57 protein-coding genes, 2 pseudogenes and 1 riboswitch (1 of these 60 only partly in view) are annotated in these 47,732 nt (G+C 34.3%); of the genes and pseudogenes, 37 read left to right on the top strand and 22 right to left on the bottom strand.

Annotation, left to right across the window (positions count from 1 at the left end; all coding sequences use genetic code 11):
• The 3 genes from mreC to ACYFX0_RS28005 all read left to right on the top strand — a co-directional run.
• Positions 1-235, top strand: the final stretch of a protein-coding gene (mreC, locus tag ACYFX0_RS27995; RefSeq protein WP_187299012.1) for a rod shape-determining protein MreC. 527 nt of this gene lie to the left of the window's left edge; the window shows 235 of its 762 coding nt (coding positions 528-762); its start codon lies off the left edge, out of view; the stop codon is at positions 233-235.
• Positions 236-877: 642 nt separating this feature from the next.
• Complete coding sequence (locus ACYFX0_RS28000; protein ID WP_106082375.1) at positions 878-2,740, top strand: FtsX-like permease family protein; 1,863 nt, start codon at positions 878-880, stop codon at positions 2,738-2,740.
• Positions 2,741-2,987: 247 nt separating this feature from the next.
• Positions 2,988-3,278 (top strand): hypothetical protein, encoded by a 291-nt coding sequence (locus tag ACYFX0_RS28005; protein ID WP_014894874.1) that lies wholly within the window; start codon positions 2,988-2,990, stop codon positions 3,276-3,278.
• A 376-nt stretch (positions 3,279-3,654) separates the two neighbouring features.
• Here the strand turns inward: ACYFX0_RS28005 and ACYFX0_RS28010 are convergent, their stop codons facing one another.
• Positions 3,655-3,834, bottom strand: coding sequence for a cold-inducible protein YdjO-related protein (locus tag ACYFX0_RS28010; protein WP_000289928.1), 180 nt, complete (start codon positions 3,832-3,834; stop codon positions 3,655-3,657).
• 423 nt (positions 3,835-4,257) lie between these two features.
• On the opposite strand from ACYFX0_RS28010, the pseudogene ACYFX0_RS28015 reads away from it, so the two are divergent.
• A pseudogene (locus ACYFX0_RS28015) lies at positions 4,258-4,467 on the top strand (DUF1093 domain-containing protein); the annotation flags it as partial.
• 296 nt (positions 4,468-4,763) lie between these two features.
• Positions 4,764-4,982 carry a hypothetical protein gene (locus ACYFX0_RS28020; RefSeq protein WP_002081958.1) on the top strand — a complete coding sequence of 73 codons (219 nt, stop codon included), beginning with the start codon at positions 4,764-4,766 and terminating at the stop codon, positions 4,980-4,982.
• Between the two features lie 40 nt (positions 4,983-5,022).
• On the opposite strand, the pseudogene ACYFX0_RS28025 reads toward ACYFX0_RS28020, so the two are convergent.
• Positions 5,023-6,018: pseudogene (locus ACYFX0_RS28025) on the bottom strand (Rpn family recombination-promoting nuclease/putative transposase).
• A gap of 230 nt (positions 6,019-6,248) precedes the next feature.
• Between ACYFX0_RS28025 and ACYFX0_RS28030 the strand changes: the two are divergent.
• A complete protein-coding gene (locus ACYFX0_RS28030; protein WP_000830226.1) occupies positions 6,249-6,758 on the top strand; it encodes a DUF2199 domain-containing protein in 510 nt (169 codons plus the stop codon).
• 41 nt (positions 6,759-6,799) lie between these two features.
• Here the strand turns inward: ACYFX0_RS28030 and ACYFX0_RS28035 are convergent, their stop codons facing one another.
• Together ACYFX0_RS28035 and hpt are read right to left on the bottom strand one after the other, a co-directional pair.
• A complete protein-coding gene (locus ACYFX0_RS28035; RefSeq protein WP_000167900.1) occupies positions 6,800-7,702 on the bottom strand; it encodes a diacylglycerol/lipid kinase family protein in 903 nt (300 codons plus the stop codon).
• Positions 7,703-7,785: 83 nt separating this feature from the next.
• Positions 7,786-8,313: a hypoxanthine phosphoribosyltransferase gene (gene hpt, locus ACYFX0_RS28040; RefSeq protein ID WP_106082377.1), complete on the bottom strand. Its 528-nt coding sequence runs from the start codon at positions 8,311-8,313 to the stop codon at positions 7,786-7,788.
• Between the two features lie 161 nt (positions 8,314-8,474).
• On the opposite strand from hpt, the gene ACYFX0_RS28045 reads away from it, so the two are divergent.
• The 6 genes from ACYFX0_RS28045 to ACYFX0_RS28070 all read left to right on the top strand — a co-directional run bounded on the left by ACYFX0_RS28045 (position 8,475) and on the right by ACYFX0_RS28070 (position 13,161).
• Positions 8,475-8,690 carry a hypothetical protein gene (locus ACYFX0_RS28045; protein ID WP_002081963.1) on the top strand — a complete coding sequence of 72 codons (216 nt, stop codon included), beginning with the start codon at positions 8,475-8,477 and terminating at the stop codon, positions 8,688-8,690.
• Between the two features lie 182 nt (positions 8,691-8,872).
• Positions 8,873-9,205: a hypothetical protein gene (locus ACYFX0_RS28050; protein WP_000415613.1), complete on the top strand. Its 333-nt coding sequence runs from the start codon at positions 8,873-8,875 to the stop codon at positions 9,203-9,205.
• Between the two features lie 178 nt (positions 9,206-9,383).
• The gene (locus ACYFX0_RS28055) at positions 9,384-9,875 is read left to right on the top strand and encodes an LPXTG cell wall anchor domain-containing protein (RefSeq protein WP_000746712.1); all 492 of its coding nucleotides are present in this window, start codon (positions 9,384-9,386) and stop codon (positions 9,873-9,875) included.
• An 89-nt stretch (positions 9,876-9,964) separates the two neighbouring features.
• Entirely contained in the window at positions 9,965-10,585 is a 621-nt protein-coding gene (locus ACYFX0_RS28060) for a class D sortase (RefSeq protein ID WP_000771574.1), read from the top strand.
• A gap of 39 nt (positions 10,586-10,624) precedes the next feature.
• Positions 10,625-11,314 carry a response regulator transcription factor gene (locus tag ACYFX0_RS28065; protein ID WP_000041850.1) on the top strand — a complete coding sequence of 230 codons (690 nt, stop codon included), beginning with the start codon at positions 10,625-10,627 and terminating at the stop codon, positions 11,312-11,314.
• Positions 11,311-13,161, top strand: coding sequence for a sensor histidine kinase (locus tag ACYFX0_RS28070; protein ID WP_000715418.1), 1,851 nt, complete (start codon positions 11,311-11,313; stop codon positions 13,159-13,161). Before ACYFX0_RS28065 ends, ACYFX0_RS28070 begins: the two co-directional genes overlap by 4 nt.
• A gap of 208 nt (positions 13,162-13,369) precedes the next feature.
• Here ACYFX0_RS28070 and thiT read toward each other — a convergent pair whose 3' ends face one another.
• Positions 13,370-14,041 carry an energy-coupled thiamine transporter ThiT gene (gene thiT, locus ACYFX0_RS28075; RefSeq protein WP_106082378.1) on the bottom strand — a complete coding sequence of 224 codons (672 nt, stop codon included), beginning with the start codon at positions 14,039-14,041 and terminating at the stop codon, positions 13,370-13,372.
• 85 nt (positions 14,042-14,126) lie between these two features.
• A riboswitch (TPP riboswitch) is annotated at positions 14,127-14,228 on the bottom strand.
• A 201-nt stretch (positions 14,229-14,429) separates the two neighbouring features.
• Here thiT and ACYFX0_RS28080 point away from each other — a divergent pair.
• The 3 genes from ACYFX0_RS28080 to ACYFX0_RS28090 are packed head-to-tail and all read left to right on the top strand — an operon-like array spanning position 14,430 to position 16,826.
• Complete coding sequence (locus tag ACYFX0_RS28080) at positions 14,430-14,657, top strand: FeoA family protein (RefSeq protein ID WP_000060521.1); 228 nt, start codon at positions 14,430-14,432, stop codon at positions 14,655-14,657.
• Complete coding sequence (gene feoB / locus ACYFX0_RS28085; RefSeq protein ID WP_106082379.1) at positions 14,654-16,642, top strand: ferrous iron transport protein B; 1,989 nt, start codon at positions 14,654-14,656, stop codon at positions 16,640-16,642. Before ACYFX0_RS28080 ends, feoB begins: the two co-directional genes overlap by 4 nt.
• Positions 16,643-16,655: 13 nt before the next feature.
• Positions 16,656-16,826, top strand: a complete 171-nt coding sequence (locus ACYFX0_RS28090; protein ID WP_000989591.1) for a FeoB-associated Cys-rich membrane protein — start codon at positions 16,656-16,658, stop codon at positions 16,824-16,826.
• 34 nt (positions 16,827-16,860) lie between these two features.
• Here ACYFX0_RS28090 and ACYFX0_RS28095 read toward each other — a convergent pair whose 3' ends face one another.
• Positions 16,861-17,439, bottom strand: a complete 579-nt coding sequence (locus ACYFX0_RS28095; RefSeq protein WP_000737467.1) for a lipoprotein BA_5634 family protein — start codon at positions 17,437-17,439, stop codon at positions 16,861-16,863.
• A gap of 402 nt (positions 17,440-17,841) precedes the next feature.
• Between ACYFX0_RS28095 and ACYFX0_RS28100 the strand changes: the two genes are divergently transcribed.
• The 5 genes from ACYFX0_RS28100 to ACYFX0_RS28120 all read left to right on the top strand — a co-directional run bounded on the left by ACYFX0_RS28100 (position 17,842) and on the right by ACYFX0_RS28120 (position 20,668).
• The gene (locus ACYFX0_RS28100) at positions 17,842-18,507 is read left to right on the top strand and encodes a PspA/IM30 family protein (protein WP_000110281.1); all 666 of its coding nucleotides are present in this window, start codon (positions 17,842-17,844) and stop codon (positions 18,505-18,507) included.
• Positions 18,508-18,587: 80 nt separating this feature from the next.
• The gene (locus tag ACYFX0_RS28105) at positions 18,588-18,992 is read left to right on the top strand and encodes a DUF350 domain-containing protein (RefSeq protein ID WP_000220087.1); all 405 of its coding nucleotides are present in this window, start codon (positions 18,588-18,590) and stop codon (positions 18,990-18,992) included.
• Between the two features lie 21 nt (positions 18,993-19,013).
• A complete protein-coding gene (locus tag ACYFX0_RS28110; RefSeq protein ID WP_000051750.1) occupies positions 19,014-19,520 on the top strand; it encodes a DUF4178 domain-containing protein in 507 nt (168 codons plus the stop codon).
• 12 nt (positions 19,521-19,532) lie between these two features.
• Complete coding sequence (locus ACYFX0_RS28115) at positions 19,533-20,351, top strand: DUF4247 domain-containing protein (RefSeq protein WP_000071190.1); 819 nt, start codon at positions 19,533-19,535, stop codon at positions 20,349-20,351.
• Between the two features lie 98 nt (positions 20,352-20,449).
• On the top strand, positions 20,450-20,668 hold the full coding sequence (locus ACYFX0_RS28120; RefSeq protein WP_000214757.1) for a hypothetical protein: 219 nt from the start codon (positions 20,450-20,452) through the stop codon (positions 20,666-20,668).
• Between the two features lie 99 nt (positions 20,669-20,767).
• Here the strand turns inward: ACYFX0_RS28120 and ACYFX0_RS28125 are convergent, their stop codons facing one another.
• Positions 20,768-21,640 carry a YitT family protein gene (locus ACYFX0_RS28125; protein WP_000411240.1) on the bottom strand — a complete coding sequence of 291 codons (873 nt, stop codon included), beginning with the start codon at positions 21,638-21,640 and terminating at the stop codon, positions 20,768-20,770.
• Between the two features lie 241 nt (positions 21,641-21,881).
• Between ACYFX0_RS28125 and ACYFX0_RS28130 the strand changes: the two genes are divergently transcribed.
• Positions 21,882-22,211 (top strand): zinc ribbon domain-containing protein, encoded by a 330-nt coding sequence (locus ACYFX0_RS28130; protein ID WP_016077177.1) that lies wholly within the window; start codon positions 21,882-21,884, stop codon positions 22,209-22,211.
• A gap of 73 nt (positions 22,212-22,284) precedes the next feature.
• Here the strand turns inward: ACYFX0_RS28130 and ACYFX0_RS28135 are convergent, their stop codons facing one another.
• Positions 22,285-23,319 carry a YdcF family protein gene (locus ACYFX0_RS28135; RefSeq protein WP_057187512.1) on the bottom strand — a complete coding sequence of 345 codons (1,035 nt, stop codon included), beginning with the start codon at positions 23,317-23,319 and terminating at the stop codon, positions 22,285-22,287.
• Positions 23,320-23,996: 677 nt separating this feature from the next.
• On the opposite strand from ACYFX0_RS28135, the gene ACYFX0_RS28140 reads away from it, so the two are divergent.
• On the top strand, positions 23,997-24,230 hold the full coding sequence (locus ACYFX0_RS28140; RefSeq protein ID WP_002005871.1) for a spore germination protein: 234 nt from the start codon (positions 23,997-23,999) through the stop codon (positions 24,228-24,230).
• Positions 24,231-24,396: 166 nt separating this feature from the next.
• Here ACYFX0_RS28140 and cydB read toward each other — a convergent pair whose 3' ends face one another.
• Together cydB and cydA are read right to left on the bottom strand one after the other, a co-directional pair.
• Positions 24,397-25,425: a cytochrome d ubiquinol oxidase subunit II gene (gene cydB / locus ACYFX0_RS28145; protein WP_106082380.1), complete on the bottom strand. Its 1,029-nt coding sequence runs from the start codon at positions 25,423-25,425 to the stop codon at positions 24,397-24,399.
• Positions 25,415-26,764 carry a cytochrome ubiquinol oxidase subunit I gene (gene cydA, locus ACYFX0_RS28150; RefSeq protein WP_001286166.1) on the bottom strand — a complete coding sequence of 450 codons (1,350 nt, stop codon included), beginning with the start codon at positions 26,762-26,764 and terminating at the stop codon, positions 25,415-25,417. The genes cydB and cydA overlap by 11 nt, the downstream gene beginning before the upstream one ends.
• Before the next feature lie 224 nt (positions 26,765-26,988).
• Between cydA and ACYFX0_RS28155 the strand changes: the two genes are divergently transcribed.
• On the top strand, positions 26,989-27,552 hold the full coding sequence (locus ACYFX0_RS28155) for a beta-class carbonic anhydrase (RefSeq protein WP_000838173.1): 564 nt from the start codon (positions 26,989-26,991) through the stop codon (positions 27,550-27,552).
• On the opposite strand, the gene yidD is transcribed toward ACYFX0_RS28155, so the two are convergent.
• The gene (gene yidD, locus ACYFX0_RS28160) at positions 27,549-27,785 is read right to left on the bottom strand and encodes a membrane protein insertion efficiency factor YidD (RefSeq protein ID WP_000809334.1); all 237 of its coding nucleotides are present in this window, start codon (positions 27,783-27,785) and stop codon (positions 27,549-27,551) included. The genes ACYFX0_RS28155 and yidD overlap by 4 nt on opposite strands.
• Before the next feature lie 128 nt (positions 27,786-27,913).
• On the opposite strand from yidD, the gene luxS reads away from it, so the two are divergent.
• The 4 genes from luxS (at position 27,914) to ACYFX0_RS28180 (ending at position 30,393) form a co-directional block, all read left to right on the top strand.
• Complete coding sequence (gene luxS, locus ACYFX0_RS28165) at positions 27,914-28,387, top strand: S-ribosylhomocysteine lyase LuxS (RefSeq protein ID WP_001141371.1); 474 nt, start codon at positions 27,914-27,916, stop codon at positions 28,385-28,387.
• Positions 28,388-28,623: 236 nt separating this feature from the next.
• Positions 28,624-29,385, top strand: a complete 762-nt coding sequence (locus ACYFX0_RS28170) for a MerR family transcriptional regulator (RefSeq protein WP_000362242.1) — start codon at positions 28,624-28,626, stop codon at positions 29,383-29,385.
• Positions 29,382-30,077: a DMT family transporter gene (locus ACYFX0_RS28175; RefSeq protein ID WP_000145220.1), complete on the top strand. Its 696-nt coding sequence runs from the start codon at positions 29,382-29,384 to the stop codon at positions 30,075-30,077. The genes ACYFX0_RS28170 and ACYFX0_RS28175 overlap by 4 nt, the downstream gene beginning before the upstream one ends.
• Before the next feature lies 1 nt (position 30,078).
• Positions 30,079-30,393, top strand: coding sequence for a DMT family transporter (locus tag ACYFX0_RS28180; RefSeq protein WP_000312334.1), 315 nt, complete (start codon positions 30,079-30,081; stop codon positions 30,391-30,393).
• Between the two features lie 25 nt (positions 30,394-30,418).
• On the opposite strand, the gene ACYFX0_RS28185 is transcribed toward ACYFX0_RS28180, so the two are convergent.
• The 4 genes from ACYFX0_RS28185 to ytzI form a co-directional block, all read right to left on the bottom strand.
• Positions 30,419-30,649 carry a DUF3953 domain-containing protein gene (locus tag ACYFX0_RS28185; protein ID WP_000957185.1) on the bottom strand — a complete coding sequence of 77 codons (231 nt, stop codon included), beginning with the start codon at positions 30,647-30,649 and terminating at the stop codon, positions 30,419-30,421.
• 342 nt (positions 30,650-30,991) lie between these two features.
• The gene (locus tag ACYFX0_RS28190) at positions 30,992-31,222 is read right to left on the bottom strand and encodes a DUF3953 domain-containing protein (RefSeq protein ID WP_000912056.1); all 231 of its coding nucleotides are present in this window, start codon (positions 31,220-31,222) and stop codon (positions 30,992-30,994) included.
• Positions 31,223-31,236: 14 nt separating this feature from the next.
• The gene (locus tag ACYFX0_RS28195) at positions 31,237-31,467 is read right to left on the bottom strand and encodes a DUF3953 domain-containing protein (RefSeq protein ID WP_000944462.1); all 231 of its coding nucleotides are present in this window, start codon (positions 31,465-31,467) and stop codon (positions 31,237-31,239) included.
• A gap of 1 nt (position 31,468) precedes the next feature.
• Positions 31,469-31,618, bottom strand: a complete 150-nt coding sequence (gene ytzI, locus ACYFX0_RS28200) for a YtzI protein (protein WP_000472793.1) — start codon at positions 31,616-31,618, stop codon at positions 31,469-31,471.
• A gap of 83 nt (positions 31,619-31,701) precedes the next feature.
• Between ytzI and ACYFX0_RS28205 the strand changes: the two genes are divergently transcribed.
• The 3 genes from ACYFX0_RS28205 to ACYFX0_RS28215 all read left to right on the top strand — a co-directional run bounded on the left by ACYFX0_RS28205 (position 31,702) and on the right by ACYFX0_RS28215 (position 33,233).
• Positions 31,702-32,019 (top strand): hypothetical protein, encoded by a 318-nt coding sequence (locus tag ACYFX0_RS28205; RefSeq protein ID WP_000448411.1) that lies wholly within the window; start codon positions 31,702-31,704, stop codon positions 32,017-32,019.
• An 84-nt stretch (positions 32,020-32,103) separates the two neighbouring features.
• A complete protein-coding gene (mutTA, locus tag ACYFX0_RS28210) occupies positions 32,104-32,583 on the top strand; it encodes an antimutator 8-oxo-(dGTP/GTP)ase (protein ID WP_000276385.1) in 480 nt (159 codons plus the stop codon).
• A 113-nt stretch (positions 32,584-32,696) separates the two neighbouring features.
• Positions 32,697-33,233, top strand: coding sequence for a DUF3267 domain-containing protein (locus tag ACYFX0_RS28215; RefSeq protein ID WP_106082381.1), 537 nt, complete (start codon positions 32,697-32,699; stop codon positions 33,231-33,233).
• Positions 33,234-33,318: 85 nt separating this feature from the next.
• Here ACYFX0_RS28215 and ACYFX0_RS28220 read toward each other — a convergent pair whose 3' ends face one another.
• Positions 33,319-33,990, bottom strand: a complete 672-nt coding sequence (locus ACYFX0_RS28220) for an HAD family hydrolase (protein WP_106082382.1) — start codon at positions 33,988-33,990, stop codon at positions 33,319-33,321.
• Between the two features lie 92 nt (positions 33,991-34,082).
• On the opposite strand from ACYFX0_RS28220, the gene ACYFX0_RS28225 reads away from it, so the two are divergent.
• Entirely contained in the window at positions 34,083-35,195 is a 1,113-nt protein-coding gene (locus ACYFX0_RS28225) for a recombinase family protein (protein ID WP_142399155.1), read from the top strand.
• A gap of 227 nt (positions 35,196-35,422) precedes the next feature.
• On the top strand, positions 35,423-35,650 hold the full coding sequence (locus ACYFX0_RS28230) for a hypothetical protein (protein ID WP_000849112.1): 228 nt from the start codon (positions 35,423-35,425) through the stop codon (positions 35,648-35,650).
• 34 nt (positions 35,651-35,684) lie between these two features.
• Here the strand turns inward: ACYFX0_RS28230 and ACYFX0_RS28235 are convergent, their stop codons facing one another.
• From ACYFX0_RS28235 to ACYFX0_RS28245, 3 genes are read right to left on the bottom strand one after another with little or no spacing between them, the layout of a single operon-like run.
• Positions 35,685-36,491, bottom strand: a complete 807-nt coding sequence (locus tag ACYFX0_RS28235; protein ID WP_000368777.1) for an ABC transporter permease — start codon at positions 36,489-36,491, stop codon at positions 35,685-35,687.
• Positions 36,484-37,248, bottom strand: coding sequence for an ABC transporter ATP-binding protein (locus tag ACYFX0_RS28240; RefSeq protein ID WP_000009025.1), 765 nt, complete (start codon positions 37,246-37,248; stop codon positions 36,484-36,486). Before ACYFX0_RS28240 ends, ACYFX0_RS28235 begins: the two co-directional genes overlap by 8 nt.
• Before the next feature lie 11 nt (positions 37,249-37,259).
• Entirely contained in the window at positions 37,260-38,267 is a 1,008-nt protein-coding gene (locus tag ACYFX0_RS28245; protein WP_000733138.1) for an ABC transporter substrate-binding protein, read from the bottom strand.
• A gap of 120 nt (positions 38,268-38,387) precedes the next feature.
• Here ACYFX0_RS28245 and ACYFX0_RS28250 point away from each other — a divergent pair, with 120 nt between their 5' ends.
• From ACYFX0_RS28250 to ACYFX0_RS28260, 3 genes are all read left to right on the top strand, one after another.
• Positions 38,388-38,684 carry a DUF3986 family protein gene (locus tag ACYFX0_RS28250; RefSeq protein ID WP_000455579.1) on the top strand — a complete coding sequence of 99 codons (297 nt, stop codon included), beginning with the start codon at positions 38,388-38,390 and terminating at the stop codon, positions 38,682-38,684.
• Positions 38,685-38,694: 10 nt separating this feature from the next.
• Entirely contained in the window at positions 38,695-38,925 is a 231-nt protein-coding gene (locus ACYFX0_RS28255) for a hypothetical protein (RefSeq protein WP_106082384.1), read from the top strand.
• Between the two features lie 305 nt (positions 38,926-39,230).
• A complete protein-coding gene (locus tag ACYFX0_RS28260; RefSeq protein ID WP_106082385.1) occupies positions 39,231-39,701 on the top strand; it encodes a DUF2196 domain-containing protein in 471 nt (156 codons plus the stop codon).
• A 40-nt stretch (positions 39,702-39,741) separates the two neighbouring features.
• Here ACYFX0_RS28260 and ACYFX0_RS28265 read toward each other — a convergent pair whose 3' ends face one another.
• A complete protein-coding gene (locus ACYFX0_RS28265) occupies positions 39,742-40,995 on the bottom strand; it encodes a glycosyltransferase family 39 protein (protein ID WP_000956215.1) in 1,254 nt (417 codons plus the stop codon).
• Between the two features lie 290 nt (positions 40,996-41,285).
• On the opposite strand from ACYFX0_RS28265, the gene ACYFX0_RS28270 reads away from it, so the two are divergent.
• On the top strand, positions 41,286-43,352 hold the full coding sequence (locus ACYFX0_RS28270; protein ID WP_106082386.1) for an LTA synthase family protein: 2,067 nt from the start codon (positions 41,286-41,288) through the stop codon (positions 43,350-43,352).
• 213 nt (positions 43,353-43,565) lie between these two features.
• On the opposite strand, the gene ACYFX0_RS28275 is transcribed toward ACYFX0_RS28270, so the two are convergent.
• Together ACYFX0_RS28275 and ACYFX0_RS28280 are read right to left on the bottom strand one after the other, a co-directional pair.
• On the bottom strand, positions 43,566-44,375 hold the full coding sequence (locus tag ACYFX0_RS28275; RefSeq protein ID WP_106082387.1) for an alpha/beta fold hydrolase: 810 nt from the start codon (positions 44,373-44,375) through the stop codon (positions 43,566-43,568).
• Positions 44,376-44,390: 15 nt separating this feature from the next.
• The gene (locus ACYFX0_RS28280) at positions 44,391-46,421 is read right to left on the bottom strand and encodes a catalase (protein ID WP_460272029.1); all 2,031 of its coding nucleotides are present in this window, start codon (positions 46,419-46,421) and stop codon (positions 44,391-44,393) included.
• A gap of 116 nt (positions 46,422-46,537) precedes the next feature.
• Between ACYFX0_RS28280 and ACYFX0_RS28285 the strand changes: the two genes are divergently transcribed.
• Positions 46,538-47,694 (top strand): IS3-like element ISBt2 family transposase gene (locus tag ACYFX0_RS28285; RefSeq protein ID WP_097826534.1). Its coding sequence is split into 2 segments (ribosomal slippage): positions 46,538-46,790 and positions 46,790-47,694, totalling 1,158 coding nucleotides; the frame shifts between segments, so codons are not numbered across the junction.
• The last annotated feature ends 38 nt before the right edge of the window (positions 47,695-47,732 follow it).

Raw genomic sequence — 47,732 nt, forward strand, 5'->3', positions numbered from 1 at the left:
TAAGAAAAAACAGGCCCTTCGAATTGATAATATCCCATCAGATAAAGTGAAAGAAATAAAAATAGGTGATAGCATTATTACCTCTGAATTGAGTCAGAAAATACCACCAGGTCTTGAAGTAGCAGAGGTACTAGAACAAGAACAAGATCAATATGGTCTTACTTATACTATTTATGCAAAACCAAAGGCGAATTTATATGATTTAGAATATGTTATTTTAATACAACCTAAATAATAGTTTTATATAGAGTCCATCAGAGGTGGATTAGAAACGAAGAGAATTAATGTAAAGTAAAGAGTGAGAGGGATAAGGAAAGGTAAAACGGTACTAAATTTAATAACATGTGGGTATATCTTTATATCGTTGTTATCTTATCTTTATCTCGGACAATTATAATGAAGAGGTAAACTGATGATAAGTGCAAAGTTATTAAGTATTACAGAGGGGCTTTTTTTGTCCATTTCTAATGTTAATGATTTATATAACTTTTTAAATAGACTAGAAAACCTATAAAATATCCTTCGAATTTATATTTATAAATATATTATTTAAGTGTGAGAATATTGATGTCATCTTCGTGAGAACAAAGTAAAGGTATATGAATCGGATTGTGAAACTAATAATATTAATATAATGATTTTCAGGTAGTATACATTACAAAAATGTAAGGATAATGTAAGAGGAATCAATATTGCTGTTTGTCGGGAAAAGATAAAATGATAGTTAGTGGCTATGAAAATAGCATGATCGTAGCACTAGCCACATGACAGGAGGCAATATGAAAGCTTTAATATTTGAAGAGAACGTTGTACAAAGAGGGGATAGTAAAAAGGTGAATGTAGTATACCACGCTGTAGAGAATCGTGGGTGTAAAGTGTGTTATTAAAACTTTCTATTTCCAGTATGAAAAAAATGATAAAGGATTACATCGTTTTACTAATAGGTCTTGTAATCTCAATTTCTATTTTTTATATGTTTCAAACGCTTGCGTTAAATAAAGAGTTTACAATGAATAACAGTATTATTGGTTCAATTGTATTTGTATTTCAAATAGGCTCTGTTTTGGTAGCGTTTATTACATTCTTTTATATTTTTTATGCAAACTCTTTTCTACTTTCACTCCGGCAGAAAGAGCTTGGTATGTACCTTGTATTAGGGGCGAAAAAGAGTAAAATTAGTCAACTTTTATTTTTTGAGACGTTCATTATGGGAATGATTTCACTAGTGCTAGGTAGTGTATTCGGAGCCATTCTTTCTAATTTCGTTAGCAAATTTCTAACGAAACAATTGGAAATTTCAGCGGAAGGTTATCAAGCATTTTATGGTCCTGCATTCAAAATAACATTTATATTCTTTAGTGTGTTATTTCTACTTACATCCGTTGTGAATGTGATTCGTATAGCACTTAAAACAGAACTAGATTTAATTCGTACAGAGGAGCAAACGGAGCGCATACGAATGAAAGGACCAGCCACAATATTGTTACTTTTATGTAGTTTGCTAGGACTAGGTGTAGGGTATTATTTCATACTCTTCGTAGGAATAAAGGGCGCTGGAGCCATTATGCTTCCACTATTCATGATTACAATCGGGACATATCTTATATTTATTTCGTTCTTACCTATGATTGTTAACAGGTTAAAGAAAACGCGCTATTTAAATGAGAAGAAATTAAATGCATTTACATTTGCACAATTGCAGTTTCGTGTAAGTAGTTTGGCGAAAATATTAGGCACGGTAACGATGCTAATTGGACTGGGTGTGGGGGCAATGGCTGGTGGCATGTCTTTACAGAAAAACGTAATCCTTACAGCAGAAAGAATGTCAGGTTATGATATTACAATTCATGATCCAGAAGCAGAGGATTATAAAGCTATGGAAAAAATGAAAATTGTAGATAAAAAACAATATAAATATAAAGTTAATAATGAGGCTGTTTACTATTTAAAAGAAGAATTATTGGAGAACCCTCCACTGTTGTTTGGAAAGAAAGAGACAACACATATTACTGAACAACTTCCATCTTCGAGCTATAGGATGTTTAAGGGGGAGGAAGTTGATCCATCTATTTCTACGTTACCACTGAATTGGGATAAGAGTATGGATAGTGATTTTAGATCGAATATTTCTGTATATGATCGTAAACCTGTCTATATCGTCGATGAAAAACGTTATGAAGCAATTCAAGGGAATGAGCATACATTTTTTATTGCTAAAGTAGATAATATTTTAAGGTATAAAACAGAGTTAAAAGAGATGGATAATCGTCAAATCGAAAAAATAGCCGCTGCTATTAATAAGCCTAAGGAAGATGTATATTTACCAACAAACTATAGTGATTATGAATCTATGCTTGCCTTTTCAAAAGGAACTTCCTTTATGGGATTCTTTTTAGGCCTTGCTTTTTTAGCTATGATGGCAAGTTGTTTAATGTTTAAGATCCTTTCTGGAGCTACGAAAGATATAGGGCGTTATGAGATGCTTCGGAAAATTGGGGTACGTAAAGAATTACTTATAAAATCTATGTATAAAGAATTAGGCATTGTATTTCTATTTCCAGCTATATTGGGTCTTATACACGTTTTGGTAGGAATGAATGTATTTACATTTGTTAAATTTTTTGTGAATCCATATGTGAATATTGGACTTCCGATTTGTATATTTTTAATTATTTACGTTGTTTACTATATGATCACTATTCAATTATATAAGGGGATTGTCCTCCCAAAGAAAAAATAGAATATAGAATTCAAGGGTCTCAAACTTATTATAGTTTGGGACTTTTGAATATTATTAAGGAGAAATCAAGGAATCCCTCTACTATTTTTAAGGAAATACATCTATACATAGAGATTAGTGTAATTAATTACACTAATTGAATTTTTAAGTGAAATATATCGTATCTGCATCTTATATTTATATAGCTTGTTTAGTCTATAAATACCCCCAAGCTGGTATTTAAAAAAGTATACAGGGAGAAAATGAAATGAGAAAGAAAATTTTACCAATTTGTGCGATGGCACTTTTATCAATAGGATATTCATCGTTAGCTAGCGCATCTACTGGAACAACGTCAAAGGGAGAGGTATCAGCACAAGCATTAGAAAAAAAGGAAGCAGAATTTCATGCTTGGCAAAAAGAGGCGTTAGAGAAGAAGAAAGCAGCAATGCAGGAGCAAAAAAAAATCATTAGAACGAGCAGAAGCCGTGATTCAGGATCAACAAAAAGAAGTATTAGGGAAAAAGAAAGCAACGATTCAATCACAACAAAAGAATGATATAGAGAAAAAAGAAGTAGCGAAACAATGATGATACCAAGTGCATGTTTTGTGGCATTAGGATCTGTATTTGGATTTATTCGTCGTAAGATTAAAGTATAAAATTTGTATTAGCCTATAAAAAATGGATGAATTAAAAGTGAAACTTGTAAATTTTATTGGATTTCCTTTTATATTAATTTGGTTATTGAGCATATAGGTGAACAGTAATCATTTGGATAGGAACTATGGTTGGAATGAGTTTGAGATATTGAAAAAGCTTTGCGAGGATACGCAAAGCTTTTTGTATAGTTTATTTTCTTTCGATTCACATTGCAAATAAGGAGAAAGAGGATCCTCTATGTTTGAGTTTATAAAAGGTGAAGAGGAAAATTTATTATAACTTTTGTAATAAGCGTTCGCTGCTTTCCATATCTCCTTTACATAAAGGACATTGCGGCTCTTCTTCTAACGAAAAGTTTTTACGCATCCACCCACGGCAGTTTTCTTCTTGGCATTCCCATACAGCAATTGCTTCTGGTTCTTCTACAGGTTTATCATTTTTTCTCCAATACATGTGATCGCTCCCTTAAATTGAAAAGTTTTTCGGAAAAAACAAAAAAGGTTGTTAACGATTTTGTTAACAACCTTTTTATATTAGTTCATTATACTTTATTTTTTGAAAAAATGCGAAGTTTAGTAATTGTTAAAGTATAGCAAAATAAGGATTATAAATCACTGTTGAAAGCTTTGATAATAATTCAATTTGACACGGTGTATGCCCCGTCAACCTTCTCGATATTTTTCTAGCTCTTCTTCATGCTATTGTTTTGTTGACTTTGGAATTTCTATATCATCAATTAGGCGTCGCTGCTGTTGTGTCTTCCAGAATATGCTCGTTGTATGGAAGACTTTTTGTTTTGAAAACACTATGAAGTTTAATAAATTTATCCAGCATAAACGGGTAGTAGGGATCCCAGCTCAAAATTTGGTTGGAGCGAAGAAGTTAGGTGGAAATAAAGGTTTTGAATATACAGTTAAAGCTTATGATGAGAAGGGAGAAGAGAAAGAAGTAACAATTGATGGCGTAGATAAATTACAAAAAGGCTCGTACTGGCATGTCATTACAAGAGGGAAGTTTTTACATGATAAAGTAGAAATAGAAGTAGATAAAATTCCTGATGGTGCGAAGGCGAAGTTAGGATTATAAAGATAAAACCGATTCTCAATGTGGGAATCGGTTTTGTTATTTTATGGTAAAATATAGAAAGGGAGTGAGAGATATGCTACTCGTTGTTAGCCTTATATTAATTGGGGTTATGTGCAGTATGAGAATAGTATCCTTACATATGATAGAACGAGAAAAGATAGAAGAGAGAGATGTATATTGTCCAAAACGTAATGCGAAAATTTGAAGAGGAAATTCTGCTCCTTTTTGTTCGAAATGTAATTTAATATTTTAACTATAGGAAATCCGAAATCATTTTGTATGGTTTCGGATTTTTTATGCTGAAAATAGAAGAAATAAAGAGCGGAAAAAAGTTTGAACAAGGGATTGAGTATATGAATATTATTGAAGGATATCCCATTATTATGAAGTATTTCGTAGAGATGGATCGAGAAGTTTTGAGGGTTTTATTACCTGATGAAAGAGGGATTCTTCCTACGAGGCCAGAGTGTGATGAATGTTATAAGACTCAATTGGATGGTATTGAGGAGAGTTGATAAAAAAAGAGCTTGAAACTATTCAAGCTCTTTTTTATGACTATTTATGTCCTAAAATATGCTCAATCTCATGCAAACTTAATTTACTTGCCTTAGCAATCGTTTCAAGTGGTATACCAAGATCATACATATTTTTAATCATTTGAATTTTTCCCTGTTGGACTCCTTCTTTTCGACCTTTTTCAATGCCCTGTTGAATGCCCTGTTGAATGCCTTTTTCAATGCCTTTTTCAATGCCTTTTTCAAGCCCTTTTTTTATCCCTTGTTCCATCCCTCTTTTTATTCCTTCTGTCTCTGCGTGGGCGAATTTTGCTGCTTCATCCATTAAAACTTTCTCCCTTGCGTCATAGGCTTGTCGGAAAGAAGAATCTTGACTCATACGTTCCCATTTATTTATCGCTTTTTGTAAAATAGGGTCTTGGTTCATAGCAATATCCTCCAATAGTTTAGTTAAGTGCTCATCCTCATTTGCTGAAAGCAATAAAAGTCAACGAACAAATGGATCTTTCCACGGATTTACTTTTTCTTCATACCATTGTTCAGTTAACTTTGGAATTTCTATAGTGTGGATTTCTATGTCGTCACTTAGGAGTTTTTTTTGTTGTGTATTCCATAATATGCTCGTTGTATGGAAGGCTGGGTGTTCCGAAAACATTACGAAGTTTAGTAAGTTTATGGTGATGGTTTTGTGAAGTGCACTGTAGGGCATCCCTTTTTGTAGTTGAGATGTGTATAGTCTTCCCCAATAATATAAACTGCGTTTAACCATATCGTGATTATTATTGAGTTGTATTTCTACATTGACTTTTGTTCCTGTGTTTAATGTCGCTGAAATGTCTAAAATAGATAACTTATCCTCTTCATATTCCCTGTGTAAATGTGGATCTTCTAGTTGTAGAGAAGCAATGGGCGACTCTAAAGAATCTTGTAACATAGCGTTTAAAAATGCAATTAGAATATCTTCACTACCATTCGTACCAAACAATTGTTTAAATGCAAAATCAATGCGTAAATTAACTAACTGTTGGTTGAACAAAGTTTGTCCTCTCCCTTATATGAAGGTGCTTCTTTCCTTCATTGTACATAAAAAGAACTAGAGTATGCAAACTAGTCATTCTACTATTTTTTAGTAATATTATTAGAAAATGAAAGGTAAGTATGTTTATGGTATACTCTAGTGAAATTGTAAATAAGGATGCTAATACGAACTGGGAAAATTGGGTGGAGTTTGGTTGTGACTGAAAAAGATAGGAGAAAGAATAATAAATGAAAAGAAGAAGAAAATCTGGAGAAAAAGTACAAATGAGTCATTTTACACTTCCTTTATGCTACGGAAGTGAAGCACCATATTATTATTACGAGGTAGCGCCCCATGAAAGAGAGGGACGCTTCCATTTAACATCAGAACTTTGCGTAATGGACGATGAACATTACTTTATTAGAGGTTGTTTAGAGATTCCTATCATTGATTACCACGAAAATTTCATATGGACTGTGTGGGTATCGCTTAGTAAAGAAAGTTATGATGAAGTATTAGAAAAGTGGGATGAGAGAGGCCGAGAAAATAGTGATCCTTATTTTGGGTGGTTATCTGTAGAAATACCAGTTTATCCAGAAACATTAAATTTAAAAACAAATGTACATATAAGAGAAGTTGGAATGGCACCGTATGTTGAATTAGAGCCAACCGACCATCCTTTAGCGATCGAACAAAGAAATGGAATTACTTTAGACAGAGTTAAAGAAATAGAGGAAATTATTCAACGACATAACTAGATTAGAAGAGAAAAAACGAGTGCTAGCACTCGTTTTTTTCTTTACACAACCGCAGGATTATAAATCATCGTAAAGTGTCCTGGTAATAATTCAATGTGACAAGGTGTATGAAGCGAACTTTCTCCATCTGTATCTACTTCTTTTTCTTCCTCTGTTTCGATATGAATGGATTTCGCTTTTACGTGGAAGATGTCATTTTCATTTGAGTCTTCAAATAATTTCTTTCCGATGTAATCTTTAAATGCTTGAATCCCTGTTGATTTGACTACGAAAATATCAAGTGTTCCGTCATCACATTTTACGTTCGGAATAAAGGATGGAATACCACCAAGATATTCACCATTTCCAACCATGACAAGGACAGCTTCGTCTTCATATACTTGTCCGTCATAAGTAATTTTTACCGGGAATGTTTCAGCATTTTTTACAGTTCGAATTGTACTTAAATAGTAACCGATTTTACCAAGCTTTGCTTTTTCTTCTGCATCGATATTGTTTGATACTTCAGATACGAGACCAATCCCCCAGAAGTTTAAGAAATGTTGTCCATTTGCTTTTGCAACGTCAACTGGTTTTATATGTTCTTTTGTAATAAGTTTTGCCGCTTCTGCAATGTTTTGCGGAACACCAAGTGTGCGAGAGAAGTCATTGCAAGTTCCACCTGGAATAATTGCAAGTGTAGGTCTAGTTTCGAGAGGTGCTAAGCCATTTGTGCATTCAAATACTGTTCCATCACCACCAAAGACGATAATTAAATCTACTTTACTAGCAAACTCTTGGCAATATTTTGTTGCATCACCTTGTTTTTTCGTATGAAGGATATGTAGATCAGGAAAAGCTGCGGCAAGAGGTGGTACGATTTTTGTTAAATTTGTATGTAAGTCACCTTGACCAGCTTTCGGATTTACGATGAGGAGTACTTTTTCAAATTTTGTCTTTGTCATTTTTATTCTCTCCCTTTGTCTTTTACGAATCGTGATAGAAAATAAACTTCCATCAGTAATTGATGGAAGCTTATTTTATTATATTATTCCGTTACAACTGAAGCAATAAATGGTAAGTTACGATATTTTTCCGCACAGTCGATACCGTATCCAACGATGAATTCGTCTGGAATTTGGAAGCCAACATATTCAGCTGTTAAGTCTACTTTACGGCGTTCTGGCTTATCAAGTAATGTACAGAACTTGAGTGCCTTTGGTTTATGCATAAAGAAGTGGTCTTTTAGGAAATGAAGTGTTAAACCAGAATCGATAATATCTTCTACAACAATTACGTTTTTTTCAGTAATGTTTACGTCAATATCTTTTAGTAGTTTCACTTTTCCTGTTGTTTCTGTTTGATTTCCGTAGCTAGATGCAGAAATAAAGTCAATTGTTACATCATTTTTGATGTGACGAATTAAATCAGCAGCAAATACGAATGAACCTTTTAATACTGCGATAACTACGATTTCTTCTCCTTCAAAGTCACGTTCGATTTGAAGTGCTAATTCTTTCACTTTTGCTTGTAATTGTTCTTCAGAAATTAAAGTGTCTTTTATTTCAATATTCATTGTAATCCTCCTACAGTGTAAAACTTGCGAACATTTCGACTGTAAAGGATAGAATAGAAAAAGTCAAAGGAGATAGTAATTTTTTACAAAGATAAAGACAAAATCATCTGATGATATGATATACTAAGTACATTAAGAAAACGCTTCCAAAAAGGGTGAATATGATGAAGAAGAAACAGTACACAAGTGTAACATTTATAAAAGCATTACTTTTAACAATTGTTCTTGGCCTGTTGGCTTACGTAATTGATGTACCTGCGATTCGTATTTCATTAATTGGAATGACTTTAGTGTTAGGAGCAATTTCGCACGGTATGATGTCGCAGCTAAAAGAAGCTGGACTTGATGATATGAGAAATCATATAGATAAAAAGTAAGAAACCTTCATTATATAGAGTGAAGGTTTTTTGTTTCTTACAAAAATGTAAGGTAGTTGTAAGGCAAATCGATAGTTGCATAATAGCATTTTGGATAAACTATGGGTGTAAGGTAAAAGGCAAGCATATTTTAGGTAAATTAAGTTTTAGGCACTCTATATGTGAAAAAGGAGTAGGAGGGCATGGAGAAACGTTGGACGACCTTTTCTTTTTTAGCGACTAGTAATACCGTAATGCTAGATGGAAAAATGGATTTTTTGCACTTGTTTGATCGTGAAGATGATCATTCTTCTTCTAAATTTACAATGAAATGGAATAAATGGAGCGAAAGTTGTAGGTTTGAAGAAGAGGCCCCTAACGAAGAGCAAAAGATTATTTTGACAAACCCTATTAAAGCGTGGGTTGTTCAACGTCGTAAGTGTAACGTCAAAAATCACTTCAAGAAAACTGAGCCGAGACAATTAGTTATCGCTCCGGCCCGTTCTACTTCCAAATCGCGCGAAAGTAACATGTAAATATTGAGACACACACCCGAAAAAAACATCGTATATATTGCGATGTTTTTTTCTTTTTCTACAATGAAATCTTTAAATGAATTATATTTCATCTGCATCTTATATTTATATCTCTTGCTTATTCTAGTAATACATCCGATGCGAGTTGATGTGAATAAAATATAAGGAGAGAATGAAGATGAAAAAGAGACTATTACCAATTTGTGCAATGGCACTTTTAACAGTAGGATATTCTTCAGTAGCGAGTGCTTCAACAGGAACATTGACAAAGGAAGAAGCAGCGCAAATGCAGCAAGATAAAGCTAAAAAAGAAGAAGCAATTAAGGAACAGCAAAAAAGTGAAATAGAGAAAAAGGAAGCGGCACAAGTACAAGAAAAAAATGATATGGCTAAAGAAGAGGAAGCAATAAAAGCTGAGAAAAAAAGTGAAGAAGAGAAAAAGAGAATAGCGCAAGAACAGTTAAAAAACGATATGGCCAAAAAAGAAGCAGCTATAGAAGCTGGGCAAAAGAATGAAGTAGCTAAAAAAGAAGTAGCCAAGCCAGTTGTACAAGGTGAAAAATTGCCAAACACGGCATCAAATAACGTGGTAATGATGGGATTAAGTGCAGCCCTTGTAGCACTAGGTACATTATTTGGTTTGAATCGTCGCAGTAAGTTTAAAGTGTAAATAAAATATTGTCCTATAAAGAATGGGATAATTTCATATATTAAAAATGGTAGGTTACTCCTACCATTTTTGGCATGGAGGGATGAAACATGAAGTTACTCAATTATATCGGTATCATATTGATGGCTATAGGGCTATTCATGGGATCCTATTACGCTGTGGAATGGTATAAAGGAAAGAGCTCTGCCGGGCAATTAACAGCAGAAGAAATAAAGAGCCTTAAAAATATACAAGATACTCAACTTTCTCATGAAACACCTGTAACCACTCAAGTGCCTTCTTCTCAAACAGAACATAAAGAAGGAGAAAAGGTAGCGATGTTAAACATACCGAAAATAAAGAAGAAGTTTTCTATATATTGGGGAGCGGATGATACGACTCTGAAAAAAGGAGTTGGTATGTTTGTTAGTGATTTAACGACAACTCCATCTGGAGGGGGACATACTGTACTGAGTGGACATCGAGATACTGTATTTACAGATTTAGGAGAGTTGAAAGAAAAGGATACCCTTGTTTTAGAGTATGATAATAAAACGTACACATATGAAATTCAAAAGACATGGATTACTCATGCGGATGATCGTACTGTTATTATAAAAAAAGAAGAACCGATATTAACACTGACAACTTGTTATCCATTTGATTATATAGGGGATGCACCAGATAGATATATTATCGAGGCGAAGTTAACTGGCAGTTATTCAAAATGAAATTATAGTTTCTGAAAGCAGGAGGGGGATATATAAGTTATGTCAAAAAACATTTTAATTGTTGAAGATGAAGATATATTACGTGAAATATTAAAAGATTATTTTTTAAGTGAACAATATGTAGTGTTTGAAGCGAGGGACGGGAAAGAGGCTTTAGTTGTATTTGAAGAAGAAGAAGTTGATTTAGTTATTTTAGATATTATGTTGCCAGAACTCGATGGATGGTCTGTTTGCCGAAGAATTAGGAAGACGTCCGAGGTGCCTATTATTATGCTGACGGCGCGCGTAGATGAAGATGATACGTTACTTGGTTTTGAACTTGGGGCAGATGACTATGTGACGAAGCCGTATAGTCCACCCATTCTATTAGCAAGAGCGAAACGATTATTAGAAAGTAGAAAGGCATCGAAGAAACCTTTAGAGAATGAAGATGATACGTTATCGATTCATGGCATCCAAGTTCATTTTCCGTCACGTACTGTTACTGTTGATGAGGCAGATGTTAGTTTAACGCATACGGAGTTTGAAATATTAGTGTATTTCATGAAAAACCAAGGAATTGTACTAACAAGGGAACAATTAATTTCAAGAATTTGGGGATATGAATTTGCTGGTGATGATCGAACGGTTAATAGTCATATTCGTAATTTAAGAAATAAATTAGGAGAGAAGGCAAAGTACATTACAACTGTAGTACGAACAGGTTATAAATTTGAGGGAAATGTATGAAGAAAGGAATTGTACTAAAATTATTTACTCTTACAACAGCATTATGTATGTTGATTTTAGCGACGATATTTATTGGACAAACGATATTTTTTAAACAATATTATGCGAATCGAAAAGTGGAAGATATTAAAGTGAATTTAAATTCCTTTGAGAAGAATTATCTAAACTACACAGGAAATGCAGAAGGAATTCAGAAACTTGAGCAAGACTTTTTTAGGGAAAATAATACGTGGATTACGACACTAGATCAGAATGGGAATTTAAAACATGTGGATGATTTTTATTTTGAGGTAACGATAGATCGTAGGCAACAAAAGAGCTTTGGACAACAACTATTCAAGATACCCTTATACAATCTCGTCAATATAGAGGAGATTGATAATAAATCATTAGAGCAGTTTTTAGGACAAGAGATTTATTTTTCTGGAGTGAGAAAAGAAGATAGTTTTATTCCATTCTCTTTTTCTTTATCTAAGCAGAATTTAAGTGGATCTAATAAACCGTTAGAAAAAGCATTTCAGGAGAAAATAAAATTAGATGAGGAGAAAAAGAGAGCGGCTGGGGAGCAACTTGCTAAGGAAAAGAAACCAGCCGTACAGGAAGAAGCTGCTCAGGAATTAGGCGTTTACATAGGAGGACGTGTTACAAAAGTACAGTTACCAGATGTAAACGGTCCTGTGAATCCAATTTATAAAAATAGCATATTTTTAGATAATATTAAGGGTTTTCAAACCGATTTATTATTAAAAGAAAGCAATAAAATACGATATACAACACAAACAATAGATTATGAAAAGAATGATATAAAATATAAATTATTAATTAAGCCAATAAAAGAAAAAGACGGATCAGTAGCATATATATATGCAATGGCTTCTTTACAGCCTGTAGATGAAGCTGTACAAATGGTGCAAGATTATTACATATACATCATTGCATTTGTAGTCGTTCTTATTTTTTTAGCTTCGTTTTATTATTCAAAGCAAATTGCCAAACCGTTATTAAAAATAAATGATACGACGAAGAAAATAGCGCATTTAGATTTTACAGAAAAAATACCGATTACTTCAAAAGATGAAATTGGTGATTTATCGAAAAATATTAATATACTTTCTAACAAATTAAATTCTCATATCGGACAGCTTGAACAAGATATTGAAAAGGAAAGAAAGTTAGAAAATACACGGAAAGAATTCATTTCTGGTGTTTCGCATGAATTGAAAACACCGCTGAGTATTATGAAAAGTTGTATTTCCATTTTAAAAGACGGGGTAGCTGAGCATAAAAAAGAGTATTATTTTCAGGCGATGGAGAGAGAAGTAGACAAAATGGATACTTTAATTTTGGATATGCTTGAGTTAGCTAAATTTGAATCTGGTACATATAAAATGAAAAAGTCTTCGTTTTATATTGATACAGTAATTGAAGATATATGTGAACATCTATCTGTGGAAATAGAGAAAAAAGAACTTCATGTTCATAAAAATATACGTTCATTTGAAGTGATTGCAAATCAAGGCCGAATTGAACAAGTCATTGTGAACTTCATTACGAATGCAATACGTTATACACCAAATAAAGAGGATATTATTATTTCGACAATAGATGATAAAGATCGTATAAAAGTGTGCATTGAAAATAAAGGTACTCACATTGAAGAAGAACAATTAGATAAAATTTGGGATCGCTTTTATCGCGTGGATGCAGCTCGGCAGCGTTCACAAGGTGGGACGGGACTTGGGCTTGCTATTTCTAAAAATATTTTAGAATTACACGATGCTGAATATGGAGTAAAGAATACAGGAGATGGTGTATTATTTTACTTTTACTTACCGAAAAAAGCGTAGATAATGCATGCTACGCTTTTTTTAATTTATTTTCATACTATCTTTACCTAATCTTTATTTTTAAACGATATAATCTGGTTAGAAAACGAGGTTATGTAAGGAGTCGATGAACCGTGCATAGCAATTGGCTAAGTATAATGGTATTTATTTTCTTTTGTGCATTTATTGTATTTTTAATTGATATTACGATATGAAAAAAGAGCGCTCATTAAGCGCCCTTTTTTTGTGTATTCATTTGATAAGCACTGATGCTTTTGAATAAACGTGGTGAAGTGATAAATAAAAATATAAGTAAAACGGTACATAGAATATAGGAACCAATCATTGTACTACCGTTAAATATTAAAGAATATAGAGCTGCTGATTGTCCTTTTGGTGCATATTGTCCCCAGAAAATGATACCAGCGATAAAGTGACAGAAGTAACGAGCTAGACTACCGATAAAAGTAGCGACGATAATATATCCAATTACTTTCTTCCCTTGGTTTGGTTTTGATGAAGGTTTGTCTTTACGGCTACCTAAGTTTGATTGTTCTTCGTTATTTTCATTGGATGTTAAAAGCGCCTTTTGAATTGGACGATAGAATAAACCAGCAAACCCAATGAATGCGAAAGCAATGAAGTATTCAATTAATACTTGAATTGGTGTTACGATAATGGCATCGCCTACGACAATTTGTAATAATCCCCAAATTAAGCCTCCTAAGAAAGCCATTTTGAAACCCCAGCGATAAGCGATAATAAAAATAGGAATCATTGCAAAAGATATAGAACCGCCTGTAGCTGATATTTTTATTGAAAGTGGTAAAATGTCGATGACCATGGCGAAGGCTGCAAGAATAGCAGATTCAATCATCGCTTGTAAATTGGTGTTACGCATGTTGTCTCCCCCTAAATCCAAGTTGTACAAAAAAGAATAGATATCATAGGAGGATACGAAATACGTAAATGAAAAGAGGTATGTATTTCGGACGTTTGCACAATCCCTGCGTTAGCATTAACTAACAGGTTCGAAGGGTCGGAACGAAGTGTTCCCTCTCAGCGGCATGGCTCCCCCAGTGATAACGAGATTCTTTATTTGTTATTGTTTATTGTTTATTGTAAGCGAAATGGATGAGAATGGCAAACGAATCTGTTATGACAATTATTGAAATAGAATTGTAGCGAAATGTTAATAAATATGAAGCAAAAGGGTATAGTACAAGAGAAATAGAGTGTGCTATAATTCTTCTGAAAATAATTATCATTCTCTTCGGAGGGGGAAGGTTATGAGCTTAGTAGATATTAAAATCGGTGAGAAAGTGCTAGTGAAAAGTGTTCAGTCTTTAGATTATTTACTAAAGAGAAGATTGGCTGCTTTCGGTCTTTCTGAAGGAAGCGAACTTCGTATGAAGCAAAAGGCGATGTTCAAAGGTCCTTGTACATTGGAGTGTCGTGGACAGTTAATTAGTATTCGTCATTGTGACGCGAAAATGATAAAGGTGGAATTAGCGTGAATAAGGTTGCTTTGCTAGGGAATCCAAATACAGGAAAGACATCATTATTTAATGCACTTACTGGTTCTTATGAATACGTAGGAAACTGGAGCGGTGTAACAGTAGAAAAAAAGGTTGGTAAATTAAAAGATAGACAAGGAACATTAATTGATTTACCAGGTGTTTATGATTTAAATCCAGTTTCACGTGATGAAGGTGTTGTAACAAACTTTCTATTAACAGAAGAATTTCAGCATATGTTAAATATTGTGGATTCTTCGCAGTTTGAACGAAATATGCATTTAACGTTGCAGTTGCTCGAACTTGGCAAGCCAGTTTCAATTGGTCTAAATATGGTTGATGTGGCGAAGCAAAGAGGAATTGTGATCGATGTAAAACGTTTATCCGAATTATTAGGCGTAACAGTCGTTCCTGTCGTTGCAAGAAGTGGAAAAGGTTGTGAAGAACTACTTGCGACCCTTAAAGAAAATGACAAAAACGAGAAAAAACCATTCATTATTTCATATGGTGTACAAATGGATGAAGGAATTGAAGAGGTAATTTCTCTTTTAGAGAAAGCAAATTACGAGCATCCGAGATGGTTAGCACTTCAATTTTTAAGCAATAACGAAGTAGTAGAAAAAGAAATAAAAGCATTACCAATTTATAAGGAACTTGTAGCCATTCGATCTCGCCTAGAGGGAAAACTTGATTGTACGTTGGAAGAGCACATTTACAAAACTCGTGAAGCGTATATTGAAAAGTTAAAAACAAATGTTATGAAGCATGAGAAAGAAGGGGAAATTCCTTTTTCGGAAAAAATTGATAGACTAATTACGCATAAAATTTTAGGACTTCCAATCTTTTTAGCAGTTATGTTTTTTATTTTTCAGGTTACGTTTACGTGGATTGGGACACCTTTATCGGATATGTTAGATGAGTTTTTTGGTGGCCAGCTTACGGATTGGGTGACGGTTGGACTTACAAGTATTGGAGCTTCTCATTTTATTCAAGCGCTCGTTACAGAAGGTATTATTGCCGGTGTTGGTGCTGTATTAGTATTCGTACCACAAATCTTTGCACTATTCTTTTTCATTTCATTATTAGAAGACTCAGGATATATGGCGCGAATTGCAGTTGTTATGGATCGAATTATGGAGTTCTTCGGTTTAAACGGAAAAGCGTTTATTCCGATGATTATCGGTTTTGGATGTAACGTTCCAGGTATTATGGCAGCGAGAACGATTGAACAAGAAAAAGAACGTTTACTTACAGTTCTTGTAACACCATTTATGTCTTGTTCGGCACGTTTGCCTGTATACGCATTATTTGCGGGCGTATTCTTCCCTCATAGTCAGGCAACTGTTGTATTTTCTTTATATGTTGCAGGTATTGTTCTTGCATTACTAGTTACAAAAATTATGTCTCTTACAATTTTAAAAGCGGAAAAGTCTATTTTCGTAATTGAACTACCTCCTTACCGCGTGCCACAAGCGAAAACGTTATGGCTAAGCACGTGGGAGAAAGGGAAAGGATTTGTTCGTAAAGCAGGTACATTCATCTTTGGTGGTTCTGTTGTCATTTGGTTATTAAACTATGCAGGTCCATCAGGATTTGGTGTTGATATGGGAGACAGTTACTTAGCGATGATTGGTGGGTTTATCGCACCGCTATTTGCACCGCTCGGCTTCGGAACGTGGCAAGCTGCAGCATCCCTTTTAACAGGATTTTTAGCAAAAGAAGTTGTCGTTTCTACAATGGCAATTATTTATGCAGTTAAAGAAGATGTGCTTGGAAACGTAATGGGAGCACATTATACAGCATTATCAGCTTATGCATTTATGTTCTTTATTTTATTATATGTTCCATGTTTAGCGACGGTGGCTGTTATTAAACGTGAAACAGGATCAGCGAAATGGACGATTTTCTCAGTCGTTTATCCACTCGTTGTTGCTTATGTATTAACGCTTATTATATACCAAGTTGGATCTTTACTAGGATTCTAAAAGGAGATGTATAATGATGGTCAATATTATAATTGGAGCTATCATTTTTGGTTATGCAGCATACACGTTAGTTAATTTTGTAAAGAGAAGTAAAAAAGGAAAATGCGCAGCATGTTCTTTAAATAAGTCATGTCAGTCGAAAACTTGTAATCCGGATATGGAACAAATTGCTCATAATAAATAGAAAAAAGCTTTGCGAATTGCAAAGCTTTTTTGTTTTACTTTTTAATTTTTACAAGTTGAGAAGCTTCGACGCCTTTGTAACCAGGGAACTCTTTACTTGGGTCTTTATCAAATTTTAATACACCTACAGATTTTTCATCACCTTTTACACTGTTGTAAGTTGCGTCATCGACAATCGCATACATATCTGTATATGCACGGCCACTTCCGATAATTGTGTTGCCTTCATATTTTAATTTTGCCCCATCAAGTGTAGCATTTTCTACTTTTTCTTTTGCAAATAATAAACCTTGTTCTGTTGTTACAGCTGGTAATTTATCAAGTGGTTTCGTGTTGTCTTTTTCATCAACTTTGCTAAGTAACTCTTTTTTCACTAGTTCTTCACCAGTTTTCTTATCCATTACAAGAACTTTTTTACCATCTAATGTTGTCATTTTCATTTTATAGAAGTCTTTTTCTTTCACTTCTTTTTTGTTTTTATCTGTAATTTGCTGAACTTGTTCTTCTGAGCCGTACAGTACAAAACCGTTCGCTTTCTCTCCTAATAAAGAACAACCTGATAATGCACCAAATGAAATTGCTGCTGCTAATCCGATTCCTACTAATTTTTTCATGATGATTTCTCCTTTTATATGTTTTATAGTAAATACAATTTTTGTATTATTGCTTACATGTGAAGAAGCTTGTTTGTTGCTTCTGGTATTAGTGTATAAGAAATATCAGAATGCAACTATCGAGTTAGCTTACAGTAACATTACACTTATGTAATTTAGTGAAATCGCACAAAAGTAAGTTAATTTCAAAGAGGGATAATGAGAATATATTATAAATACAATATTGTATATAGAATGTCATATTATAATGGATGTATTTTGGAAATAACATGTAAGGACATATTAGTTTTGTTATAATAAACAAATAGGCTGTAAAATGAATATTCTTTACTGTAAAGGGAGATTTTTCAGTTTTCCAAGTAGTGAATTTGAAATATGAGGTTTATCATAGGAGGAATTTAGATGTCTGTATTTAAACGATTAAGAGATTTAACAATGTCAAATGTGTATTCATTAATTGAAAAAGCGGAAGATCCAGTTAAGATGACTGATCAATATTTACGCGATATGCAAGCCGATGTACAAGAAGCTGAGAAAAGTGTAGCAGCTCAAATCGCACTTGAGAAGAAATTCAAAATATTATTTGAAGAGCAAGAAGCACTTGTGAAAAAACGTGAAGAGCAAGCTCATATGGCTGTTCAAGCTAATAACTTAGATCTTGCGCGCCGTGCATTAGAAGAAAAACAAAATGCAGAGCAAAAAATGAATGAATATAAAGCAAGCTACGAGCAAAATAAAGCTGCTGCTGATAACCTGCGCCTTAAGCTAGAAGAAATGCGCAAGCAATTAACAGAGCTGAAAAATAAACGTGAAACACTTGTAGCACGTGTAAATGCAGCGAAAGCACAGAAAAATATTAATCAGGCAATGTCTGGATTTGATTCAAATTCAGCAAAAGCTGGTTTAAGCCGTATGGAAGAGAAAGCTCTTCAATTAGAGGCTGAAGCGGAAGCAAGCGGTGAAGTTTATAAGAAAGAAAAGTCATTAGATGATGAATTCGCAAGCTTAAACAAAAATTCTGCTGTTGACGATGAATTGGCTCGTATTATGAAGCAGTATGAGAAATAATATAGAATAAAGACAAATGAACCGACATGTCTAAACAAATTCATGTCGGTTTTCTATTATATTTTTGAGGAGGTTTTGCAATGACATGGATGAATGTAGTTGCCATGCTTGTATGGACTGGAGCGAGTGCAGTACTTTTATTTGCAATTATGTGGGTTGATTCAATTTTTACAAAATACAATGATTTAAAAGAAATCAAAAATGGAAATACAGCTGTAACAACTCGTTTTATTATGAAATTATTTGCACAAGGGTACATTTTATCTCAATCAATCACGAAAGCAAATGACTTATGGCAGGCGCTTCTTGCTTCAGCAGTTTCTTTCGTTATTTTATTAGTTGTAGAAATGTTTATCGAATTTGTGTTAAAGAAAATGTCTGGCTTAGATTTAGAAGAAGGTACGAAAGAAGGTAGCGTTGCACATGCGATGTTAGCTGGATCATTACATATTGTTGGTGCACTAATTTTAGGTGCTTGTTTATAAAGAGAAAAGGAGGGGTAGATCATGAGTTTATTTAAACGAATTAAAAATATAATGAAAAGCCCAGAGCCACCGAAGCCGGAAAAGAGTCTTTTAACGTTAGCTCCTGGCGATATGATTGAAGTTTCATTAGTTATGTACGAATTGACTGGGAAAACGAGTATGCATTCTCGTAAAGAAATTGTTTTAACACTGCAAGATGGAAAAGATATTCGTTATTTAAAAATTGAAGATCGTGAAAATACGTATTACAAATTATATACTCCAATTGATGGTCGCTTAGATTCAATTGATGAAATTCCGACGACAATTGAAATGGATGATACTGAGTACCATATGGAAGAACAATATAACGGACGTGTTGTTGTGATGGGGAAAACACCATTCTCAGCTTCAGAGGAACAGTACGTATGGGAATTCCAATCAGATAATCGAAAATTATTGCGTATTGAATGGCAAAATGGTCGCACAATGATGTATGAGGGAGAAGCAATCATTCCTGCTGATGTACAAATTATAAGAGCAACGTAAGGGGGCGTAATCATGTCAAACCGATTGTTTACCATGATTAAATCGTTTGTGATCCCTATACTTGCTATCGTTATATTACTTGTTGTTGCTGGTTATGCCTTATCAGGTTGTCAAGGCGGGCAGACAAAGTCGATTCAAGACCGTTATCCACTTGAGTCTGTCGCAAAGGAAGGTAAACAAGAATCTTACGTGTATAGGGCCGCCAATCGGTCAGTTCCTGAAGTAGCGAAGGAACTCATTAACGAAAGAGAACCGAAGCAAGCATCTAAAGAAGACGAAAATCAAATGTTCCTCGTTTATTCTGACAAGATTTATAACTTGCAAAAGGATAAAGAGAAACCATCGGATACGTTAATTGAAATAAGTAATAAAGAATTTGTCCGTCAAAATTATCAACCGTCCTTCTTGCAAGGATATATTATGGGTAGCATATTAAACGATATATTTGGTTCACGAAAATCATCATACGGTGATTATCGAGGATATAACGACAGACAAAATCATAAACCAGTCATTCCAGAGAGACCACCTACGAAAGAAGAAAAGAAAACCCCACCTCCAATTACGAAGGAAGGGAAAGGGTCTATTATTAAGCGAGGCGATAATGTAGATTCGAAACCATCAGTAGGTGATAAGGGAAGTATTACTGAAAAAGGAAGTAATACGACGCCCCCACCCTCTACTGGAAGCAAGGGTAAAATTACAAAAACACCAGGCGGTTCAAGCGGATCAGATGTGAAGCCGAAATCATCTATTAAAACTCCGCCAAGGAATACATCTCCCCCGAAAACGAGGGTCGGTGGTTCAGGAAAGATTACGAAGAGAAGATAGTGTAGAGACCGAAAAGTGTAAATTACTTTTTGGTCTTTTTTTGTTATGGGAATTAATTCCTTATAACTGGTACAATTGAAGTATAAGGAGGGGATAGTATGACTACGTATAAAAGATTTAGTGTAATTATGTTCCTTGTATTATTCCTCAGCTTGTTTATTAGCACGACAATGAAATTTCATTTTGTAGTAGGTATTCTATGGATACTGTGTACATGCACTTTATTTTTGTATATCCCGCTGCGTTTTCAACATGAAGTGACGGCTTTTCAAAAGTATGTAGCGTGGATTAAACGTGGGAGTCGGTGGGGCGAGTAAAAATATATCTACGTACTGGAAAAAAACTTACAACTATAGCAATTTAATAATAAGAAGAGGGTGTGCCAAATTGTTGGCCCACCCTCTTTTTCATAATGATTAATGAATATCACGTTTCTTGAAATTACCGCCTTTTACTTCTGCTACGTCATAAACTGTAATAAAGGCGTGTGGATCGATTTCATTAATAAGTTCTTTCATTTTACTTTCTTCTAAACGGTTAATTACACAAGAAATTTCTTTGAATTTCTCTCTTGAATAACCACCGTATACTTCGTTATATGTTGCACTTCGGCCTAAACGATCGCGAATTGTTTCTACCATTAATTCAGGCTCTTTTGTGATAATTTTAAATGCTTTTGAACCACTTAAACCAACTTCAACGATATGAATCACTTTCGAAGCGATAAAGTAAGCAATTGCCGAAAGGATAGCTCCTTGAAGGCCGAATACCGTTGATACGAAAATAAATACGAACATGTTTAAGAATAAAATAAGGTCACTCGTTCCAAATGGTAACTTACGAGAAAGCAATACAGCTAGCATATCGATTCCATCTAATGCCCCACCGTTACGTAATGCTAGTCCCATACCAAAACCGATAATAATACCACCAACAACTGTAACTAATAATGTATCGCCTTCGATAATAGCTGGTATTCCGTGCATGACAACGGTACCTATTGCTAATGAAGCGATTCCAATAATAGAATAAATTGCAAAGCTTTTACCGATTTGCTTATATCCTAACCAAACGAAAGGAATGTTAATAACTGCGATTAGAGCTCCTAATGGCAATCCAAATAATCTTGAACTAACGATACTTAAACCAGTCACACCACCGTCTGATACGTTATTTGGAATTAATACTGCTTCTAATCCGTACGCTGTGATAAATGCCCCAATAATAATCATCAAAGCTTTCGAAGCAATTTTTAGCTTATTGGGCTTGTTTTTGATAATTTTCTCCATATAATTTCCTCGTTTCAAACTAGTTTCTTGTTTGTTACATAATTCACACCTAAATTTTATTTTAACATTTAATTTGAAAAAATTCTCCTTTAATGGATGTATGCAGGGAATATTATGACCATATTATTATTTTAAATACAACTGTAGAAGATTAGAGAGTGGTCATAATTTTAATATGAAAAAGTAGAATGAATAGTATGGATATATACATTTGGGGCACTAACCTTAGGGAGGGGGTTATGTGGGATACTGTACGAAATGTGGAAATGAAACGAACGAGGGCAACAAGTTTTGCGGGCAGTGCGGGGAGAGTCTTAGCTATAAAACGGTAGGGGGAAGTTTTTCGAATAGCAGTTCTAATAGTAGTATAGAAATTTTTTCTTTAGTCGGTTTCATCACTGGATTAATATCTTGGTTTATAAACTTATGGGGGCTTATTGGTAGTGTAGCTATCGTATTTTCTATATTGGGTTTAAACAAAAAAGTGACGGGTACGAGTAAAACATTTGCTATTGTTGGAGTGATTTCTGGAATAATTAATGTGTTGTATGCTGTTACGTTATTTATTTAAATTTGATGAACAAAAAGGTATAAAAAAGTCCCCTGTGCATAAAGCATTCAGAGGAATTTTTATTTGATAGCTATTAAGAAACAATAAAACTAATTACTGTTAGGAATAAAGCGAAGCCTAAAATAGTTCCACATATTTTCATATGGCGCTTACGTCCCATAACAACAATTGCGACATATTCACGAATCATTGCGTTAGGCCAGTAATAAAATGCAGTTTTTGATCCGATTCCTTGGCTATTAAGGCCAGCTTGTCTTGCATATATACCAGCGCGGAAAAGATGGAAATTATTCGTTGTAAAAATACTTCTATACTTACCTTCTGTTTTTAAAGAATCCATAATTTCTTTAGAGAACAACATATTTTGATATGTGTTTACAGAGCGATTTTCTTGCACTGTATGTTCAAGAGGAATTCCTTTTTCAACAGCATAATTTTGCATCGCTTCCGCTTCTGGAAGGCCTTCATCTGGACCTTGACCACCAGAGAAAATAATTGTTGGTGGTGTATTCACAGCTGCTTGTTTCCAATAAAAGTCGATAGCTTTATTAATACGACTTGCAAGTAAAGGTGGTACTTTATCATTAATTAAGCCGCTACCGAGAACGATGATGAAATCTTGATTACGTCTTGGTCTGTTGAATTGATATAAAAAATATGCGCTTAAGAAGTTAGATAAATGCACAAAGAAATACATAGTTATAAGAGAGATAGCAGCAAAGATAAATTGAAAATGCTCTGAGAATAAATTTGCTGGATTTATGATAGGGAGCATTATAAAGAATAAAATCCCTAAAGCAGCAATTAAAGTTAAAGAGTTTGTGAAGCGTCTTCCTTCACGTTGCATTAAAATTTTTGCATTAAGAAAGAGTCCGAACATTAAAGCGACTATAGCAAAAGGAATCATTACAAGTAGTGCTAACATGGGGATGATAACGATAAAATGTAAATCGTTATTACCAGACTCAAATGAGGCTATAGCGCAAAACAATAGAAATGAACAGATAAAGGCATTAAATAAAAAGCCGTTTATTATTTTCCGCGGATCTTTTAAATACGAGATAAGAAAAATAATAAACAATATAAGAGGAATAATTCCAAAATACAGCATAAATATAGTACACCTCAACTTGTATAAGAATTTGACATACCTTTTATATTACATGATTATATAAGTAAAAATGAAAGAAAAAGGATTTTGAATTTTCTCAATAAAATATATGGATACATATGTTACAATATATTCAAAGCGATATATTAAAAGTAAAATGGTTGAAGAGGCACTCAGTAGAGTGCTTTTTCTTTTTGTATGTAATTGTGCATATTATATTTTTTTTCAAATGAAGAGGATTACAATATAAGTTGTAGACAGACTTTATAAAGCAGAATTTAATACAAACATTTCCCTCTACTTTTTGTATCTAACAATCGTATAACAATAAATAATTCTGTTTTATAGTGTCTGTTTTTGAAAGGTGGCTTCTTTGAAGGCACCTTTTTTTTATTAGTATAGATAGTTTTCACTGTTAGCATAGTGTAAACTATCTATACTAAACATTAGCAATCTTCCGTATAAATATTATCAATTTACTATATATTCCAGTGGTGTTAACCTACATATGAAAGGCTTTCTTTTTCAAAATATTACCCCTAATAAAATTTTGAAGAAGTCAACTGTCTCCAAACTTGTCTTTATGCTTAAGGAAAAAGCACTCAATTTGAGTGCTTTTTCTTATTAAAACATGCTATTTTTCTAGGCGATTTTCATAAAATAAAAGTAAAGAAATGAAAGTGGGTGACAAAATGCCAGCAGTTGTGGAAGGTGTTATTATTGAAAACTGCAATGGAACAATTAATGTAGGTGATAAATATAACGTACAGCCGATTGAAAAGACGAAAGCTTACAATGGATCGGGATCATCAAATACAGGAATGAAAGTACAAACGTTTAGCGGAATTAGTACAGCTGATGTATGGGATAATGATGTGAATGATCAGGGGATACAGTTTACTTTATAGCACAATATGTAAAATTGCATAAAATGATGAAGTTGCCCTATGATACAATCTAGCTGTGAGCTGTTAATGATTCTTCTGTATTATAGTTGTTAGATTAGAAATATAACATCTTATTAAAAATCATACGTATAAAAAAGACACTTCAACCGAAGTGTCTTTTTTTATTTTAGTGATACCCTTTAGCAGAGTCTTTATGAATTTTATTTTTAAAGATACTGTAGCTCCAAAGCTGATATCCAATAACGATTGGTACCATGACCATTGCAACGAAGAACATAATCTTTAAGTTTAATTGACTACCAGCTGCGTTGTATAACGTTGTACTGTATGCATCGTTAATACGAGATGGTAACATTCCTGGGAACATACCTGCAAAGCCAGTTGTCATAAACATTGCGATTGTTAGGCAAACGAATGTGAATGCAAGGCCAATTTTATGTTTGTACACCATAATAAGTGCGAGTACACTCATTAACATTGCAAGTACTGGAAGAATGAATAGTACCGGATATTCCGTAAAGTTTTGGAACAAGTTTGTCCGATTAGCAGTTGCTACATAGAAGATAGCTAAAATAATAGCTGCTGCCATTGAAAACGGTCTCGCGATTTTATAAGCACGGTCGGATACTTCACCAGTCGTTTTAATCATGACCCAAAGGGCACCGGATACGACAAATATAGCAGTGAAGAACAATCCTCCTAAAATACCGTAATGGTTTAATAAGCTAAGTAAATTTCCTTCATAACCATTTTTTCCGATTTGTAGTCCGTAATAAAGATTAGCGAACGTAACACCGAATAGGAAAGCAATTAAAAAACTCCCAATTGCAAATGCCCATTTACAAGTTTTTTGCCAAATCGGTGAATCATCTTTATGCATGAATTCCAGCCCAGCGGCACGAGCAAATAGTGCAAGTAATACTAAGAATAACGGTGTATAGAGATAACTAAACATATTTGCATATGTGACTGGGAAGGCAGCAAATGTTGCGCCACCAGCTGTAATTAACCATACTTCATTACCGCCCCAGAATGGACCAATTGCTTCTTGTAATTGATTTCGTTCTTGTCGATCTTTCGTAACGAAAGGGAAAATCATTCCGTTACCAAGTGCATACCCATCAAGAATGAAGTAAACTGTCCAAATCACGCCCCATAAACCAAACCAGATGATTGCAAGCATATCATGAGACATGAGCCACACCTCCCTCAGTAGCAGGTTCTTCTAATGCTGCAGGTCCTTTTTTCGCGAACTTCAGCATTAAGTATACGTCTGCAATTAAAAGTAAAGTGTAGAACAAAATTAAACTAATTAATGAGAACCAAATTTGTGGAACTGATATAGGCGATACAGATTCTGCTGTACGCATTAGTTTATATACTGTCCATGGTTGACGACCTACTTCAGCGACAATCCATCCTGCGTTAATCGCGATATAAGGAAGTAAGACAGACCATATTGTGATTTTTAAATAACGTTTTGAGTTTTCTAGTTTTCCTTTTCGGTTTAAATAGAAGCCGTACCAAGTTAATGCCATAAAGAACATACCAAGTGCAACCATTAAGCGGAAGCTATAATACACGAGGTTAACATTTGGACGTTCATCTTTCGGAATATCTTTTAAACCAACAATTTCGCCATCAAATGAGTTTGTATAGAAGAAGCTTCCGAGTTTTGGAATCGTAAGGAATTCAAAGTTCTTCTCATTTTTTACATCAGGAATTTGAACAATTGAGAAGCCTTGTCCTTTTCCAGTTTCCCAAACTGCTTCCATCGCAGCTCCTTTTGCTGGTTGATATTTAGCTGCTGATACACCAGATTGATGTCCCATAAACGGTGTAATTGTTGCGGCGAATAAACCTAGCATTAAACCAAACTTAAATGATTTTTTGAAGAATTCCACTTCGTTTTTACGTAATAAGTGATAGGCACTAATTGCCATAACGAAGAAAGCACCTACGATATAACAACCAATGACAGTATGGAAGAACATATTCCAAGCATATGGATTTGTAACGAGTGCCCAGAAGTCATTTAATTCAGCGCGGCCGTTACGTACTACGTAGCCAACAGGGTTTTGCATAAAGCCGTTTGCTGTAATAATCCAAAGTGCGGAAATATTTGTTCCAAGTGCAACCATCCACATACAGAAGGCACGGAACTTTGGTGAAATTTTGTCTTTACCGAATAACCATATTCCCATGAAAGTAGATTCTAAGAAGAAGGCAACAAGTGCTTCAATTGCGAGAGGTGATCCGAAAATATCTCCCATATATTTGGAGTACTCAGACCAGTTTGTTCCAAATTGGAATTCCATCGTAATCCCGGTTATAATCCCCATTACGAAGTTAATTGTAAATAATTTACCCCAGAAATTTGCCATTTTACGGTATGTTGGATTCAATGTGCGGGCGTATTGAGTTTCCATACATGCTACTAAAATGACAAGTCCGATTGTCAAAGGTACAAATAAAAAGTGATAAAAAATAGTAATTGCAAATTGAAAACGACTCAGTAACAGAACGTCGGACATAATGAATATTCACTCCTTTTTTACATTATCTACAATCAGTTTATAGTGAAAATACGTTTAAAATAGAGGGGACTTGTTACAAAGGTGTGTGTATATTTTGAAAGAATTATGTCGATTATCTGAAAATATCCTATTTTTACTATAAAGCGATATCCTTTTTGAGTTTTTCATATTTTGGTACACTATATAAGTAATGTAAATGAGAGAAAAGAGGGTTTTTTACTATGAAGTCATTAGAAGAGATTTTACAATACAATGAAAAATTTGTTGAAGAGAAAAGATACGAAGAGTATGAAACGGGAAAATTCCCGAATAAAAAAATGGTAATTATCTCTTGTATGGATACTCGTCTTGTTGAATTATTACCAAAAGCAATGAATATGCGTAACGGTGATGTGAAAATTATTAAAGTAGCAGGAGCTGTTATCTCACATCCATTCGGAAGTATTATGCGTAGTATTTTAGTTGCTGTATATGAACTTGGTGCTGATGAAGTTTGTGTAGTTGGTCACCACGATTGCGGTATGGCAAAAATTCAGGCAAGCAGTACAATTGAGAAGATGAAAGAGCGCGGTATAACAAATGAGAAATTAGATACACTCCGTTATTCTGGAATCGATTTAGAAAGATTCCTACAAGGGTTCTCTAGTGTAGAAGAAAGTGTAGAACATAGTGTATCAATACTTCGCAACCATCCATTACTTCCAGAAGAAGTACCTGTTCACGGTCTTGTTATAGATCCTGATACAGGAAAATTAGATTTAGTTGTGAATGGTTACGACAATTAAGAATTTACTTTGTCATCCTTTTTATCTGGGACAGGATCAAATCCTCCCGGGTGGAAAGGGTGACATTTTAATATACGCTTACAAGTAAGCCAAAAACCTTTGAGTGCACCATGTTTTTGAAACGCCTCTAATCCGTAATGAGAACAAGTTGGATAAAAGCGGCATGTTGGTGGTGTCATCGGAGAAATGAACTTTTGATAAAAGCGTATAATCCCAATAAAAATCTGTTTCATAATGGTCTCCTTTTCAGCATACTCTTAAAGTATTATAGCACGACTGTACATAATACTTTACTAATGTGAATTTCCGTTATATCATATTGGATATAACGGAATTAAATTAAAAGCGGGAGAGATGTTGTATGCCATCAGTAGAAAGCTTTGAATTAGATCATACGATTGTAAAGGCACCTTATGTAAGACATTGCGGAGTTCACAATGTAGGTAGTGACGGTATTGTAAATAAATTTGATATTCGTTTCTGCCAACCGAATAAACAAGCAATGAAACCAGATGTTATTCATACGTTAGAGCATTTATTAGCATTTAATTTACGTAAATATATTGATCGTTATCCGCATTTTGATATTATCGATATTTCACCGATGGGCTGCCAAACAGGATATTATCTTGTAGTGAGCGGAACACCGACAGTTCGAGAAATCATTGATTTATTAGAACTAACATTAAAAGATGCGGTTCAAATTACAGAAATTCCGGCTGCAAATGAAACGCAATGTGGTCAAGCGAAGCTTCATGACTTAGAAGGAGCACAACGCTTAATGAACTTCTGGCTAAGCCAAGATAAAGATGAACTTGAGAAAGTGTTTGGATAAAGAAAAACTGCCTGTTAAAGGGCAGTTTTTTTATTTGTAAAAGAGAAAAGTACAGGTTTTATAGAAAAACGATGAGTTTCACTTATGAGCATTTTTAAGAAATGAAAGGCAGTAGGTGAATATATTAATGAGAGCTCCTGTTTGAAAAACAGGAGTTTTTTGTGTGAATGGAGTATTGACTTTAACGTATACGTCAAAGTTTATAGTGAAGATAAATAAGGCGTGAGGAGGAAACGATGGATAAGTATAGCATTGGTGAAATTTCAAAAGAAACGAATGTAACGACGAGAACACTTAGATATTATGAGGAAATTGGATTATTAAAACCGTCGTACGTTGCTGAGTCAGGATATCGTTACTATTCAAAAGATGATGTAATTACATTGCAACAAATAACAACGTTTAAAAAGCTTGGTTTTAAGCTTTCGGAAATAAAAAAAGTGTTAAAAGAGGAAAAGGGGAATTCAGAAGAAAGATGGAAAAGTGCAATTCAAAATGAAATTCAAACAATACAAGCGGAAGTAAAAAGATTAAAGGACTTAGAAAAACTATTATATACAGCATTTCATTCCATTGAATTAACAGGAGAGCTTAAAACAGAAGATTTAATGTTATTCATAAAATCAGTACAGGGAATTGAGCAGAGAGAAAATTTCCGACAAAAATATTTTACGGAGGAAGAACAGAAGGTTATAGAGGATTTACCAACACTTGAAGAAAACGATGAAAGAACAAAAGAATGGTTACAAGTATTAAGAGAAATTCGTCAGCGTATAAATGAACCAGTAGATTCACCGGAAATTCAAATGTTAGCGGAAAGGGTAGTGGCTTTTTCAATGCACGTATTTCATGAAGATGAACAATTAATAAATAAGTATTGGGATTTAATTAAACCTGAAGAGGGAGAGATTGCAAGAGTATACGGACTTGATTTAGAAACGATGAATTATATAGAAAAGATGATAGATTGTTATTTAAAAAAGGAGGAGGGTAAATGACTGGCGCGGGAAAAGAGAAGCTATATGGAATTAAGCATGCGCGGATGGAGAGGCAATATTTTTATAAGCATCTGGGGATTTTCATTTTTGCACAGATTCTATTTATTTTTATAGTAGGGCTTGTACCAGCTCAAGAGTTGCCAAGCGGTTCCTATTTCCTTCATATGAAAGAGTGGATTTTAAATAAACAAATTGGATTTTATAAAAATGAAACGATTAATACGATTACAAGTGTCTGGACATCAGTGCTTATTATTCATTTTATATGGGCGATGTCTTACATTCTTTTTCCGAAAAAGAAGCGTAATTCTTCGAAACAAGAAACAAGAGAAGAGATAAAAGAAGAAGTGAAAAAGAAAAAGGAGATTAGCATAAATAGGGCGTGGATGTATTTAGTATTTGGGGGCTTAATTGAAATATATTGGGCGACAGGATTAAAAACAAATTCAATGAGTATTTTGACACTCATTGCAATTTTAGTGAGCTTTCAACTACTAATTGAAGCAACTAAAAAAATTCCAATTGGTACGGCATATGCAGTATTTACTGGAATTGGTACAGTTGGAACGATATTGGTAGATATTTTATATTTCAAAGAACCATTTTCGCTCATCAAAATTTTCCTCGTTTGCTTATTGGCACTATTTATTATCGGATTGAAATTTAGTGGGAATAAGGAAGAGGTGAAATAAAGTGGCATGGATCTATTTAATTATAGCTGGGCTCTTTGAAATTGTCGGTGTAATTGGGATAAAGAAAGTAGCAAAAAATAATAGTTGGACGAATAATATTATTTTAATAGGTGGTTTTATTATTAGTTTTCAATTTTTAACGATGGCGCTTCAAGAAATTCAGTTATCGATCGCATATGCAGTTTGGACTGGAATCGGAACGCTCGGGGCAGCAGTTGTCGGTATTTTATTTTTTCAAGAACCTAAAAACGCTTTTCGGATTATTTGTATTGTTGGGATTATGGGGACGATTATTGGATTGAAAGTAGTGAGTTAAAGAAGAGCACACAAGCTCTTCTTTTTTATGGAAGTATGTCAGAAATCCCAACGAAGAAAGTGATTATCCCAACTATAAAACAAAAGATAGCTTTCGATTTTTGCTTTTGTTGTATTTCAGCAACTCCCGAAAGAATAAATGTGATGCTTAAAAGGATAAATACATAAGAGAAAAGAATAGAAATTCGTGTAAAAAGACTAAAAAAAGCAAGAATAAAAGCAATAGCAGATAGTAAGATTCGAAGGTTTGTTAGCATAGTATCCTCCAATTTATTAACTGTTTAAAAAATCCAAATTAGTGAGAGGTAATGGTCAGTAGGTGATTGGAAATTACATGTTATCTTTAGTGAAAGTAGTTCGATATTACAATGAAGAGCATAAGACTAGAAACGAAAAAATGCGAGATACCCATTGATTTTCTTCCGGATTTCAGTTCATTAATTCCTAGAAGAATAAAGAAACAACTGAGAGCAAATTGCATGTATGGGAGAAGTGTGAAGTTGTCGGTAGCAAGAGAATAAGTGCAAAGAGAGAGTGTGAGAAGCATGAAAAAATAGCGTAATCCAGTTAGCATTGTATACCTCCTTTAAAGGGACTATTTATCGAAATATTTCTGAGAAGCCAAGAAATAAAGCACCAGCTCCTGCTAACAGAGCAAGTATACTACCACCTTTTTGCTGCTTTAAGATTTCCTCTATACTAATAACGAAAGCCATCATCCCTAAAAAGATGAACATATAAGGCATAATTTCTCTATTACTAGTAAAGAAACTATAGATTGCTATACATAAAGCAATAAGTGATAAAGTAATCCGTACTCCTTTTAGCATGCATGTACCTCCTTTTATTTTATATAGCTAATGATGAGAACAATCCAAATGAAAGCACCGGAAATAATACAAATAAGCCCAGTTGCTGCCTCCTTTTTCTTTATTTGTTCAAATGCGATGAGAAACATTAAAGCCCCTAATAGAAATTGTGAAAGAGGTAGAAAATTATTTTGACCTGTATATAATCCAATTGCCGACATAACGAACACAGTGAGTGCGATTGTGATGCGGAGTATACGAAGCATATTAGGAATTCTCCTTATTCTTTTTTGTATAAGGATTATCTTCTAGTTTATCGACGTAATGTTTATAAGCATAGCCTTTATTAATTGTCATGATGGAGAGTACGAGGATGATTAGGACGATGATAATACCGATAATTAATATTTTGAACATAAAACCCCTCCTTTTCTTTATTTTACATAATTTTGTAATTGATGAAAACAATAGAAAATAAAAGGATGAAAGAAGGGTGTTACATGGAAACGAAAAAAACATATTATATATCAATAGGAAATGGTCAAATTTCACAAGTGAAGACGGCGGATACGTATAATTTTGAAATTTATGCAAATGATGAGGAAATTACGGAATTAAGAGAGCACTTCGATCAAGCATATGTAGAAGATTTAGGTTCATTTGTACGCTCCCACGTTCCATTTGTTGAGTATCATCACGATTCAAATAATGACCGATATGATGAACAACTACAAAAAGCATATAAAATGATTTACGATTTAGGAAATCATGAGACGAAAGAATTAGTCGCGCAAATGGGAATAATCAATGGATTGTAATTGGATAATATTATGCAGAAAAGCGAGAATATGCTACAATTTGTGGTAGGAAAAACTTGTAACCATCAATAGGGGAGTAATGGCATGTACAAATTTAAAGATTATTACCACAACACTGTACAATTATCGTTTGAACGTTATCCATTTTCTCCTGAGCCAAAGCATGTTTGGGTTGTATGCCGGTACGGGGATCAATGGTTATTAACACATCATTTACGTCGTGGTCTTGAATTTCCAGGTGGTAAAGTAGAACTAGGGGAAACACCGGAAGAAGCGGCAGTTCGAGAGGTTCATGAAGAAACTGGCGGCATAGTTTCTGATTTAACTTACTTAGGACAATATAAAGTATCTGGAAAAGACAAAATAATCATTAAAAACATTTATTTTGCAACAATTAGTGCGGTAGAAGAACATACGCATTACGAAGAAACGAAAGGGTCTGTTTTATTAAAAGACATTCCTGACAACATTAAAACGAACAGAAAATTTAGCTTTATAATGCGCGATGACGTATTAGCGCGTACGATGAAACATATAGAAGAAATCGGCTGTTTTACGAAGTAAAGTAGCCGGTTTCTTTTTTTGTATGTAATAATAAATGTAAATATATCTTTATGTTATTTTTGGGTATATTATACAATTTTGCGAAGATATACTTACATTTTAGGAGGGGGAAGATGGATAAAAGAAAAGAAACGACTGTTACTGTTTCGATGGTTAAATTAAACTTTTCTTTATTTTTTATAATAATTGCTTTGTCGTTTGGAATAGGTTATTTGCATATATTTCTTTCAGGTGGGGTTCAAGTTGAAGTTACATTATTAACGATGTTTCTGTTTATTATTGCAATGATTGTTCTCGTCTGTATTCATGAAGCGATACATTTAATAGGATTTCGCTATATCGGAGGTATTCCGTGGAGTGAACTAAAATGGGGCGTTAATTGGAAATTAGGTGTTGCATATGCTCATTCTAAACAGGCGGTTACAGTAAAGCAAATGAAGAAAGTGTTAATGCTTCCGTTTTTACCAACTGGAATTTTGCCAATTGTATTGGGATTAGCTATGAATCTGGAGCCACTCTCATTTTTAGGAATTCTACTAACAGCAGGTTGTATCGGTGGCATTGCCTTATATCAAAAAGTTTCAAAGTTTCCAGATGATGCGCTAGTAAAAGATCATCCGAGTAAACCACAGTTTACAGTATATGAATAAAGAAAGAGGAGGCGTTTTTGAGCAACGGCCTCCTCTTATTATGGTCACTTTTTGTTGGTAAATCGCTGATATAATTTATTTGCTATTATTGTATTTTTATCTCTACCTCTAAAAATGAAAGAACCTCTAATAAATCATCTACGATACGTGAATGCTTAAAATCACCCCAAAACGAATCTTTTTTCCAAACACCAAGAATCCCTACTTGTTCAGAACCAAGCACATCGTTTTCTGGATGATCTCCAACATAAAGACATTCTTCTGCCTTAACATCTAGTCTTTGCAAAGCACGTTCGAAAATTTCAGGGTGAGGTTTTTTAATTCCTTCAGTTTCTGAAACGAGAATGGTGTTTGTATACGTATGTATATGTAGTGCTCGAAGGTTGCTCATCTGAAATTCAGTAAAACCATTTGTGATAATACCAATTTTAATGTTTCGCTGTTTTAACTGTTGAAGTAGTTCATGCGTGTTTTTGAAAGAAATACAATGATGTTGGAAGTTTGTAATATAGTCGTGTAGCAGTTGCTCTTGCGTTAAAGTAGTAATGTTGTATTCGGAAAGGAGAGTAGCATACACTTTATCCTTCCACGTATAGCCATTATTATCAAGTTCAAGAAATCGAGAACAATACTCGGATTTTTCTATGCCCATCAAATGTGAGGCGAAGCGATTATATCGGTCACAAATAAATTGTTCTAAAGATTGGCGCCGATCTAATAGTGTGCCATCTAAGTCGAATAAGATTGCACGAATCATGGGAAACCTCCTTGCAGTTTTTATAATTAATTATCGCATATTCACAAAAAAATGATTATGATATTTTGTAGAATGGAATAATGGGGGATTGTATGAAGAAACTGTATGGCAAGTTAATGTGTTGTATGATAGCAAGCAGTTTAGTTGCAGGATGCGATAGTGCTATTGAGGTTACGAAAGAAAAAGAAATTTGTAAAACAGAAGAAGAGTGCACGCAAATAGGAGATAAAACATTACAAAAAGTATATAAAAAGATAGGGGGACTTTCAGAACTTGAAAAAGTAGAGGATTATGACATAGAAGAGTATGAAAGTATGAATATGAAAGAGGCGGAACAGAAAAAAGAAGAGGATGACAATTATTTCTTTTTAGCTTCTTATTATATCGATGATGATGAAATTGTAGATCCTTATTTTGAGAAATTGGATCGTAAGAGATTGAATAAAGCTTTTGCAGATGACGAAGTAGCAAAAGATGATTTGTTAAGCCAGCGGCAAGATAGAGAGTATCATGAAACTTTATGGGACATGTATCGCACTCTCATTCCAGTGAAATATCGTGAGAATATAACAGGGTTTGATCTAATAACGGATGGTTATGATGGCGTTGTTGCTCATGTCATGCCAAGTATGGATGACCCGAGAGATTGGTTGCTTAGTTTAGACGTGCTCGATTCTGGGGTGAATATAGATGAAGTGATGAAAACATTAATTCATGAAACGGCTCACGTATTAACGATTGGGCATAAACAAGTACCAGTGGATAGGAAATATTTAGAGGCGTTTGATGAAGAGAAAGACATTTCATCATATCGAAATAAATGTAAAACGGTGTTCTTGAAAAATGGATGTGCGAGAAAAACTTCGTATATTAACCAATTTTATAATGAATTTTGGAAACCAATTGAACAAGAGTGGACAGAAAAGAAAGTAGAAGAAAGTGAAGAGGCACAAATTAAATTTTATAAAGAAAAGCATGATGAGTTTGTATCGCTGTATGGAACAACAAATGTAACGGAAGATATCGCAGATACATTTACAGCGTTCATTTTACAAGATTCAAAAAAAGTGAAAGAAGGAACAGAGTTAAAATATAAGAAAATTGCTTTCTTCCATCAGTTCCCTGAGCTTGTAAAAATGAGAGCGGAAGTGCTGTCAGGATTATATGATGTTTCGAAAACGATAGAACAACAAAGTGGAGACTAATGTGAGTTATGCGTTCGATATAGTTTCGTTAAAGTAAAGCGTGAAGAATTTTTAATTCTTTACGTTTTTTCATGTTGATAAAATTGAAAATTCTGTATTTTTATTAAAAAGAAGAAGGAACTGGCGGTATAAAATAGAATTAGTATAAAAATGTCACAATTTAGACACAATTATAATGCGCGTGTTGTAGGGACTATAAGTTTACTCTCGAGGAGGTAATGAAACGTATGAAAACGATTCTTGCTGTTGCTGGTCTCATTTGGGTAATGTCTCACGGTTTTCCGATTTTTGAAGGGGAGCAAATTCGTAGTGCTTTGAATGAAAAGTTTAATGATTATCATGTGATAGATCGAAAAGATAATGTCGTTACAGTACGTGTGAAAGACTGTTTCCATACAGTTACGGTTGCGGATGGAAACATTACAAATGAAACGAAAATGTGTGATAAAAGGTAAAAGAAAGAAGCTGACTATAGCGCACTGTTTTGAGTCAGCTTCTTTTTCTTTTTCCAATTAGAATTTTTTCAAATGCCTCGACAAATACATACATAAGAGTTGCAAGAACACATGTGAGTAGTACGCTAAGTAAGACGAGTGTGAAGTTAAAGACTTGGAATCCGTAGCTAATTAAGTAGCCAAGTCCTTGTTTGGAAACGAGAAGTTCTCCGAAAATAACACCGACCCAGGATAAACCAACGTTTACTTTTAACGTTGAGATAATTGCTGGAAAGGATGCAGGGAGAACGACTTGCTTATAACATTGCCATTTATTTGCGCCAAATGTGTCCATCACTTTTATATAGTTAGAATCGACTTCTTGAAACGCACTGTAAATAACGAGAATGGTAATGATGATGGAAATGATTACTCCCATTGCGATAGAAGATGAAATGTTTGGACCGAAAATAACGATGATGATTGGACCGAGTGCAACTTTTGGCATTGCATTTAGGACGACGAGATAAGGATCAAGTACGCGGGCTAGAAGTGGCATCCACCAAAGAAACGTTGCAATAATAGCACCAAGTACTGTTCCGAGAATGAAGCCTACTCCCGTTTCCAGCAATGTCGTCCATATGTGGACCCAAAGTGAACCGTCGATCCATTTCGTTAAGAAGAGATCCCAAATACTTGAAGGAGAGCTAAAGAGTAAAGGATCAATCCATTCTCTTTTGCTAGATATTTCCCATAGTGCAAAGAAAAGAATAAGTAGTAAAAGTTGTAGAGAGCGAGCAATCCAAGCACGCCTACGTTCTTTCTTTCGAAATTGTTCATGTAGTTGTTTTATATTATCCAAGTCGTTCCAGCTCCTTCCATATATCTTGAAAGAGGGCTGGGAAATCGTAGTGATGGCGTGCTTCTAACGGTGATAAAGAACGGATACTTTCCGGGACGATAAAGGTTTTTGCGATTTTTCCAGGATTCGCTTGCAGTAAATAAATACGATCACTCATCGCGATCGCTTCTTCAATATCGTGAGTAACAAGTAGTGATGTTTTCTTATATTTATTTAGCAAGTTGAAAACGAGTTCTTCTAGTTTTAATTTCGTTTGATAATCGAGTGCGGAGAATGGTTCATCTAGTAATAAAATTTTTGGATCAGTCGCTAATGTTCGAACGAGAGCGGCACGTTGACGCATACCGCCGGATAGTTCACGAGGATATTGTCCTTCTACCCCATGTAGACCGACTTGTTTTAAAAGATTTAAAGTATGTTCTTTCATCTGTTCATCATAAATCTTTCGAATATGAAGTCCAAGCATAATATTTTCTTCAATCGTTTTCCAAGGGAATAAGTAATCTTGTTGCAACATATATCCCATAGATGAAGTTTTCGTTGTAATCGGTTCACCATCTAAAAAGACGATACCGTCAATTGGATCAAGTAGCCCAGCAATGATTGAGAGGAGTGTTGTTTTACCACAACCACTTGGACCGAGTATAGAAATAAATTCGCCTTCTTCCACTTGTAAGCTCATATCTTCGAGAATAAGTTTGGCATTCTCTTTTGCAAAAAAGCAGTGAGAAACGTTACGTATTTGTAAAAAACTCATACACTTCGCCTCTATTTCTTAATAACGCTTTCGGCAATTTTTGTATTGACGAGCGCTTCATGTGGAACTTCTTTTTGTAATTCGCCAGCGTCTTTCATAATAGTTTGGAGCTGTTTCCATTCTTCCGCATCTAGTAGTGGATTTGTAGCATAAGAATGCTGTTTTTTATACCGTTCAATTACTTGTATTGTTATGTCTTTTGAAGTGTCTTTAAATAGCGGAGAAACAGCATCAGCAATCTCTTCTGGGCTATGTGTATCAACCCATTGCTGTGCTTTATAGAGCGCACGTGTGAACTTTTCAGCAGCAGCTTTATCTTTCTTTAAGAAACTTTCTTTTGCCATGAACGTTGTATAAGGAACAGTACCAGATTCATTTCCGAATGAAGCGACGATATAACCTTTACCTTCTTTCTCAAGTATACTTGCAGTCGGTTCAAAGAGCTGCACAAACTCTCCAGTACCAGATGCAAAGGCATTTGCAATATTAGCAAACTCAATATTTTGAATTAAGTTTGTATCTTTATGAGGATCAATGCCATTTTTCTTTAAAACGTATTCCCCAACCATTTGCGGCATGCCGCCTTTACGCTGTCCTAAAAATGTAACACCTTTTACGTCATTCCAATTAAAAGAGTCTAGTTTTTTACGTGAAACTAAAAATGTCCCATCTGTTTGTGTAAGCTGTGCAAAGTTAATGATAGGGTCTTTCGCTCCTTGTTGATGAACGTAAATAGACGTTTCAGAACCGACGAGAGCAATATCAATTCCGCCAGATAATAGGGCGGTCATCGTTTTATCGCCACCGGCTGTTGTTTGTAGGTCAATATCTAGGCCTTCATCTTTAAAAAATCCTTTTTCAATCCCGACATATAACGGGGCGTAGAAGAGAGAATGGGTAACTTCGCCGACACGAATGTTTTGAGTTTGTTCTTTCGTACCTTCTTTTTTATTACTACAAGCAGCAAAAGTAAAAACAGCTAGTAACATGATGCAAAAAATCGCGATTAATTTTTTCACTATATAACACCTCCTAGAAGTCACTCTACAAGCATGATATGTAGGTAAGTGCCTATATGTGAGTGTAGATAGCAGGAATTTTTTGGATGGTAAAGAAGTACAAATATAAGGGGTGATAAAATGGAGTACGAATACGATGATAGCGTACATTTACATCTTGATTATTTTGGGACAGAATGTGACATGGAATCGATTGCTTATAAGAGGAAGAATGAAGACGTATGGGATGTGTATTTTAATTTTGGAGTATACGGTATTCAGAAAGACGATGTAGAGTTAGGGAGGTTTATGGACGAATATGCTGGTCATTACGTTTTTTCTGTACATGCTCGCGATCTTAGTTGGGAATTTGGAAGTGCCCAGTTTGAAGAGTGGGTTTTGAAAAATCGGATAGTAGAAAAAACGCTACAAAAATAGGAGGAATTTTGTGATTGGATTTCTCATCTTATTATTTATTTTTGTGGCCGGATTTTTTATCATGCAAATGCTTATTTACCGATTTGCCAAGAAAAACATTCATAAATATACGAAAATAAAATGGTTTCATATGTGGCTACATATGAATATGAAAAAAGGTCTGAGATTAGATTTTTTTGATTTTGTAGTTATAGTACTCGTATGTATCGTATGGAAAATATGGCTGCTTCCTTTTATATAATACACATGCTAATCATTTTCTCTTTTATCATAAAATAACGAAAAGAACCTGTCTTGTGGCAGGTTCTTTTCGTTATTTTAATAGTTGTTAAAAACTTGTATTTATACGTAAAGTAGCACTTGTAAAAATGATTTATGATATGAATTTTTTCATGTATTCACATCATAAATCTCGTCTTTCTAAGTATAAGTTTTATTTTAATATAATAAAATGAATATATAAGACGAATTTTGACAAAAGAATATATATACTTTTGTTATGCTATGAAAGTTATTAATTTGTAATATATATAGGATGATTTTTTCATGTTAAAAAAAGTATTATTTTCTGTACTTATGGGCTTATATGTAATTGCTTTAAGTGCTTGTAAAGGTGAGGAAGAAAAAGTAAAAGCAACAACAGATGAGCAAAAAATAGAAGAAGATAAAAAAGTGGCAGAGGAAGAAAAACGTAAGCAAGAAGAACAGCAAAAAGCAGAGGAAGAAAAGCGTAAGCAAGAAGAGCGACGAAAACAAGAGCAACAGAAAGCTCAGCAACAACCTGTACAACAAGAGAGAACACAAAAGCAAGAAAATACAAAACAAACAACGGGCGGGAAACCAACACGATCACAAATTTCAGTTGGTTCACATGTAGTTATCCAATTAGATAATGATTATAGTAAAACAGTGAGTGGTGTTGTGAAAGATATTTTGATAAATACAGAAACACATACATATGGAATTAAAGTGCGATTACAGAATGGACAAATTGGCCGTGTGCAAAGTGTTGGGTAATAAGAAAGAGGTCGGCCACAGATGGCCGACCTCTTTCTTATTATGCTTGGTTAGTGCGGAAGAATGGAAGCTTCTGCGCAATGTGAATTAATCCGTATGCAAGAATTAAGCACATAAGAGGATTAATGAAAAATCCGTAGCGGTTAATTGCTAAGAATAAGTTTGAGAAGATAATGTAAATAATAGAACTTGCTACTAGCATCATAACGCGTTTATGTTTAAATGAATTTAGCATGAGGCAGAAGCTGCTCAAGAATGTACCAATGATAAATACTCTATGACATAGTTGCATAAAATTATGAATACGGTATTGGTCTACAGCAGGAGCTGTTTTGAATAACTCAATTGTTTTACCGACAGTGAACCAAGAGAACCAATAAGTGAAGTCCGTCTTAAATCCATTCTTGATTAATTCCTTTGCGTATGCACCTTTGTCATCTAAGCCTTTAGCTCTCATTTCATTTACTATATTTTCATAGCCAATTTTATTGAATGGATCTGCACCGGCAATCAGTGGATCTGCACCTTGGGTTGAGAATAAAATAAATTGGTTGAGCGCTAAATAGTTACGAACAACCCATGCGCCAATAATCAAGAACGGTCCGATAAACCATAACAATCCGATTCGAATGGAGTCTTTAAATCCATATGTAAATAACACAACAAGAACAGGAATGAGCATCATTGGAGCTGGATTTGGACGGAACATAAGTAAAATTGAAACGACAATTCCAAACCATATATGGAATTTCGTTTTATTGTATTTCCATGCGAGAACAAATACATATACACATAATGCCAATAAGAATATGGATGGAACTTCTGTTAGCAATGTACGGAAGTATGTATAGTTACTTGGATAAATAGCATATAAAATACTTGCAACAATTCCATAAATGTTTTTTTCGAACAATTCTTTTCCTATTAAGAATACTAATAGCACTGTGCAAAGGTTCATGATCATGTTAATAACAGTTGCTACGTAATAGTAAGGAATTGATGTAATATCAGAAATAATCATAGCGCCAGCTAATAGTAATGGCTGACCTGGTGTGATATATGCATTTTTCCCTGGAACTTCACTAGGTTCTAAATACACATAACCAAATACACCATGTTTTAATAGTTGTTCAGCTGTTAACGAATAGTTAAAGGCATCATTTGCACCATATGTTACTTTGACTAACTCTCCATCTAATCCTGGCTGTTTTACTAAACAAAAAACGTGCAACAGGAAAGAAAGCGCCAAAATTGCATATACCGCTTTAGGCAAACTCTTAAACTTAGTAAGCAAAAATGAGCAACTCCTTTTTTATTAATTCTTTCGTATTTTTATGTGAAATCTTTAATAGTATTAAGGATTTCCAAAACATAGTTATTATATCATAAAGTAGAATATCAAAATTAAGTTTTTCAAGAATGAGTAATTTGTATGTCACAATTTAACTGTTGATTAAGGGAATATTAAGACAATACATTTATAATAGAAGCAAGTATACAGACGAAATATGTAATATATGTTATTTTAATAGAAATAGTTCTTTCGATGCGGGGGAAATTAAGACATAGAAACGAGGGAATGAATTGAAGTATGGTTCTACACTTTTTCATCTTCCGAAAAGAAGTATATTAATTTCTAGCATTATAAGTAGTATGGTGACTTTATTAGTAATAACTATGCTGTTTATGATTTTAAAGGTTTTTAATTTAGACATGATGAAAGATCATTTAAATCAAAAGCTTGTTTTAAGTGTTATGATGATTTTCATATGGGGCATAACATTTTATATTACGCATTTCAATAAAAAAGAGATGTCTATACCTAGGGTATCCCTGCGAGTGCATTTTATATTATTTTTGCTAGCTCATGCAGTAGCATTATTTTATATTGTAATGCAAGTTAATATGAGTTTCATAGAGACAATGAATTGGATTTACATTTATAATATGCAGTTTATATTAAGTTTTGTAGTAATTTATGCAATATATATTCTTGTATATAATTTAATAGGTAAGGTTTTTCTAAGTATGGTTTTATCTAGCTGTACGTTAGTCATTTTAGGTATTGTGAATTATTTGAAGCTTATTTTCAGAGGGGATCCGTTATATCCTTCTGATTTCACACAAATTACGCATATGCAATCTGTTATACCGATGGTGATGGACTATTTTAGCTGGAGTTATATTTTAATCATTATCGTAAGTATCGTAGCTTGTATTGTAGCAGGGATATATATGAGAAGGTATATTCAAAATGTAAAGATTCATCTAGGAATAAGAGCCTTATTAGTAGTAGGATCTATTTTTGTTCTATATGCGTACGGTAATTTTGCGAATACATTTATGAATAAAGTATTTCAAAAATCAGGTGTAGATTTTGTTTTGTGGAACCAAAATGAGAACTATGCTTCAAATGGTTTTGTACTGGGGTTTATTAGCAATTTAGATACAACAGTTATGGAAAAACCAAAAAATTATTCTAAAGAAAATATGCTTCAAATAGCAAACGATATAAAAAAACAATATAGTGGAAATATGGGGAACGAAAAGAAAAAAGAGAAACCGAATATTATTTTTGTAATGAGTGAATCGTTTTGGGATCCGACGAAAGTAACCAACCTTTCTTTTAGTGAAGATCCTGTACCAAATTTACATCATTATATAGAAAACTTTCCTGGTGGACAAACTATTTCTCCTACATTTGGGGGAAATACGGCGAACGTTGAATTTGAGGCATTAACGAGTTATTCAATGAGTTTGTTAAAGCCAGGTTCTATACCATATCAGCAGGTTATTACAAATAAGAAAGAAATTCCATCAATCCCGACGGCTTTGAAAAAAGAAGGCTATTACACAAGTGCAATTCATTCATTTGGACGCACATTCTTTAAACGTGATGATGTATATAAGGTGTTAGGATTTGATAAGTTTAATGCAGAGGACACGATGGAAAATGTGGATATTGATGGAGATTATATTAGTGATTTAGCGATGAGTGAAGAGATAATTGCTGAGTTAGAGAAACAAAAACAACCTACATTTATTCATGCAGTTACGATGCAAAATCATTTTCCATTTACAGAGGGCCGATTTGGTGAAAATCTAATAGAAATTAGCGGGCTAGAAAATGAAGAATCAAAGGGAGAATTAGAGACGTATACAGAAGGGTTAAGACGTTCAGATGAGGCTCTTCAATATTTAATAGAGCAACTAGATAATTTAGATAGACCTACATTATTAGTATTCTTTGGAGATCACCTTCCATCATTAGGAACAAATAAATCTTTTTATAAAGAAAATGGGTATATAACGAATGAAAAAACACCGAGTGAACGTTTAGCAATGGCGCAAACGCCGCTATTAATGTATGCAAACTTTGATATGCCAAATGATAATTTAGGTTTAGTAAGCCCAATTCATTTTTCTAATCTTATTTTTGATTATGCAGGATTAAATAAATCCTCATTTTATCAATTTTTATCGGGACTTTACAAGGAAATACCAGTGCTTAGAGATGAATTAAAAGTTGATAAAAATGGGGAAGTAATCAATGATTTAACAAAGAAACAAAAAGAAATGTTAGAGCAATATAAAATGCTTCAATATGATTTACTCGTTGGAAATCAATATAGCAAAGAAATCCTCTTTTAATAAAAGAAACAAAAAGAACTTGTATAACGATACAAGTTCTTTTTTCATAGTATTTAACGGGGTAACCAGACAAGCTGGGTTTAGGGAGTATTACTTGTACATTTAGTATATATGAAAATGTAATCGTTTTATTTGTATATTTGTGAGAAATGTGTGAATTTTATGTTTTGTAAAAAATCGATTATGTTAACTTTCAATCTTGTATTGCAGTTGTTATGCATGTAAAAATTTTATCAGTTCTTTATTTAATTCATCCGCTTGATCGATTGGTGAACCATGGCCACTATTTGTAAGAGCATGTAACTGAGAATTTTTAATTCGTTGTTGCGTAAGCTCAGCACTTTTGTAAGGAATTAGTTGGTCGTGAACGCCGTGGAAGATTTTTGTTGGGACGTTAATTTTATTTAAATCTTTCGTTACATCTTCATTTGCAGCTGCTTGTAAAATTTTGATAAGGGCATAAGAAGCGGACTGCATACCGAGATAAGAAAACCATTCAAGGGTTGCAGCTCCTAAGTTTCTATTGAAAAAGGATAAAGATACATCATTTAAAAATTTTGGTAAATTAGCATACATTTGATTAATGAGAGCATCTGCTTGTTCTTTCGGTACACCGTAAGGGGACTCTTGATTTTTAACGAAAGAGGGGGAGACAGCGTCAATTAATGCGAGCTTAGAAATGCGGCGCCCATTATAGCGAGACATATAGCGAATAGAAAGAGCACCACCAACTGAGAAACCGACTAATGTAGCGTTCTCTATTTGGAGTGCTTCTAGAACAATTGCGATATCATCGGCTAATCGATCATACGTGTAACCAGTCCATGGCTTATCAGATTGCCCATTCCCTCGTATATCCATGGCGATACAGCGAAAGCCATGCTCTGGTAAAACATTGAGTTGATATTGATACATTTGATGATTTAAAGGCCATCCGTGAACGAAGAAAACAGTCTTACTACCTGGACCAGGATTAACGTCTTGCACAAAAATATGCACATCTTTCTCGACAGTAACAAACATAAATGTCCCCCTATTTTATGAATATGCTCTATCCCAAAAGCGTTGTTTTGTCATAGCTTTAATAAATTCATTTGCTAGTCGCGTAGGGTCTTGTTCTATTAAAACACCAGGCTTTCCTTCTATATTTAAAGATTGAATAATAAAAGAGCCGTTTTGGAAGGAGCCAATCGGCTTAAAGTGATTATATGATTCTACGACAAAGGAACTTGCTTTGTTAAGAAAATGATCATCCATCTTTCCGCCGATAAGAAGTAATCCATCATAAAGGAGTGGTGAGCCTGTTAAGAAAGTATCATTTACTTCCCAATGTCCATTTGACGTCCCCTGCACTATGCCTAATCGTTCGGAAACGATCACTGGTTGAAGACCTACTTGTTTGAACTGATTTATTATATATTGTGCGCTTGGCCCATCATATCCATTTGCAACAATGATACCTACTCGTAATGTATTAGGACTAAAGGTCGTATTTGCCATACTGAGTGCTGGAGATGATTTTGTAACGTTGGATTCTTGCACATTTGGGACTTTTGCTCCGAGAGCTTCTGCAACTAAAGTAGCCAATTCTGTACTAATATGTCCAATCATATCAACGACTTGTTGGCGGACAGATTTACTTTTGACTTTTCCTAATTCAAAGGAGAAAGCTTGTATAATATGGATTTTTTCGACGTGACTCATACTATTCCAAAATAAACGAGCTTGAGAGAAGTGGTCTTTGAAGCTAGCAGCAGTTTCCCTTGTTTTATGACCAGATACAGTAGAAGGATATGTAACGAACCCCCCCTTTGTCCCAGGTACAGTATAAGGAGAATTATTTGCTAAGGAATTGTTATGGTAGGCAACGTTTCCTTTGTCGATTATATATTTAGACGCACCATCTCTTTGATTGTTATGAAATGGGCATATTGGACGGTTAATCGGTAGTTCTTGATAATTTGTACCAACGCGTGCTAATTGTGTGTCTGTATAAGAAAAGAGTCTACCTTGTAAGAGAGGGTCATTGGTAAAGTCAATACCACGAATGATACTTCCAGGGTGTAGTGCCACTTGTTCAGTTTCAGCGAATACATTATCTACATTGCGATTTAAGGTCATTTTCCCAATGATTTTAACGGGAAAATCTTCTTCAGGCCAAATTTTCGTTGCATCTAATATATCGAAGCCGTATTTAAATTCGTCCTCTTCTTCTAAAATTTGAATGCCAAGTTCGTACTCAGGATAGTTTCCAGCATTAATATTTTCCCACAAATCACGGCGATGGTAATCTGGATCAGCACCACCTAGTTTTTGTGCTTCATCCCAAATTAACGAATGAACGCCGAGCTTTGGCTTCCAGTGGAATTTCACGAATCGTGACTTTCCATTTTTATTAACGAAACGAAATGTATGAACGCCAAATCCTTGCATCATTCGAAAGCTTCTTGGAATTGTACGATCGGACATAATCCACATCATCATTGCAGCTGATTCTTGATTATTGGCGATGAAGTCCCAAAAAGTATCATGTGCTGTTTGTCCCTGTGGAATTTCATTATGCGGCTCTGGTTTAAGGGCGTGAATAAGATCAGGAAATTTAATGCCATCTTGAATAAAGAAAATGGGAATATTGTTTCCTACTAAATCAAAATTTCCTTCTTCTGTATAAAATTTAACGGCGAATCCTCTTACATCTCGATTCGTTTCATTTGCTCCTTTTGATCCAGCTACTTCAGAGAAACGAATGAAAAGCGGTGTTTTTTTTGAAGGGTCTTGTAGAAAGTGGGCCATTGTTAGCTCTTCTAAAGATTCATATAACTCAAAAATGCCATGTGCTCCGTATCCTCGTGCGTGAACGACTCGTTCTGGAATTCGTTCACGGTCAAAGTGAGAAAGTTTTTCTCGCATAAGGAAATCTTCTAGAAGGGTAGGGCCACGATCTCCAGCTGTTAAAGAGTTTTCATCATTTGAAATTTTAACACCTGTATTTGTTGTCATCTCCTTTCCTTCATTTTCACGCGTGAAAGATTGGAGTTGTTCTATCTTTTTATTTTTTTTGCCGTCCATAAAAACACCTCCCATAATATACGTATTATTGAAGTGAACCCGAATAGTGGTACATGAAAAAAACACCTCCTGAATTCGCATACTAAGTATGCAAATTCATTGGAGGTGTTTTTCGTTTGAAGACAAGAGTTCATTACCCAGAAGAAGTAAAGTGGAAAGTGATTGAAATGAAAAAGGATGGATATTCCAATTGGACAATTATGGAGAAGCTTGGAATTAAAAATGTTTCCCAAATTAAGACGTGGATGAAGTGGTATCGTACCGATCAAACGTACCGTTTTCAACAACCTGTAGGAAAACAATATTCTTATGGAAAAGGACCAAAAGAGCTCAGTGAATTAGAACAGCTACGTTTAGAAAATAAACATCTAAAAACAAAATTACTTGTATGGGGAAAGTATCTGGAAATCGAAAGGGGCTGAAACCAGAAACTGTAGTTACTTTATGGAGAAATGTACAAACAAAAATAACGGTAAAAGACTTGTGTAACGTATTAGAATTACCCCGTTCTACATTTTATCGTTGGTTACAACGAACGGAAGATCTGAAAGATGATATAGAAGAAAAAGTAAAGGACGTCTGTCTTAGGCATAAATTCCGGTATGGATATCGAAGAGTGACCGCTACTCTTCGAAAAATGGGACTGTGTGTCAATCATAAAAAAGTATTACGAATCATGAGACAAAATCATATTCTTTCAAAAGTGCGTCGAAAGAAAAAGAAATATATCAATGGTGCGGAACCAATGGTAGCCCCTCATCGATTGGAGCGCCAATTCGATGCATCCAAACCAAATGAAAAGTGGTTTACGGATGTGACGTATCTCTTATTTGGAGAGCGTACCTTGTATTTATCAACGATCATGGATGCCTTTAATCGTGAAATTATTAGTTGTGTCATCAGCGAATCACAAACACTGACATTAGCGATGAAAACATTGAAACAAGCAATGAGAGGGCGAAAAGTAAAAGATGTCCTTCTTCACTCGGATCAAGGAAGTATTTATACAGCAAAAGAATTTCAAGCGTATGCCAAAGAAAACGGCATGATCACCAGCATGTCCCGGAGAGGAAATTGCCATGATAATGCCGTCATGGAAAGCTTCTTTGGTCATTTAAAAAGTGAAGCTTTCTATTCACAAAAGATAACAAAAGTATCCAACACAACTGTGCGAAAGATTGTGCTAGAATACATTCATTACTACAATTGTGTGCGAATTCAAGAAAAATTAAACCACCTATCCCCTAAAGAATTTAGGGAACAAGTGGTTTAGGTGTTTTGATTGGTGTCCCGTTTTCGGGGTTCACTTCA

The organism is Bacillus sp. NEAU-Y102 (genome assembly GCF_054788175.1).

Excerpts from the sequence above, each read along its gene's own strand:
- ytzI (WP_000472793.1), bottom strand. The coding sequence starts at position 31,618 with ATGTTCAAAATATTAATTATCGGTATTATCATCGTCCTAATCATCCTC.
- mutTA (WP_000276385.1), top strand. The coding sequence starts at position 32,104 with ATGTACAAATTTAAAGATTATTACCACAACACTGTACAATTATCGTTT.
- ACYFX0_RS28110 (WP_000051750.1), top strand. The coding sequence starts at position 19,014 with ATGAGTTTATTTAAACGAATTAAAAATATAATGAAAAGCCCAGAGCCA.
- ACYFX0_RS28185 (WP_000957185.1), bottom strand. The coding sequence starts at position 30,649 with ATGCTAACAAACCTTCGAATCTTACTATCTGCTATTGCTTTTATTCTT.
- ACYFX0_RS28230 (WP_000849112.1), top strand. The coding sequence starts at position 35,423 with ATGAAAACGATTCTTGCTGTTGCTGGTCTCATTTGGGTAATGTCTCAC.
- ACYFX0_RS28170 (WP_000362242.1), top strand. The coding sequence starts at position 28,624 with ATGGATAAGTATAGCATTGGTGAAATTTCAAAAGAAACGAATGTAACG.
- ACYFX0_RS28260 (WP_106082385.1), top strand. The coding sequence starts at position 39,231 with ATGTTAAAAAAAGTATTATTTTCTGTACTTATGGGCTTATATGTAATT.
- ACYFX0_RS28205 (WP_000448411.1), top strand. The coding sequence starts at position 31,702 with ATGGAAACGAAAAAAACATATTATATATCAATAGGAAATGGTCAAATT.
- ACYFX0_RS28280 (WP_460272029.1), bottom strand. The coding sequence starts at position 46,421 with ATGGACGGCAAAAAAAATAAAAAGATAGAACAACTCCAATCTTTCACG.
- thiT (WP_106082378.1), bottom strand. The coding sequence starts at position 14,041 with ATGCGTAACACCAATTTACAAGCGATGATTGAATCTGCTATTCTTGCA.
- yidD (WP_000809334.1), bottom strand. The coding sequence starts at position 27,785 with ATGAAACAGATTTTTATTGGGATTATACGCTTTTATCAAAAGTTCATT.
- ACYFX0_RS28070 (WP_000715418.1), top strand. The coding sequence starts at position 11,311 with ATGAAGAAAGGAATTGTACTAAAATTATTTACTCTTACAACAGCATTA.
- cydA (WP_001286166.1), bottom strand. The coding sequence starts at position 26,764 with ATGTCCGACGTTCTGTTACTGAGTCGTTTTCAATTTGCAATTACTATT.
- ACYFX0_RS28215 (WP_106082381.1), top strand. The coding sequence starts at position 32,697 with ATGGATAAAAGAAAAGAAACGACTGTTACTGTTTCGATGGTTAAATTA.
- ACYFX0_RS28225 (WP_142399155.1), top strand. The coding sequence starts at position 34,083 with ATGAAGAAACTGTATGGCAAGTTAATGTGTTGTATGATAGCAAGCAGT.
- ACYFX0_RS28120 (WP_000214757.1), top strand. The coding sequence starts at position 20,450 with ATGACTACGTATAAAAGATTTAGTGTAATTATGTTCCTTGTATTATTC.
- ACYFX0_RS28005 (WP_014894874.1), top strand. The coding sequence starts at position 2,988 with ATGAGAAAGAAAATTTTACCAATTTGTGCGATGGCACTTTTATCAATA.
- ACYFX0_RS28275 (WP_106082387.1), bottom strand. The coding sequence starts at position 44,375 with ATGTTTGTTACTGTCGAGAAAGATGTGCATATTTTTGTGCAAGACGTT.
- ACYFX0_RS28125 (WP_000411240.1), bottom strand. The coding sequence starts at position 21,640 with ATGGAGAAAATTATCAAAAACAAGCCCAATAAGCTAAAAATTGCTTCG.
- ACYFX0_RS28175 (WP_000145220.1), top strand. The coding sequence starts at position 29,382 with ATGACTGGCGCGGGAAAAGAGAAGCTATATGGAATTAAGCATGCGCGG.
- ACYFX0_RS28060 (WP_000771574.1), top strand. The coding sequence starts at position 9,965 with ATGAAGTTACTCAATTATATCGGTATCATATTGATGGCTATAGGGCTA.
- ACYFX0_RS28155 (WP_000838173.1), top strand. The coding sequence starts at position 26,989 with ATGAAGTCATTAGAAGAGATTTTACAATACAATGAAAAATTTGTTGAA.
- luxS (WP_001141371.1), top strand. The coding sequence starts at position 27,914 with ATGCCATCAGTAGAAAGCTTTGAATTAGATCATACGATTGTAAAGGCA.
- ACYFX0_RS28140 (WP_002005871.1), top strand. The coding sequence starts at position 23,997 with ATGAAAGTGGGTGACAAAATGCCAGCAGTTGTGGAAGGTGTTATTATT.
- ACYFX0_RS28020 (WP_002081958.1), top strand. The coding sequence starts at position 4,764 with ATGCTGAAAATAGAAGAAATAAAGAGCGGAAAAAAGTTTGAACAAGGG.
- ACYFX0_RS28190 (WP_000912056.1), bottom strand. The coding sequence starts at position 31,222 with ATGCTAAAAGGAGTACGGATTACTTTATCACTTATTGCTTTATGTATA.
- ACYFX0_RS28105 (WP_000220087.1), top strand. The coding sequence starts at position 18,588 with ATGACATGGATGAATGTAGTTGCCATGCTTGTATGGACTGGAGCGAGT.
- ACYFX0_RS28065 (WP_000041850.1), top strand. The coding sequence starts at position 10,625 with ATGTCAAAAAACATTTTAATTGTTGAAGATGAAGATATATTACGTGAA.
- ACYFX0_RS28030 (WP_000830226.1), top strand. The coding sequence starts at position 6,249 with ATGAAAAGAAGAAGAAAATCTGGAGAAAAAGTACAAATGAGTCATTTT.
- cydB (WP_106082380.1), bottom strand. The coding sequence starts at position 25,425 with ATGTCTCATGATATGCTTGCAATCATCTGGTTTGGTTTATGGGGCGTG.
- ACYFX0_RS28050 (WP_000415613.1), top strand. The coding sequence starts at position 8,873 with ATGGAGAAACGTTGGACGACCTTTTCTTTTTTAGCGACTAGTAATACC.
- ACYFX0_RS28240 (WP_000009025.1), bottom strand. The coding sequence starts at position 37,248 with ATGAGTTTTTTACAAATACGTAACGTTTCTCACTGCTTTTTTGCAAAA.
- ACYFX0_RS28115 (WP_000071190.1), top strand. The coding sequence starts at position 19,533 with ATGTCAAACCGATTGTTTACCATGATTAAATCGTTTGTGATCCCTATA.
- ACYFX0_RS28080 (WP_000060521.1), top strand. The coding sequence starts at position 14,430 with ATGAGCTTAGTAGATATTAAAATCGGTGAGAAAGTGCTAGTGAAAAGT.
- ACYFX0_RS28220 (WP_106082382.1), bottom strand. The coding sequence starts at position 33,990 with ATGATTCGTGCAATCTTATTCGACTTAGATGGCACACTATTAGATCGG.
- ACYFX0_RS28055 (WP_000746712.1), top strand. The coding sequence starts at position 9,384 with ATGAAAAAGAGACTATTACCAATTTGTGCAATGGCACTTTTAACAGTA.
- ACYFX0_RS28010 (WP_000289928.1), bottom strand. The coding sequence starts at position 3,834 with ATGTATTGGAGAAAAAATGATAAACCTGTAGAAGAACCAGAAGCAATT.
- ACYFX0_RS28035 (WP_000167900.1), bottom strand. The coding sequence starts at position 7,702 with ATGACAAAGACAAAATTTGAAAAAGTACTCCTCATCGTAAATCCGAAA.
- hpt (WP_106082377.1), bottom strand. The coding sequence starts at position 8,313 with ATGAATATTGAAATAAAAGACACTTTAATTTCTGAAGAACAATTACAA.
- ACYFX0_RS28250 (WP_000455579.1), top strand. The coding sequence starts at position 38,388 with ATGGAGTACGAATACGATGATAGCGTACATTTACATCTTGATTATTTT.
- ACYFX0_RS28100 (WP_000110281.1), top strand. The coding sequence starts at position 17,842 with ATGTCTGTATTTAAACGATTAAGAGATTTAACAATGTCAAATGTGTAT.
- ACYFX0_RS28195 (WP_000944462.1), bottom strand. The coding sequence starts at position 31,467 with ATGCTTCGTATACTCCGCATCACAATCGCACTCACTGTGTTCGTTATG.
- ACYFX0_RS28095 (WP_000737467.1), bottom strand. The coding sequence starts at position 17,439 with ATGAAAAAATTAGTAGGAATCGGATTAGCAGCAGCAATTTCATTTGGT.
- ACYFX0_RS28090 (WP_000989591.1), top strand. The coding sequence starts at position 16,656 with ATGATGGTCAATATTATAATTGGAGCTATCATTTTTGGTTATGCAGCA.
- ACYFX0_RS28045 (WP_002081963.1), top strand. The coding sequence starts at position 8,475 with ATGATGAAGAAGAAACAGTACACAAGTGTAACATTTATAAAAGCATTA.